The 54,120-nt window shown below is 60.7% G+C and carries 58 protein-coding genes (2 of these 58 running past the window's edge); 25 read left to right on the top strand and 33 right to left on the bottom strand.

Annotated features, from left to right (window positions below):
* Positions 1 to 969, top strand: the 3' portion of a protein-coding gene (locus ACEWMW_RS02570) for a dicarboxylate/amino acid:cation symporter (RefSeq protein WP_409412327.1). Its footprint begins 267 nt before the window's first position; 969 of the gene's 1,236 nt are visible here — the last part of the coding sequence; the start codon falls outside the window, past its left edge; it ends in the stop codon at positions 967 to 969.
* 3 nt (positions 970 to 972) lie between these two features.
* Here the strand turns inward: ACEWMW_RS02570 and ACEWMW_RS02565 are convergent, their stop codons facing one another.
* Genes ACEWMW_RS02565 through dapB form a run of 3 tightly spaced genes read right to left on the bottom strand, consistent with a single transcriptional unit; the run spans position 973 to position 2,771 of the window.
* Positions 973 to 1,356 (bottom strand): hypothetical protein, encoded by a 384-nt coding sequence (locus ACEWMW_RS02565; protein ID WP_409412326.1) that lies wholly within the window; start codon positions 1,354 to 1,356, stop codon positions 973 to 975.
* Positions 1,357 to 1,372: 16 nt separating this feature from the next.
* Positions 1,373 to 2,020, bottom strand: coding sequence for an endonuclease III (gene nth / locus ACEWMW_RS02560; RefSeq protein WP_409412325.1), 648 nt, complete (start codon positions 2,018 to 2,020; stop codon positions 1,373 to 1,375).
* A 10-nt stretch (positions 2,021 to 2,030) separates the two neighbouring features.
* Positions 2,031 to 2,771: a 4-hydroxy-tetrahydrodipicolinate reductase gene (gene dapB / locus ACEWMW_RS02555; RefSeq protein WP_409412324.1), complete on the bottom strand. Its 741-nt coding sequence runs from the start codon at positions 2,769 to 2,771 to the stop codon at positions 2,031 to 2,033.
* Positions 2,772 to 2,806: 35 nt separating this feature from the next.
* On the opposite strand from dapB, the gene ACEWMW_RS02550 reads away from it, so the two are divergent.
* Entirely contained in the window at positions 2,807 to 3,508 is a 702-nt protein-coding gene (locus tag ACEWMW_RS02550; RefSeq protein ID WP_409412323.1) for an NAD-dependent deacylase, read from the top strand.
* 414 nt (positions 3,509 to 3,922) lie between these two features.
* Positions 3,923 to 5,119 carry a DUF418 domain-containing protein gene (locus tag ACEWMW_RS02545; protein ID WP_409412322.1) on the top strand — a complete coding sequence of 399 codons (1,197 nt, stop codon included), beginning with the start codon at positions 3,923 to 3,925 and terminating at the stop codon, positions 5,117 to 5,119.
* Positions 5,120 to 5,218: 99 nt separating this feature from the next.
* Here ACEWMW_RS02545 and ACEWMW_RS02540 read toward each other — a convergent pair whose 3' ends face one another.
* The 4 genes from ACEWMW_RS02540 to mutM all read right to left on the bottom strand — a co-directional run bounded on the left by ACEWMW_RS02540 (position 5,219) and on the right by mutM (position 9,263).
* Positions 5,219 to 6,004 (bottom strand): HesA/MoeB/ThiF family protein, encoded by a 786-nt coding sequence (locus tag ACEWMW_RS02540; protein WP_409412321.1) that lies wholly within the window; start codon positions 6,002 to 6,004, stop codon positions 5,219 to 5,221.
* A 103-nt stretch (positions 6,005 to 6,107) separates the two neighbouring features.
* Positions 6,108 to 7,571 carry a chromosomal replication initiator protein DnaA gene (dnaA, locus tag ACEWMW_RS02535; protein ID WP_409412320.1) on the bottom strand — a complete coding sequence of 488 codons (1,464 nt, stop codon included), beginning with the start codon at positions 7,569 to 7,571 and terminating at the stop codon, positions 6,108 to 6,110.
* Between the two features lie 462 nt (positions 7,572 to 8,033).
* Entirely contained in the window at positions 8,034 to 8,294 is a 261-nt protein-coding gene (gene rpsT / locus ACEWMW_RS02530) for a 30S ribosomal protein S20 (protein WP_409412319.1), read from the bottom strand.
* 153 nt (positions 8,295 to 8,447) lie between these two features.
* On the bottom strand, positions 8,448 to 9,263 hold the full coding sequence (gene mutM, locus ACEWMW_RS02525; protein ID WP_409412318.1) for a bifunctional DNA-formamidopyrimidine glycosylase/DNA-(apurinic or apyrimidinic site) lyase: 816 nt from the start codon (positions 9,261 to 9,263) through the stop codon (positions 8,448 to 8,450).
* Positions 9,264 to 9,387: 124 nt separating this feature from the next.
* Between mutM and ACEWMW_RS02520 the strand changes: the two genes are divergently transcribed.
* From ACEWMW_RS02520 to ACEWMW_RS02510, 3 genes are read left to right on the top strand one after another with little or no spacing between them, the layout of a single operon-like run.
* Positions 9,388 to 10,119 (top strand): class I SAM-dependent methyltransferase, encoded by a 732-nt coding sequence (locus ACEWMW_RS02520; protein ID WP_409412317.1) that lies wholly within the window; start codon positions 9,388 to 9,390, stop codon positions 10,117 to 10,119.
* A gap of 4 nt (positions 10,120 to 10,123) precedes the next feature.
* Complete coding sequence (gene ubiB, locus ACEWMW_RS02515) at positions 10,124 to 11,686, top strand: 2-polyprenylphenol 6-hydroxylase (protein ID WP_409412316.1); 1,563 nt, start codon at positions 10,124 to 10,126, stop codon at positions 11,684 to 11,686.
* 2 nt (positions 11,687 to 11,688) lie between these two features.
* The gene (locus ACEWMW_RS02510; protein WP_409412315.1) at positions 11,689 to 12,798 is read left to right on the top strand and encodes a hypothetical protein; all 1,110 of its coding nucleotides are present in this window, start codon (positions 11,689 to 11,691) and stop codon (positions 12,796 to 12,798) included.
* Here the strand turns inward: ACEWMW_RS02510 and ACEWMW_RS02505 are convergent.
* Entirely contained in the window at positions 12,795 to 13,178 is a 384-nt protein-coding gene (locus ACEWMW_RS02505) for a DUF4345 family protein (RefSeq protein WP_409412314.1), read from the bottom strand. The genes ACEWMW_RS02510 and ACEWMW_RS02505 overlap by 4 nt on opposite strands.
* Positions 13,179 to 13,300: 122 nt before the next feature.
* On the opposite strand from ACEWMW_RS02505, the gene ACEWMW_RS02500 reads away from it, so the two are divergent.
* The gene (locus ACEWMW_RS02500; protein ID WP_409412313.1) at positions 13,301 to 15,190 is read left to right on the top strand and encodes a bifunctional phosphopantothenoylcysteine decarboxylase/phosphopantothenate synthase; all 1,890 of its coding nucleotides are present in this window, start codon (positions 13,301 to 13,303) and stop codon (positions 15,188 to 15,190) included.
* Complete coding sequence (dut, locus tag ACEWMW_RS02495; RefSeq protein ID WP_409412312.1) at positions 15,183 to 15,647, top strand: dUTP diphosphatase; 465 nt, start codon at positions 15,183 to 15,185, stop codon at positions 15,645 to 15,647. The genes ACEWMW_RS02500 and dut overlap by 8 nt, the downstream gene beginning before the upstream one ends.
* Positions 15,648 to 15,651: 4 nt before the next feature.
* Here the strand turns inward: dut and ACEWMW_RS02490 are convergent, their stop codons facing one another.
* On the bottom strand, positions 15,652 to 16,029 hold the full coding sequence (locus ACEWMW_RS02490) for a hypothetical protein (RefSeq protein ID WP_409412311.1): 378 nt from the start codon (positions 16,027 to 16,029) through the stop codon (positions 15,652 to 15,654).
* A 131-nt stretch (positions 16,030 to 16,160) separates the two neighbouring features.
* Here ACEWMW_RS02490 and ACEWMW_RS02485 point away from each other — a divergent pair, with 131 nt between their 5' ends.
* A complete protein-coding gene (locus tag ACEWMW_RS02485; protein ID WP_409412310.1) occupies positions 16,161 to 17,015 on the top strand; it encodes a sterol desaturase family protein in 855 nt (284 codons plus the stop codon).
* Positions 17,016 to 17,029: 14 nt separating this feature from the next.
* On the opposite strand, the gene ACEWMW_RS02480 is transcribed toward ACEWMW_RS02485, so the two are convergent.
* The 4 genes from ACEWMW_RS02480 to secB all read right to left on the bottom strand — a co-directional run bounded on the left by ACEWMW_RS02480 (position 17,030) and on the right by secB (position 21,013).
* Positions 17,030 to 17,716, bottom strand: coding sequence for a DUF4136 domain-containing protein (locus ACEWMW_RS02480; RefSeq protein ID WP_409412309.1), 687 nt, complete (start codon positions 17,714 to 17,716; stop codon positions 17,030 to 17,032).
* Positions 17,717 to 17,857: 141 nt separating this feature from the next.
* Positions 17,858 to 18,880 (bottom strand): tryptophan--tRNA ligase, encoded by a 1,023-nt coding sequence (trpS, locus tag ACEWMW_RS02475; RefSeq protein ID WP_409412308.1) that lies wholly within the window; start codon positions 18,878 to 18,880, stop codon positions 17,858 to 17,860.
* 15 nt (positions 18,881 to 18,895) lie between these two features.
* The gene (gene murJ, locus ACEWMW_RS02470; RefSeq protein ID WP_409412307.1) at positions 18,896 to 20,461 is read right to left on the bottom strand and encodes a murein biosynthesis integral membrane protein MurJ; all 1,566 of its coding nucleotides are present in this window, start codon (positions 20,459 to 20,461) and stop codon (positions 18,896 to 18,898) included.
* A 21-nt stretch (positions 20,462 to 20,482) separates the two neighbouring features.
* Complete coding sequence (gene secB / locus ACEWMW_RS02465) at positions 20,483 to 21,013, bottom strand: protein-export chaperone SecB (RefSeq protein WP_409412306.1); 531 nt, start codon at positions 21,011 to 21,013, stop codon at positions 20,483 to 20,485.
* A gap of 225 nt (positions 21,014 to 21,238) precedes the next feature.
* On the opposite strand from secB, the gene ACEWMW_RS02460 reads away from it, so the two are divergent.
* From ACEWMW_RS02460 to ACEWMW_RS02450, 3 genes are all read left to right on the top strand, one after another.
* Positions 21,239 to 21,898: a Tim44/TimA family putative adaptor protein gene (locus ACEWMW_RS02460; protein WP_409413592.1), complete on the top strand. Its 660-nt coding sequence runs from the start codon at positions 21,239 to 21,241 to the stop codon at positions 21,896 to 21,898.
* A 215-nt stretch (positions 21,899 to 22,113) separates the two neighbouring features.
* A complete protein-coding gene (mltA, locus tag ACEWMW_RS02455; protein WP_409412305.1) occupies positions 22,114 to 23,151 on the top strand; it encodes a murein transglycosylase A in 1,038 nt (345 codons plus the stop codon).
* The gene (locus tag ACEWMW_RS02450) at positions 23,148 to 23,696 is read left to right on the top strand and encodes a Smr/MutS family protein (protein WP_409412304.1); all 549 of its coding nucleotides are present in this window, start codon (positions 23,148 to 23,150) and stop codon (positions 23,694 to 23,696) included. The genes mltA and ACEWMW_RS02450 overlap by 4 nt, the downstream gene beginning before the upstream one ends.
* A 7-nt stretch (positions 23,697 to 23,703) precedes the next feature.
* Here ACEWMW_RS02450 and ACEWMW_RS02445 read toward each other — a convergent pair whose 3' ends face one another.
* Positions 23,704 to 24,246: a DUF2306 domain-containing protein gene (locus ACEWMW_RS02445; protein WP_409412303.1), complete on the bottom strand. Its 543-nt coding sequence runs from the start codon at positions 24,244 to 24,246 to the stop codon at positions 23,704 to 23,706.
* 92 nt (positions 24,247 to 24,338) lie between these two features.
* Here ACEWMW_RS02445 and ACEWMW_RS02440 point away from each other — a divergent pair, with 92 nt between their 5' ends.
* Entirely contained in the window at positions 24,339 to 25,214 is an 876-nt protein-coding gene (locus ACEWMW_RS02440; protein WP_409412302.1) for a LytTR family DNA-binding domain-containing protein, read from the top strand.
* A 50-nt stretch (positions 25,215 to 25,264) separates the two neighbouring features.
* Here the strand turns inward: ACEWMW_RS02440 and ACEWMW_RS02435 are convergent, their stop codons facing one another.
* Together ACEWMW_RS02435 and katG are read right to left on the bottom strand one after the other, a co-directional pair.
* On the bottom strand, positions 25,265 to 25,891 hold the full coding sequence (locus ACEWMW_RS02435; RefSeq protein WP_409412301.1) for a Pr6Pr family membrane protein: 627 nt from the start codon (positions 25,889 to 25,891) through the stop codon (positions 25,265 to 25,267).
* A gap of 129 nt (positions 25,892 to 26,020) precedes the next feature.
* Positions 26,021 to 28,216: a catalase/peroxidase HPI gene (gene katG / locus ACEWMW_RS02430; protein ID WP_409412300.1), complete on the bottom strand. Its 2,196-nt coding sequence runs from the start codon at positions 28,214 to 28,216 to the stop codon at positions 26,021 to 26,023.
* A 311-nt stretch (positions 28,217 to 28,527) separates the two neighbouring features.
* Between katG and ACEWMW_RS02425 the strand changes: the two genes are divergently transcribed.
* Positions 28,528 to 28,827 (top strand): hypothetical protein, encoded by a 300-nt coding sequence (locus ACEWMW_RS02425; protein WP_409412299.1) that lies wholly within the window; start codon positions 28,528 to 28,530, stop codon positions 28,825 to 28,827.
* Positions 28,828 to 28,879: 52 nt separating this feature from the next.
* On the opposite strand, the gene aroC is transcribed toward ACEWMW_RS02425, so the two are convergent.
* Positions 28,880 to 29,968 carry a chorismate synthase gene (aroC, locus tag ACEWMW_RS02420; RefSeq protein ID WP_409412298.1) on the bottom strand — a complete coding sequence of 363 codons (1,089 nt, stop codon included), beginning with the start codon at positions 29,966 to 29,968 and terminating at the stop codon, positions 28,880 to 28,882.
* 249 nt (positions 29,969 to 30,217) lie between these two features.
* Here aroC and ruvA point away from each other — a divergent pair, with 249 nt between their 5' ends.
* Positions 30,218 to 30,838 carry a Holliday junction branch migration protein RuvA gene (ruvA, locus tag ACEWMW_RS02415; protein ID WP_409412297.1) on the top strand — a complete coding sequence of 207 codons (621 nt, stop codon included), beginning with the start codon at positions 30,218 to 30,220 and terminating at the stop codon, positions 30,836 to 30,838.
* A 295-nt stretch (positions 30,839 to 31,133) separates the two neighbouring features.
* Here the strand turns inward: ruvA and ACEWMW_RS02410 are convergent, their stop codons facing one another.
* Positions 31,134 to 31,469: a GIY-YIG nuclease family protein gene (locus ACEWMW_RS02410; protein WP_409412296.1), complete on the bottom strand. Its 336-nt coding sequence runs from the start codon at positions 31,467 to 31,469 to the stop codon at positions 31,134 to 31,136.
* Positions 31,470 to 31,534: 65 nt separating this feature from the next.
* Between ACEWMW_RS02410 and ruvB the strand changes: the two genes are divergently transcribed.
* Positions 31,535 to 32,584 (top strand): Holliday junction branch migration DNA helicase RuvB, encoded by a 1,050-nt coding sequence (gene ruvB / locus ACEWMW_RS02405; RefSeq protein ID WP_409412295.1) that lies wholly within the window; start codon positions 31,535 to 31,537, stop codon positions 32,582 to 32,584.
* 3 nt (positions 32,585 to 32,587) lie between these two features.
* Here ruvB and ACEWMW_RS02400 read toward each other — a convergent pair whose 3' ends face one another.
* Together ACEWMW_RS02400 and acnA are read right to left on the bottom strand one after the other, a co-directional pair.
* The gene (locus tag ACEWMW_RS02400; protein WP_409412294.1) at positions 32,588 to 33,034 is read right to left on the bottom strand and encodes a rhodanese-like domain-containing protein; all 447 of its coding nucleotides are present in this window, start codon (positions 33,032 to 33,034) and stop codon (positions 32,588 to 32,590) included.
* Entirely contained in the window at positions 33,031 to 35,706 is a 2,676-nt protein-coding gene (gene acnA / locus ACEWMW_RS02395; RefSeq protein ID WP_409412293.1) for an aconitate hydratase AcnA, read from the bottom strand. The genes ACEWMW_RS02400 and acnA overlap by 4 nt, the downstream gene beginning before the upstream one ends.
* A gap of 190 nt (positions 35,707 to 35,896) precedes the next feature.
* Between acnA and ACEWMW_RS02390 the strand changes: the two genes are divergently transcribed.
* Positions 35,897 to 36,067: a hypothetical protein gene (locus ACEWMW_RS02390; RefSeq protein WP_409412292.1), complete on the top strand. Its 171-nt coding sequence runs from the start codon at positions 35,897 to 35,899 to the stop codon at positions 36,065 to 36,067.
* Here ACEWMW_RS02390 and ACEWMW_RS02385 read toward each other — a convergent pair.
* Positions 36,064 to 36,951, bottom strand: a complete 888-nt coding sequence (locus tag ACEWMW_RS02385; RefSeq protein ID WP_409412291.1) for a DMT family transporter — start codon at positions 36,949 to 36,951, stop codon at positions 36,064 to 36,066. The two genes, ACEWMW_RS02390 and ACEWMW_RS02385, sit on opposite strands and share 4 nt — an antisense overlap.
* A gap of 156 nt (positions 36,952 to 37,107) precedes the next feature.
* On the opposite strand from ACEWMW_RS02385, the gene ACEWMW_RS02380 reads away from it, so the two are divergent.
* Entirely contained in the window at positions 37,108 to 38,505 is a 1,398-nt protein-coding gene (locus tag ACEWMW_RS02380; protein WP_409412290.1) for a L,D-transpeptidase family protein, read from the top strand.
* Between the two features lie 16 nt (positions 38,506 to 38,521).
* Here the strand turns inward: ACEWMW_RS02380 and ACEWMW_RS02375 are convergent, their stop codons facing one another.
* Genes ACEWMW_RS02375 through ispG form a run of 5 tightly spaced genes read right to left on the bottom strand, consistent with a single transcriptional unit; the run spans position 38,522 to position 43,172 of the window.
* Positions 38,522 to 39,229, bottom strand: a complete 708-nt coding sequence (locus ACEWMW_RS02375; RefSeq protein ID WP_409412289.1) for a murein L,D-transpeptidase catalytic domain-containing protein — start codon at positions 39,227 to 39,229, stop codon at positions 38,522 to 38,524.
* Between the two features lie 46 nt (positions 39,230 to 39,275).
* A complete protein-coding gene (locus ACEWMW_RS02370) occupies positions 39,276 to 40,727 on the bottom strand; it encodes an NAD(P)-binding protein (protein ID WP_409412288.1) in 1,452 nt (483 codons plus the stop codon).
* Positions 40,728 to 40,768: 41 nt separating this feature from the next.
* Entirely contained in the window at positions 40,769 to 41,656 is an 888-nt protein-coding gene (locus tag ACEWMW_RS02365) for a histone deacetylase family protein (RefSeq protein ID WP_409413591.1), read from the bottom strand.
* Between the two features lie 39 nt (positions 41,657 to 41,695).
* A complete protein-coding gene (locus tag ACEWMW_RS02360; RefSeq protein ID WP_409412287.1) occupies positions 41,696 to 41,974 on the bottom strand; it encodes a hypothetical protein in 279 nt (92 codons plus the stop codon).
* Between the two features lie 37 nt (positions 41,975 to 42,011).
* Positions 42,012 to 43,172: a flavodoxin-dependent (E)-4-hydroxy-3-methylbut-2-enyl-diphosphate synthase gene (ispG, locus tag ACEWMW_RS02355; protein WP_409412286.1), complete on the bottom strand. Its 1,161-nt coding sequence runs from the start codon at positions 43,170 to 43,172 to the stop codon at positions 42,012 to 42,014.
* A 153-nt stretch (positions 43,173 to 43,325) separates the two neighbouring features.
* Here ispG and ACEWMW_RS02350 point away from each other — a divergent pair, with 153 nt between their 5' ends.
* Complete coding sequence (locus tag ACEWMW_RS02350; RefSeq protein WP_409412285.1) at positions 43,326 to 44,426, top strand: S41 family peptidase; 1,101 nt, start codon at positions 43,326 to 43,328, stop codon at positions 44,424 to 44,426.
* Positions 44,427 to 44,480: 54 nt separating this feature from the next.
* A complete protein-coding gene (locus ACEWMW_RS02345; RefSeq protein ID WP_409412284.1) occupies positions 44,481 to 45,518 on the top strand; it encodes a CorA family divalent cation transporter in 1,038 nt (345 codons plus the stop codon).
* A gap of 15 nt (positions 45,519 to 45,533) precedes the next feature.
* Here the strand turns inward: ACEWMW_RS02345 and ACEWMW_RS02340 are convergent, their stop codons facing one another.
* The 4 genes from ACEWMW_RS02340 to ACEWMW_RS02325 are packed head-to-tail and all read right to left on the bottom strand — an operon-like array spanning position 45,534 to position 47,473.
* The gene (locus ACEWMW_RS02340; protein ID WP_409412283.1) at positions 45,534 to 46,175 is read right to left on the bottom strand and encodes an NrsF family protein; all 642 of its coding nucleotides are present in this window, start codon (positions 46,173 to 46,175) and stop codon (positions 45,534 to 45,536) included.
* Between the two features lies 1 nt (position 46,176).
* The gene (locus ACEWMW_RS02335) at positions 46,177 to 46,707 is read right to left on the bottom strand and encodes a sigma-70 family RNA polymerase sigma factor (protein WP_409412282.1); all 531 of its coding nucleotides are present in this window, start codon (positions 46,705 to 46,707) and stop codon (positions 46,177 to 46,179) included.
* Entirely contained in the window at positions 46,704 to 47,162 is a 459-nt protein-coding gene (locus ACEWMW_RS02330) for a DoxX family protein (protein ID WP_409412281.1), read from the bottom strand. The genes ACEWMW_RS02335 and ACEWMW_RS02330 overlap by 4 nt, the downstream gene beginning before the upstream one ends.
* A 29-nt stretch (positions 47,163 to 47,191) precedes the next feature.
* Positions 47,192 to 47,473 carry a BufA1 family periplasmic bufferin-type metallophore gene (locus ACEWMW_RS02325; protein WP_409412280.1) on the bottom strand — a complete coding sequence of 94 codons (282 nt, stop codon included), beginning with the start codon at positions 47,471 to 47,473 and terminating at the stop codon, positions 47,192 to 47,194.
* Positions 47,474 to 47,677: 204 nt separating this feature from the next.
* Here ACEWMW_RS02325 and bufA2 point away from each other — a divergent pair, with 204 nt between their 5' ends.
* The 4 genes from bufA2 to ACEWMW_RS02305 all read left to right on the top strand — a co-directional run bounded on the left by bufA2 (position 47,678) and on the right by ACEWMW_RS02305 (position 50,621).
* Positions 47,678 to 47,956 carry a BufA2 family periplasmic bufferin-type metallophore gene (bufA2, locus tag ACEWMW_RS02320; protein WP_409412279.1) on the top strand — a complete coding sequence of 93 codons (279 nt, stop codon included), beginning with the start codon at positions 47,678 to 47,680 and terminating at the stop codon, positions 47,954 to 47,956.
* Positions 47,957 to 48,038: 82 nt separating this feature from the next.
* Positions 48,039 to 48,866, top strand: a complete 828-nt coding sequence (gene bufB, locus ACEWMW_RS02315) for an MNIO family bufferin maturase (RefSeq protein ID WP_409412278.1) — start codon at positions 48,039 to 48,041, stop codon at positions 48,864 to 48,866.
* Complete coding sequence (locus ACEWMW_RS02310) at positions 48,863 to 49,636, top strand: HvfC/BufC family peptide modification chaperone (protein WP_409412277.1); 774 nt, start codon at positions 48,863 to 48,865, stop codon at positions 49,634 to 49,636. Before bufB ends, ACEWMW_RS02310 begins: the two co-directional genes overlap by 4 nt.
* Positions 49,637 to 49,682: 46 nt before the next feature.
* Positions 49,683 to 50,621: an alpha/beta hydrolase fold domain-containing protein gene (locus ACEWMW_RS02305; RefSeq protein ID WP_409412276.1), complete on the top strand. Its 939-nt coding sequence runs from the start codon at positions 49,683 to 49,685 to the stop codon at positions 50,619 to 50,621.
* Between the two features lie 6 nt (positions 50,622 to 50,627).
* Here ACEWMW_RS02305 and ACEWMW_RS02300 read toward each other — a convergent pair whose 3' ends face one another.
* Genes ACEWMW_RS02300 through ACEWMW_RS02290 form a run of 3 tightly spaced genes read right to left on the bottom strand, consistent with a single transcriptional unit; the run spans position 50,628 to position 53,384 of the window.
* Positions 50,628 to 51,599, bottom strand: coding sequence for an SDR family NAD(P)-dependent oxidoreductase (locus ACEWMW_RS02300; protein ID WP_409412275.1), 972 nt, complete (start codon positions 51,597 to 51,599; stop codon positions 50,628 to 50,630).
* A gap of 11 nt (positions 51,600 to 51,610) precedes the next feature.
* Positions 51,611 to 52,126, bottom strand: a complete 516-nt coding sequence (locus ACEWMW_RS02295) for a GNAT family N-acetyltransferase (protein ID WP_409412274.1) — start codon at positions 52,124 to 52,126, stop codon at positions 51,611 to 51,613.
* 52 nt (positions 52,127 to 52,178) lie between these two features.
* Positions 52,179 to 53,384, bottom strand: coding sequence for a mechanosensitive ion channel (locus ACEWMW_RS02290; protein ID WP_409412273.1), 1,206 nt, complete (start codon positions 53,382 to 53,384; stop codon positions 52,179 to 52,181).
* A 154-nt stretch (positions 53,385 to 53,538) separates the two neighbouring features.
* Here ACEWMW_RS02290 and ACEWMW_RS02285 point away from each other — a divergent pair, with 154 nt between their 5' ends.
* A protein-coding gene (locus ACEWMW_RS02285) for an isoaspartyl peptidase/L-asparaginase family protein (RefSeq protein WP_409412272.1) crosses the window boundary here: on the top strand, positions 53,539 to 54,120 show its 5' portion. Its footprint extends 420 nt past the window's final position; only the first 582 of its 1,002 coding nucleotides appear in the window; the start codon lies at positions 53,539 to 53,541; its stop codon lies off the right edge, out of view.

The following is a 54,120-nucleotide window of genomic DNA, read 5'->3' as shown; positions in this document are numbered from 1 at the left end:
TGGCTGGGGTTGGCTCTCGGCACCTTCGTCCAGCCAGGTGCAGGCGTCGATACGTCGATGATCGACATGGGCCCCGTGCCGACCCCCAACGAGACTACTTGGCGCGACATGTTGCTTGGGATCGTCCCGCAAAGCCCGGTGCAAGTGATGGCGGACGTCAATGTACTTCCGCTGATCGTGTTCTCCCTGCTGCTCGGCATCGGCATCCTCATGGCCAAGGAAGAGGGCGAACCCGTCCTCAAGATCTTCGATTCGGGCGCAGTGGTGATGCAGAAAGTCACCATGGTGGTGATGGAGCTGACTCCATTCGGCGTCTTCGCGTTGATGGCCTGGGTTGCGGGGACGCTGGGTCTCGACGCGCTTGGCGCGCTCGGCAAACTGGTGTTTCTCAATTACCTCGGCTGCCTGATCATCATCCTCGTATTGTATTCCGCGATGATCAAATTCATCGCCAAGCTGCCGGTCGGCGATTTCTTTCGCGGCATAATCGATGCGATAGCGGTCAGCTACTCCACCGCAAGCTCGAATGCGACACTGCCGGTAACGCTGCGCTGCGCACGCCGCAATCTTGGCATCAGCAACTCTGTCGCAAGTTTCGTGATCTCGCTCGGCGCGACGATCAATATGAACGGCACGGCTATGTACCTCGGATTGGCGACGCTGTTCGGTGCGCAGATTTTCGGCGTCGATCTGAGCATGGGAGATTACTTCCTGATCTCGATCCTCGCCACATTGGGCGCGGTCGGCGCAGCGGGCATTCCGGGCGCAGGCCTGATCATGATGGCGCTGGTCTTCGGAGCGGTCGGCGTGCCGCTCGAAACCATCGCATTCGTTGCGGGAGTCGACCGGATCATGGACATGATGCGCACGACGACGAATGTCAGCGGCGATGCGGCGGTAGCCACAACGGTGGCGAGCCTGACAAACGAGATCGACCGGGCCGAGATGATCAGCGCGGACGACGTCTAGGAGTTATTCGGAAGGCGCTTCGCTCGTTTCGTTCCTTGCGGCACGCGGGCGCAATCCGCCGCTGACTCTCACGCTGGCTCCGTTGTCCATTGCGTGCGTCTCTGCATCGCTGCCTTCGAGCACGTCGCCTGTTCCGATGGTAGCGCCTTCAGCATTGCCTCCGCGCCGCGAACGCGTGTTCCGGCTGTTGCCGCGCGAACGAATGCGATTGCCTGCGCGGCTCATCGCTCCGCCCATGGCGGATCCGACGGAACGGCTACCTTTGGCTGTGGCCGACCCGGTAGTTCCGGTGAGTACCGCCGTCTCCGCCGCCGCTTGCGCCGCGGCTGGTGTGCCCGTCATCGCCCAGGCTACGCCGCCGATCGCCAGGATCCCAATGCGCTTCATTGCCTCGTCCCTCCGCCTATCGCTTGGGCTTCTCTAGCACCTTCTTGCGGAAACTGCACAAATCGGCGACCGGGCAGCGCCAGCATTCGGGCGTGCGTGCCTTGCAGACATAGCGGCCATGCAGGATCAGCCAGTGATGCGCGCCGAGCCGGAAAGGTTGCGGAACCCGCTTTTCGAGCTTCGCTTCAACCTGCTCGGGTGTCTTGCCTTTGGCGAGACCCGTCCGGTTGCCGACGCGCAGGATATGCGTGTCGACCGCGAAGGTTTCCTGCCCGAACCAGCAATTGAGCACGACGTTAGCCGTCTTGCGGCCCACGCCGGGCAGCTTGACCAGCTCCTCACGGCCATCGGGCACCTCGCCGTCGTATTCGTCGACCAGCAGCTGGCTCAGTGCGATGACGTTCTTCGCTTTGGAATTGAACAGGCCGATCGTCTTGATGTGTTCTTTGAGGCCATCTTCGCCAATCTCGAGCATTTGCTCAGGCGTTTTGACTTCGGCGAAGAGTTTGCGAGTTGCCTTGTTAACCCCGACATCGGTCGCCTGGGCGCTCAGCGCCACGGCGACGACCAGCTGGTAGCAGTTTCCGTATTCAAGTTCGGTCTCGGGTGAGGGATTGTCCTCCGCAAGCCGCCGGAAGAATTCGAATATCTGATCTTTGGTCATTCGAGCCGCGCTAGAGCCCCAGCACGTCGTTCATCGAGTATAGCCCCGGCTGCTTGCCGATAAGCCATTCGGCTGCTTTCACCGCGCCGCGCGCGAAGATCGAGCGGTCCTCGGCCGAGTGCGAAAGCACGATCCGCTCTTCGTTTCCGGCGAAGATCACGCTGTGGTCGCCCGCGGCAGTCCCGCCGCGCAAGGAGGCAAAGCCGATCGCGCCCGGTGCGCGCTTGCTGTCCGGCCCGCTGCGCCCGACCTCGCTGTTTTCGCCGAGTGCAATCCCGCGTCCCTCGGATACAGCAGTGCCGAGCTGGCGCGCGGTCCCCGATGGCGCATCGACCTTGTCGCGGTGATGCATTTCGAGGATTTCGATATCCCAGCTGGTGTCGAGCGTTTCGGCAACCTTGTGCGCGATATGGCACAGCAAGTTCACGCCGAGCGAGGTGTTGCCGGTCTGCAGCAGAGGAAGCATCTGCGAGGCTTCCTCGATCATCTGGAAATGCTCATCGTCCAGTCCGGTTGTCCCGATGACAATCGGAATGCCAGCTACCTTGGCGGCATCGAGGTTGGTCTTGAGAGCGGTTGGAGCAGAGAAGTCTACCAGCACGTCGCATTGGGATGCGAGCGGACCGGGGTTCCCGCCTTCATCGACACCAACCTGCAAAACGTGGCCAGCTTGCTCGATTGCTTTCGCAATCGCTTTTCCCATCCGGCCTTTATGCCCGATAATCCCAAACCGTATTGCAGAATCTGTCATTGCCTTGCCTTTGTCACACGTGCTTCATGGCGCGCATGCCAGACATTCGCAACATCGTCATCCTTACAGGCGCGGGTATCTCGGCCGAAAGCGGGATCGATACCTTCCGCGATGCCGGCGGCCTGTGGGAGCAGCACCGGGTCGAGGATGTGGCGACGCCCGAAGGCTTTGCCCGCGATCCGGATCTGGTGCTCGGCTTCTACGATATGCGGCGCGAGGCCTTGCTGTCGAAGCAGCCCAACGCGGCGCATGAAGCGCTGGCCAAGCTCGATCGTGGTTGGAGCGGAGAGCTGCTGATCGTCACCCAGAATGTCGACGACCTTCACGAGCGCGCGGGAGCAAAACGCGTGCTGCACATGCATGGCGAGCTCAAGAGCGCGCTGTGCCTGTCTTGCGAGATGCGCTCGCCATGGGATGCCCCGATGAGTGATCGCCCGCCATGCCCAGTGTGCCAGGCGCCGAGTTTGCGCCCCGATGTCGTGTGGTTCGGCGAAATGCCTTACCAGATGGAGCGGATCTACGCCGCGATCCGGCAGGCAGACCTGTTCGTCAGCATTGGCACCAGTGGCGCGGTCTATCCGGCCGCAGGCTTCGTGCGCGATGCACGCGAGCTGAGCGTACGGACTCTGGAGCTCAACCTCGAGCGGTCCGAGGGCTCGCACTGGTTTCACGAATCGCGCCAGGGCAGGGCGGGCGAACTGGTGCCCGCATGGGTGGACGAGGTGATGGCAGGGTAAGCCGGGTGGAGCATCGAGGGGCCGGTCTTGCGAAACATTCCGGTTCGGATTTCGGGTTTATAAACAGTGAGATAAGCGTGGTTCAGTGTTGCCGAGTGTCACCTTTCGATATCTCGCAAGAGGCATCGAAATCACGCTAGCAGGCGATAGTAATGCGCGAAAACACGCATACGCGCAGTGACGTGAGCTTTCGGGGGTTCTGGACTGGGTCAAAGAGCAACCTCGATCCTAGCTCGCACGCGAGGCCGTAGGAAAGCGCCTCGTCCGCTAGAGTGGGTGGGAAACAGACGGTCTGCTCTAGCAACTCTTGGCAATCAATGCGGTCGCAGTATTCCGGAGCCTCACATTGACAAACAAAACTACGCAGTGCCTATTCCATCCGGGGTCGCGCCGGGGATCCATGGGGGGAATTGGATGAACGACGCAAGCGGTGTGCAGGTTCGGCCTGAACGAATTGAATTTGTCGATGCCCTTCGAGGTTTCGCCTTGTTCGGATTGCTCATGGTGCATGCGGCTGAAGCATATGGCGTTGGTTTATCGCGATCGACCGACGATCCGTGGGGGCAGGCCATTTTCTTCCTCTTCGGCAGCAAGGCCTTCGCGATATTCGCGCTGCTTTTCGGGTTCAGCTTCGCAACAATCATGGCCAACCAGCGCGGACGCGGCATCGATTTCACGGGCCGTTTTGCGTGGCGACTGTTGCTCCTTTTGGGGATCGGGTTTGTCCACTCGCTGCTGTATTCCCCCGAGATTCTCCGGTTGCTCGCGTTGCTCGGCCTTCTGCTAATCCCGCTGGACAGAATTCGCAGCAATTATGCACTGATGGCAATTGCGGGCCTGTTCTTCCTTCAGATACCGTTGCTCGTCCAATGGCTGCTGGCTCATTGGGGCAATGCCTTTGCTGCGTCAGAACCCTATTTTGCCAGCTCCGGCCTTTGGGATGTTTTCAGAAACGGCAGCTTGGGAGAACTCATCAGTGCGAATTTGATCGAGGGCAACCTCGTCAAGTGGTCGATAAACTGGTCTTTTGGCAGGGTAAGCGAGATTGCCGGGCTGTTTGCTGTGGGGGTTGTCATCCAGCGGACCGGTTTCTTCGCCCGCATTGCGAAAGATCGCGGGTTTGCATTGGCACTAGCTCTCATTGCCGGCACCATCTTCGCGATCCTCGAATTTTTCGTAAAGCCGATGGTGCCAGGATCAGCACCAAACGGCACTTTCGCCATCGGTCCCTTCACTGAAAGTGCAATCTTGTTCCAGTGGATAGGAATTAGCGCAATAACTGCTCAAATCGGACTTCTGGCGCTTTTGTGGAATTCGCCAGTACAGTGGCTCGTTGGCCTGTTCAGGGGTCCCGGACGGATGACCCTTACGCTTTACGTTGCGCATTCATTTATCGCCGTTCCCATACTGTATCAATTCGGGCTCGGAATGGCTGAGGTGTGGGACACGCAAACGAGAATCTTGCTCGCAATGGCCTTTTTTGGATTGCAGATCCTGATCGCGAAGTGGTGGTACGCCCGATACCGCTATGGGCCGCTTGAATGGACTTGGCGTGCAGCAACCTTGAACGACTGGAACGTGCCATTGCGCAAGAATGCTCAGCCCGCTTGATTAGTTAAGCCCTGCGACGCCTTCATCTTAAGGAGATAGCGCAAACTACGTCCGCTTTTGGCAAAAGAGTGGCGGGAGTTCATGGCAGAAGTTGGGTCGTTAGCCGAAGTTCGCCCCGCAACCCTTGCATGCCGAGTCCTTGGCAATGCCGAGCGTCCGCATGCCCGGCTTCATCCCGTCGAGGATATGGAGCTTGCCCCACTGCGGATCGCCGAAGGTGCTGACCCCCTCGAGCAGCACGCGCACCGCCTGCATCGCCGCGAAGGTTCCGGCCCATCCGGCCATGGCGCCGAGCATCCCGTCTTCGGCGCAGGTGTCGCAATCCTCTGCATCGAAGGCGTCGCCAACGAAGCAGCGATAGCAGGGCTGATCATCGAGGTGACCAGCGAAGGCGCCCACCTGGCCCTGGAAGCGGCCGACCGCAGCGGAAAGCAGTGGGATACCCAGGGCGACGCAGGCATCGGAAACCGCCAGCCGTGTCGCGAAGTTGTCACATCCATCGAGCACAAGGTCGGCATCTCCCAGGATCCGCGCGGCGCTATCTCCCGAAACCCTTACCGGCTCCGAGCGGATCTCTATCTCCCCCTCGAACCCGGCGAGCCATTCGCTCGCAGCCTCAACCTTCGCGCGGCCCACATCCGCCTCGCGATAGACTGTCTGGCGCTGGAGATTGCTGGCATCGACTACATCGTCATCGGCCAGCGTCAGCGTGCCGATTCCGGCGGCCGCAAGATATTGCAGCGCGGGCGAACCGATACCGCCGAGACCGACGAGCGCGACATGCTTGCCAGCCAGCGCGACCTGTCCCGCCCCGCCGATTTCCGGCAGCACGATATGGCGTGCGAAGCGGTCCAAACGTTGGGGAGAAAGCGGTTCAGAACTCATGGGACAAGCTGTTTACAGCCTGTGCACGGACTGTCGATACCTTGTGGAAGGCACGGCGACCGGGGGGGAGGCTGTCCCCGCAATCCACAGGCTTGGGAAGGGCCTAGCTTTCGAGCTGTCTCAACAGGCTGCGCACATCGCCGTCCATATCGGCGTCGCGTTTGCGCAAATCCTCGATCAGCCGCACGGCATGGATTACCGTCGAGTGATCGCGCCCGCCGAACTTGCGTCCAATTTCGGGATAACTGCGCGGGGTGAGAACCTTGGCGAGATACATCGCGACCTGGCGCGGCCGGACTACGGCGCGCGCGCGGCGCTTGGATGACATTTCCGAGCGGTCGATGCGGTAGAACTGGCACACCGTGCGCTGGATTTCGTCGATTGTGATCCGGCGGCGATTGGCTGAAAGGATGTCGGTCAGCTGCTCTTCGGCGAGCTGGAGCGACACTTCCTGGCCGGTCAGCTGGGCATAGGCGATCAGCTTGTTGAGGCCGCCAACCAGCTCGCGGACATTGCGCGTGATGGTGCGGGCAAGGAATTCGATGACGTCGCCCGGCACTTCGAGCGGGGCAAAACGCGTGAGCTTCGATTCGAGGATCTTGCGGCGCAGTTCGATGTCGGCCGCCTGGATATCGGCGACGAGACCCATCGAAAGGCGCGAGAGAAGCCGCGGCTCGACCCCGTCGAGCGCTTGCGGCGCGCGGTCGGCGGCGAACACCAGACGCTTCCCTTCCGCCAGCAGCGCATCGATTGTGTAGAGCAGTTCTTCCTGCGCGGAAGCCTTGCCGATGATAAACTGAATGTCGTCGACCAGCAGCAGGTCAAAGCTGCGCAACCGCGCTTTGAACTCGATCATCTGGTTCTGCTTCAGCGCCTGAACGAACTCGACCATGAAGCGCTCGGCGCTGCAGTAGAAGATGCGCGCGCGCGGATGAGCTTGCAGGTAGGAGTGGCCGATCGCGTGCATCAGGTGGGTCTTGCCCTGGCCTGTCGCGGCTTTGATGTAGAGCGGCGAGAATTGCGGCGTTTCGGTTGCGGCCATCCGCTGCGCGGCGTTGCAGGCAAGGATATTGGTCTCGCCCGTCACGAATGCTGCGAAGGTGAGCGACGCGTCGAGGCCTACCGAAGAGGTGAAACCGTTGTCGCCAATCGTGCCGGCGGCAAGGCCGAGCGCGCTGGGATCGAGGCCATCATTGGCAGCGCGCGGACCACCACCAAGACGAAGCTCGGGTAGTTGCCGGCGACCGGGATGGACGCTTATCTTGACGTGACGCACTTCGCTGCGGGCGATCTTCCATGCGAGCGACAGACGGTCGGCGAAGCGGTCCTGCACCCAATTGGCGGAGAACTCCGTCGGCAGGTAGAGATCAAGTGTCCCCGTCTCGTTGTTGAGGCCACCGACCTGGATCGGTTTGATCCATTGGCTGTGGAGTTGGTGACCAAGATCCTTTCGCAGTCCCTGGCTGATATCTGCCCAATCGGCGGCCAGGTTTACGGCTTCCAGATCTTCCATTGAGTCCTCGCGATTGCGGCGCGCATTTCCCGCACGCTTATTGTTATTGGCCATCTGCCCTTGCGCTTCCCGTCCCTTGTTCGATGCGTCCGGATATGGCCCGCACCGTCTCCATCTTCCCCCTTGGCAGGGAAGGCTCCGCCGTTCCCCAAAAGCACGGCTTTCGAGAGGTTCCCCCACTGCCAAAACTGTAAATGCTCAAGCTGTCCAACCTCGAGCGATGGATTGATTTATGAAGCCTCAGCCGCAGGACGCAAGGGGGGAAAGTGTAAAAAAAGAGAAATAAAACTATTGACTCGACACAACCCGCAGACTTGCGTGGAAGTTGTTGTTTTTATTGACTCTGTTGCTTCAGGCCCATGCGAATCGTGGAAACTCCTAGGGTTAGTGTAATCGCGACTTAACATTTGACGGGTCGGCGAGCTGGAGCTTGGAGCCGGATGTAAAAAGGGCCGACGCTTTTGGCGCCAGCCCCATTGTTCGGCGGGCCCATCAGAGCCCGAATCGAGTCGCGAATCAGAGCGCCGAGACGCGCTTCGTCAGCCGGCTCAGTTTGCGAGCGGCCGTATTCTTGTGCAGCACGCCGCGTGCAACGCCGCGAGCCATTTCAGGCTGGGCAGCCTTGAGCGCTTCGGCAGCGGCAGTCTTGTCGCCAGCCTCACAGGCCGTTTCGACCTTCTTCACGAAACCGCGAATGCGGCTCATGCGCGCAGTGTTGATCTCGGCGCGGCGGTTGTTGCGACGGATGCGCTTTTTTGCTTGCGGCGTATTGGCCATGTTCGTCCTTGTGTCTGACCGCCTTGGGCGGCCGGATTTCCTGTAAAACAAATTTGCTGGATCGGCGATTCACGCCGGAAAGCGCGCCACATAGTCATGCCTGCCCGCAAGGTCAAGAATTGCGTGGGACGAAGCCTGGCCGTGTGGTTAGCCCTAGCGCTGGCACTTAGGGCAGAACCATGTGCTGCGTCCACCCTGGTTGATCCGCCGGATGGTTCCGCCGTCATCCCTGCGGCATGGCTCGCCCTCGCGGCCATAGACATCGAAGCGGGTTGCGAAATAGCCCAGCTCGCCGGTCGGCGCGGCATAATCGCGCAAGGTCGATCCGCCATCGCCGATCGACTGGTTCAGGACCTCCCTTATGTAAGGGACAAGCCGCTCCAGCGCAGGACGAGATACTTTACCGCCCGGTTTGCGCGGATGGATGCCCGCACGAAACAACGCTTCGCAAACATATATATTGCCGAGGCCAGCGACGATCCGCTGGTCGAGCAGGCATAGCTTGATCGCCTGCTTGCGCCCCACGAGAGCGGACTTGAGATGCGCGGCAGTCAGTCCGGGGCCCAGCGGTTCGGGCCCCAGAGCGGCGAATGTGGGCCAGCTCTCCAGGCCCGGAGTTGTGACGAGATCGACTGAACCGAACCGCCGCGGATCGCACAAGGCAAAGCGGTGATCGCTGGTCTCCATTATAAGGTGATCGTGCTTGTCGGGCGCTTCGGGATCGATCCGCCAGCGCCCGCTCATGCCCAGATGGAAGACCAATGTCTGGTCGCGGTCCGTATGGATAAGGCCATATTTGGCGCGCCTACCAAGCGAGGTGACCCTCGCTCCTGTCATTACTTGCACCAGATCTTGTGGAAATGGCCGGCGCAGATCAGCCCGATTGAGCGTGACGCGCGTGATCTCTTCGCCTTCGAGAAAGCGCGCGAGGCCGCGGACTGTGGTTTCGACTTCGGGAAGTTCGGGCATCTGCTTTCCGGCGATTTGGCTAGCTGTCGCGATTGGCTATGGCGGATCGCCGGTTTCGGTGCCAGCCCTCACCCCCCCCCTTAACCCCTTTGCCGTCACCGCAATTCTCTCTAAGGCGCAGCGCATGAACGATATTGTTTCCTTTGGTTATGAAGATATCGCTGCGGACGAGAAGGTCGAGCGCGTCGGCGAGGTCTTCTCCAACGTCGCGCGCAAATATGACATCATGAACGATGCGATGTCAGGCGGCATGCACCGGCTCTGGAAGGATCGCTTTGTGCGGCTGGTGAAACCGCAGCCGGGCGAGGCGGTGCTGGATATGGCGGGCGGCACGGGCGATATTGCCTTCCGCATGGCTGCGCGCGGTGCGGAAGTGACCGTCGCCGATATCAACCAGGATATGCTCGACGTCGGGATCGAGCGGGCGCTCGATCGGGGCATGGATGGCCTCGTCTGGTCCTGCCAGAACGCCGAGCAGCTCAGCTATCCCGATCGCATGTTCGATGCCTATACGATCGCGTTCGGCATCCGCAACGTGACGCATATCGACAAGGCGCTGGCTGAGGCGCACCGCGTGCTCAAGTTCGGCGGGCGGTTCTTCTGTCTCGAATTCTCGACCATGACTTGGCCTGGGATGAAGCAGGCCTATGATCTCTATTCGCACAAGCTCGTACCGCAGATCGGCAAGGTCATCGCGCAGGATGAAGACAGCTATCGCTACCTGATCGAATCGATTCGCCGTTTTCCAGCGATGCCGGAGTTCGAGCAAATGATCCGCGACGCCGGATTCACCAACACGCGGGTCGAACCGATCATGGGCGGCCTTGTCGCGATCCATTCGGGTTGGAAAAGCTGACAGCGTGACAAGACCTAGCACCCATATCTTCCGGCTGCTCAAATGGGGGCGGACGCTTGCGAGGCACGGTGCCTTGCGCGGCATTGAAGCCGATCCGAATACGCCGGGGCCCGTAAAGCGACTGGCACGGGTTGCCCGGTTCGGGACCCTGCAGCCGCGCACCCCCGATTACGCCGGGGCATTCAAGGACATCGGCCCCGCTGCTATCAAGCTTGGCCAGACGCTGGCAACACGCCCCGATCTTGTCGGCGAAGAAGCGGCACGTAATCTTCTCAGCCTGCAGGATGATCTGCCACCGCTGCCGTTCGCCGCAATCGAGCGATCAATCGATGGAACTTTCGCACAGTCCATCTCGGAACTGTTTGCCGAGATCGATCCGGAGCCGGTGGGTTCGGCTTCGATCGCGCAGGTTCACAAGGCCGTGACCAGCGATGGACGCGCAGTCGCGCTCAAGGTCCTGCGCCCTGGAATCCGTGAGCAGTTCGCGCGAGATATCCAGACATACGAGTGGGCCGCAGCGCATCTGGAAGCATTAGGCGGCGAAGCATCTCGGCTGCGACCGCGCCTCGTGGTCGCCAACTTCAAGCGCTGGACCAATCGCGAGCTCGACTTGCGGCGCGAAGCAGCATCAGCATCAGAACTCGCAGACGTGATGCATGCCATCGAAGGCTATCATATCCCGGCAATCGACTGGGACCGGACCAATGGCCGCGTGATGACTGTTGAATGGGTCGACGGCATCAAGATCAGCAAGGTCGATGAATTGCGTGCTGCCGGGCACGATCTCAAATCGCTGGCCAAGCGCCTGGTGCTGGCCTTCCTCCACCAGGCAATCGACGGCGGGTTCTTTCATGCCGACATGCACCAGGGCAACCTGTTCGTGCGCAGCGACGGCACCATCGTCGCAATCGATTTCGGAATTATGGGCCGGATCGATCGGCGCGCGCGGCTATGGCTGGCAGAAATCCTCTATGGTCTCACGACCGGCAATTACCGCCGCGTCGCCGAAATCCACTTCGAAGCGCAATATGTGCCGAGCTACCATTCGGTCGACGAATTTGCGACTGCCCTGCGGGCGGTAGGCGAGCCGATGCGCGGGAAGCCGGTGAGCGAACTCAGCGTAGGCCAGATGCTCGATGGCCTGTTCGCGATTACGCGCGATTTCGACATGCAGACGCAGCCGCACCTCCTTTTGCTGCAAAAGACCATGGTGATGGTCGAGGGGATCGCGACGCAGCTCGATCCAGAGATCAACATGTGGGACACCTCTGCGCCCTACGTGCGCGCATGGATCCGCGACGAGCTCGGCCCGGAAGCCATGCTGGCCGACCGGATCAAGGAAGATACCGAAACACTCCTTCGCCTGCCCGACCTGATCCGCAGGATCGAGGATCGCTTCCCGCCCAAGGGCGGAGCACCTGAACCGCCGCCTTTGCCGGACGTGGAACTGGTCTGGGAGCGGCGCGAGCGGGACGAGGGTTCGGGCCGCTGGCTCGGCTATGCCCTGGCGCTTGGTGCAGGCGCGCTCGGCGCCTGGCTCGCTGCGGCACAAGGATGGATCGGCTAGTCATGGAATCAGTGACGCGTTTCGCATCCGTTTCGCGGGGGCAGGCGCGCGCTTTGATTGCGGCGATTGGCGCGCTGCTGGTGCTGGCGGCAATTGTCTATGTTCCCTCGGCCCCCGAAGAACTGACAGTGGCAGCTGGGCCGGCGCAGCCGGTTGGCGATGCTCCCGTGGCACCCGAGGCTACCGAAGGGGAGCGCGACGATGACTTGGCGCTCTATGACCGGATTACCGAACGTGTCGCGGCGGGCGAAAACTATTACCATGTCGCCGTCGAGGAGCAGCGCGCGCGTAGCTTTCCGGTAAGGCCCGGCTTTGCGGTCCGCCTGCCCACACTGGCGACAGCGAGCGCTGCGCTGGGAGAGACGGGAGTCCTCGCCGCTGGAGCATTGCTTGCGCTGCTCACCTTCTGGGCTTGGTGGCGAAGACTCACGCCGCTTCTGGAACGTCCACCGCGGCGCATCATGGCGCTTGGGTTGCTCGCCGTCGGTGCGGCAGTCGGCTTCAAGCCGACCTATTTCGTGCTCCACGAGGCTTGGGCGGGAATGCTCATCGCGCTCGCGCTTGCGCTTCACCGACCGGGCAAGTGGCGCGCCGCATGGGTTGCTGCTGCATTGGCGCTGGCGATCCGCGAGCATGCGCTTCCTTTCGTCCTCCTGATGGGCGCGTTGGCGATGTGGCGACGCGATTGGCGCGAGACTTTCTTCTGGGGATTGCTGGTGCTGGCCTTCGGCTCGCTCCTATGGACCCATGTCCAGTTGGTCGCGCAGCTTACCGGCCCGCAAGACCCGCTCTCGGCCGGCTGGTTGACCCTGCGCGGTGCGAGTGGCTGGATCGAATTTATCACCTTGTCGAGCGGCCTTTACATGCTGCCAGTGTGGCTTGCCGGGCCGATGGTGATGCTTCCCCTGATCGGCTGGGCCGCGCTCAATGACAGGCTGGGCCTCACCGCAGTCCTGCTTTTCGCAGGTTACGGTCTGCTATTCATGATCGCGGGACGCGCGAACAATTTTTACTGGGGCCTGATGGTGACCCCGGCATGGTTTGTCGGTCTCTATTGGTTGCCGGGCGCGCTACGCGATCTGTGGCAGCGCGCCCGCATGGCGCCTGCCTAGCCGATCCGGTGCGGTAGCACGCGGCTCGCGTAAAGCAGTACGGCGACAGAGACAGCTTCGACCGTCATTGGCATAAATGCCCCGTCATAGCCTCCATCGACGACCACACTCACGATTCGCCCAATCAGCGCAATTGCGAACAAAGCTGCGGCGACCAGCAACAAGTCGCCATTGCGGCGCCATGCACCGATCATCATCGAACCGGCTGCGACGATGAAGAACGCGGTCATGTCCGCGCGAATCGACGAGAGGCCCTGTTCGCCGTTGGCGGAAATTCCGAAATCCGCCCCCGATGATGCAGGATCGAGGAGGAATCCGATCCCCAGCATCAGGTACATCAGGCCTCCGGCAAAGATCAGCCCGGTCAGTATAAGTCGCATGTTTCCCTCTCCCTTGCGCTTTTTTGTGCAGAAAAGCGCTTTGTCAGGCAATCCTTAACCATATCCTTGGCAAGGAGCACAGCAGAACGCTAAGGTTTGGGTTAATTGAGGGGGTATCCGGGATGGATCGAGGCTTCGATCATGCAGGTAGCATGGCGGGCTCTGACGCTGATCCGGACGAGTTTGTCGAGGGTGAAGCAGGGGACGCAGTGACGGAACCGAAAATCCTTCTGATCGTCGGCGGCGGTATCGCGGCTTACAAGGCGTGTGAAGTCGTGCGTCTGATTCGCAAAGGCGGTGGCAGCGTGAATTGCGTTGTGACCGATGGCGGACAGCAATTCGTCACGCCCATGGCGCTCGCCGCATTGAGCGAAAATCCGGTCCACACCACGCTGTGGGACCTCAAGAACGAATCCGAAATGGGCCATATCCAGCTCAGCCGCGAGGCTGATCTGGTCGTCGTGTGCCCAGCGACAGCCGATATTCTCGCCAAGATGGCGGCCGGCATCGCAGACGATCTCGCTACCACGCTGATCCTCGCCACCGACAAGCCGGTGATGGTGGCGCCCGCCATGAATGTGCGGATGTGGGAGCATGAAGCGACCCAGCGCAATGTCGAATGGCTGCGCGAAGCTGGCGTTTCGGTGCTCGAGCCAGACGAAGGCGAAATGGCATGCGGCGAATTCGGCCCAGGCCGCTTGCCTGATCCGGAAGCGATCTGGGCAGCTATCGCCGAGAAATTCGGAATTGACTACGAAGTGCCGGTCAAGGCGGCGCCTTCTTTCGCAGCCGAAGAGGTAGAGGAAGAGCCGGAAGCGGAAGGGGTCGAAACCGAAGACACCGAAGCGGCCTCGCAGGATGCATTGCGCAAGGTTCGCGACGCCGAGCCCGAGGAAGAAGAATACGAGGAAGAGCAACCCAGGAGCGGGCTGGGCAGCTTGCTCTCGGCGATCATCCCGCGTTCGACGAAGAAGCGCACTCACGAAGAGATCGAAGAAGAGGTTGAAGCGGAGCTCGAAGCTGTTGCCGAAATCGAGGCGGAAGAACCTGCTGATGAACCGGTAGAAGTCGAAGAAGCCTCCGATGAGGAAGTCGCCGAGGCACCCGAACCGGGCTTCTCCTCGCTGCTCGCCAGCAAGGGCGGCGCCAAGTCCGCTCCGCCGACCGATCCCGACGCAGTCAATCACGAAGTGGTCGAAGGCAAGCAAGCACCCGAACCAATTCCCGGCGACGACTTCGCGGGCGCCCCGTCGGCTGAACCAGAACCGGTCGATATGGATGCGATTGCACCGCAGGAAGTGGTCGAAGATGCCGTGGCCGGTCAGCCAGCCTTCAGCGACAAACCCGAATACAAGCCGCTCGAAGGCAAGCATGTGCTTATCACTGCCGGGCCGACGCACGAGCCGATCGATCCGGTGCGCTATCTCGCCAATCGCTCGTCTGGCAAGCAGGGCTACTCGATCGCCGCCATGGCTGCAGCGGCAGGCGCGAAGGTCACACTCATTTCCGGCCCGGTAAATCTCACCACGCCTCCGGGAGTAGACCGGATCGACGTTGAGTCGGCAGAAGACATGGCTGCGGCGGTAAAGAAGGCGCTGCCGGCCGATGTCGCGATCATGGCTGCTGCTGTCGCTGACTGGAAGACTAAGGAACGTTCCGGAGCGAAGATGAAGAAGCGCGGCTCGGCACCGCCGGCGCTGTTGCTGACCGAGAATCCGGACATCCTCGCCAATGTCGCTTCGGGCAAGAAACGCCCGGGCCTGCTGATCGGCTTTGCCGCCGAGACCGAAGATGTGGTCGAAAACGCCAAGGTCAAACGCAAGCGCAAGGGCGTCGACTGGATCATCGCCAACGACGTATCGGGCGATGTGATGGGCGGCGATACCAACACGATCCATATCGTGCGTCAGAGCAGCGTGGAAACTCTCGACGAACTGCCGAAGATGGAAGTTGCCAAGATGCTGATCGAGCATGTTGTCGAAGCGCTGAAAGGAAATGCCGAGGATGAGTGATCCGGTAGCTGTAAAGCTGCGCCGACTGCCCCACGGGCAAGGACTCGAATTACCTGCTTACGCTACATCGGGAGCTGCCGGGATGGACGTGCTCTCAGCCGAGACGATCACGATCGCACCGGGATCGCGGCACGCCGTCGCGACGGGCCTTTCTCTCGCTATTCCAGAGGATTACGAGATTCAGGTGCGGCCCCGTTCGGGCCTCGCGCTGAAGCATGGTATTACCGTTCCCAATACTCCGGGCACCATTGATTCCGATTATCGCGGCGAGCTCAAGGTCATCCTGATCAACCACGGCGAGGGCAGCTTTGCCATTGCGCGCGGCGACCGGATTGCGCAGCTGGTACTCGCACCCGTTGTCCAGGCAAGTTGGAACGAAGTCGAGGAGCTCGACGAAACAGTTCGCGGTGAGGGCGGTTTCGGCTCGACCGGAGGCCACGCCAAACTGACGGCCTAGCTGGCTACCAAGGGCTGCATTTTTCGTAGGCCGCTTCATAGCGCTGGAACACCGAATAGGCCGATTCCTCGCCCAATCCATAGCGCGCGAAGAATCCGTAATAGTCTTTGTCCGCTTCCCCGAAATCGGCGAGATAGGCGCGGTGGGCCTGACTGTACTCGGACGGCATATCGACCGTCTTGGCGTAGCAGGCCGCCATCAAATACTCGCGCTGGCGCATTATCGGAATGGCAGAAGCCTTCTTCTGGCCCTCGATCATGGCTTCGGCGATCGCTTTCTGAGAAGTGGTGAGTTCGACGCCTTCGTAAATTTCGGTTCCGTCAGGCATGTCGCATGCGCCCACGAGCAGCGTCCCAGCAAGCACCAGAATGATACGATTCATTGTCATCAGATATTCGTCCCACCTTTCTTATTTGGGCTATAGCATTTGTGTCTTTGCAAACGGTCAATAGCCTGGCCTTTGGATTGCGCGACTTGCCCACGCGATTAGCGGGGCGCATACCAACGGCAAGTATGGACCAGACCATTCTCGACAATGAACCAACACTGCGCCTGGGAGTATTCCTGGGCGTGCTATCGGCGATGGCGCTGTGGGAACTGGCAGTGCCCCGCAGGCGGCAGGAAATTCCGCGCCTGCTGCGCTGGTCCAACAACCTTGCCCTGGTCGCGCTCGACACCGCGATCATGCGGATTGCTTTCCCGGTTTTGGCGGTGGGGTTCGCGGCATTGTCACAAGAACGCGGCTGGGGCCTGTTTAATCTGGTCGAAGTGCCCGGATGGCTTGCGTTTCTCGCCGCATTCCTGCTGCTTGATCTTGCGATCTACGCCCAGCACGTTGTGTTCCACAAGACGCCAGTGCTGTGGCGTTTCCACCGCATGCATCATGCCGACGTGGATTTCGATACGACCACCGGTATCCGCTTCCATCCGATCGAGATCGTCCTCTCGATGCTATACAAACTGGCACTTGTAGGCGCGCTCGGCGCGCCGCCAGCAGCGGTTCTGGTTTTCGAGATTGTGCTCAATGCCACGTCGCTGTTCAACCACGGTAATGTGACCCTCGGCCGCCTTGATCCGCTGTTCCGCAAGCTCATCGTGACGCCTGACATGCACCGCGTTCATCATTCGGTTTGGCGCGAGGAGCATGATACAAATTTCGGGTTCAATTTCTCGTTCTGGGATCGGCTGTTCGGGACCTATCTCGCCCAGCCAGCAAAGGGACATGATCGAATGACAATCGGTCTCGCGCATTTCCGCGAGCGACGTGAACAGTGGCTCGACCGGCTTCTGTGGCAACCATTTAAAGGCGAAGCTCGGCTGCGAAAAGAAAAGGCGGACTCCGAAGACCCCGCCTCTCTTGGTGATTAAATTTCAGGTTCGTTTTAGTCGATCCGGCGGACCTTGTTCGCTTCTTCCGGCTTGACCGTGATGCGCAGCGTTTCGCCGGAATTGCCCGGGAAATCGGTGAACATCGCATCGACCAGATTCGGCACAAGGTGCTGCAACCGGTTCGATGTCGATACGGCCTGGGCCTTGCCTTCAAAGAGCCGCTCACCGTCCCTGCGATCGATCTTCATGTCGATCCCGCTGGTGTAAACGGTGTAACTGCGCACGTCCGGCTCGTCGAACCATGGATCGTAGAAGCCGTAACCCCAACCGCGGCCATAGCCGAGGCGATGGCGGTAAAAGCGGCTGCGGTAGCCATAGCCGTACCATGGATCCCAGAACGGATCGCGGTACCGACCGGTCGTGCGGACGCGCTCACGCCCATCGTCGACACCGTAGTCGAAGCGTACCAGCAGGCTGGCATTGTCAGGCGAGCCCTGCGTGTATCCCAGGCGCTCCATCTGCGCTTCTACGAGATCTGCATATTGTGCAAACTCGAGTCCGCCAGCAAGCTTCGGATCGTCGGCAACGACGGCAAAGGTCTCACCCTGCGGAGCAGGCAGCTGGGCCTGGAAACGCGAAACGTCGGCCTTGAACGGCGCGGCACATGCAGCAAGGCTGGCCAGAAGCAGTGGCACGGAAGCCATTTTGATACTGCTTTGCAGCGTTTTCTTCTTGGTCATCTTAATAATCCTCTTCGAAAACATATGCAGCTCGGCCGCCCCTCAAACCGGTCGCAAGCTGTCATCGATAGGGAAGGTTGTAAAGAACAACCGGTGAACCGAGTTTGAACACCTATCCTAACAAAAGTTAAGGATAATCCGTTATTTACCTCTGACCAGTCCGAGCGCATCATAGGTCGCAGTCAATGTCGGCCCGCCCAGTTCGCGTGCCTTGGCGGCGCCGCGGGCCAGGATGGCATCGAGCGATTCGCGGTCATCCTTGAGTTCGCGGAAGCGCTCACCGATTGGCGCGAGCGTTTCAACAAGCAGCTCGCCAAGCGCGGGTTTGAACTTTCCGAAGCCTTCGCCGCCAAATGTTGCGAGCACTTGGTCCATGCTTTCATCGGCCAACGCGGCATAGATCCCGACAAGGTTCTGCGCCTCGGCGCGGCCTTCGAGTCCCTTGGCTTCCGACGGGAGCGGTTCGGGATCGGTCTTGGCCTTCTTGACCTTCTTCATGATCTCGTCCGCGTCGTCGGCAAGATTGATCCGGCTCATGTCGGACGGGTCGGACTTGCTCATTTTGGCATTGCCATCGCGCAGGCTCATGATCCGTGCGGCTTCGGGCGGGATGATCGGCTCGGGCAGGGTGAAGACGGGAGCATCTTCTGAAGCGAAGTCCTTGTTGAACTTCTGCGCGATATCGCGGGCCAGCTCGAGATGCTGCTTTTGGTCCTCACCCACAGGAACATGCGTCGCCTGGTAGAGCAGCACGTCGGCCGCTTGCAGCACCGGATAGGTGAACAATGCGATCGATGCGCCCTCGCGGTTCTTGCCCGATTTGTCCTTGAACTGCGTCATGCGGTTCAGCCAGCCCATCCGCGCGGTTCCATTGAGCAACCACTGCAGCTCGGAATGGGCCGGGACCTGGGCCTGGTTGAATAGCACGGCCTTGTTTGGATCGACTCCGCAGGCAACCAGCGTGGCGACCAGCTCCAGTGTCGATGCGTATAGTTCCTTTGGATCGTGCGGCATCGAAAGGGCATGGAGATCGGCGAGGAAGATCAGGCACTCACCGCCCGCAGCAACGGCGTCGTCCTGCAGCTTCACGTAATTGCGGATCGCTCCAAGGTAATTACCGAGATGAGGCTGGCCCGTGGGCTGGATGCCGGAAACAACGCGCATGAAAAATCCTGTGAATCAGCTTTGGCGGCGCATTAGGCGCTGGATGGTCGCCTTGTCGAGCACCCCGAGCGCCGCAGCGCAGATTGCGTAACTCACTGCGCCAATCACGATCAGCGCTGCAATGGCGAGACCACGCTCCGCCGTGCTGCCGGTAAAATAGGGATCGCCGATCGGCATCGCGTACCAGAGCGCTGCGCCCATGATCAGCGCGGCGAGAACGATGCGCCCGATCCTTCCGATCACGCGCGGTGTCAGGCGGAAGAAGTTTCGTCTCACGAGGATCACGTAGAGCAGCGCGGTGTTAACCCAGGCCCCGATCGCTCCGGCTATCGCGAGGGCAAGGACCCCTAGACGGGGAACGAGGTACAAATTGATCGCCACCGTCACGAGCAGGCTTACCGCTGCAGTGTAGACCGGTGTGCGCGTATCCTTGCGCGCGAAGAAATTGGGCGTCAGCACCTTGACCAGGACATAGGCCGGCAGGCCGATCACAAGGCCGGAAACAACCGTCCCGGTGATCATCGCATCCTCGGGAGTGAAGGCTCCCGACTGCATGAAGACACGCACGAATGCGCTGCCGGTGAAAAACAGTGCCACCGCTGCAGGTACCGTCAGCAGCATGGCCAGCTCGATCGCGTTGGATTGCAATCGCTGCGCCTGATCGGATTCGTCGCTAGCGATATGACGGCTCAGCGCGGGCAGGATCGCGGTGCCAAGCGCAATGCCGATGATTCCGAGCGGCAACTGGTTCCAGCGGTCGGCCATTGCCATGTAGGTGAGCGAGCCATCAGGCAGCCCCCGGATAAAGGCGAGGTCGATGAAGCGGCTGATCTGGTAGACACCCGCGCCGAACACCGCAGGCACGATCAGTACGCCCATTTCCTTGACTCTTTGGGTGACGCGTGGCCGCCCGAAGGGGATCGAGAACCCGGCGCGCCGCATCCAGAACACCAGCCAGACGAGCTGGAGCAGCCCGCTCACCGAAACGGCAATGGCGAGGTAAAGCCCGGTCGCTTGCCGGGTTTCTTCGCCCGCGGGTTGGAATGCGCCCCAGAACAACGCTGCAAGCAGGCAGATATTGAGCAGGATCGGCGCCGCTGCCGCTGCGGCAAAACGCGATAGCGAATTGAGCACTGCCGCCGTCAGCGTCGCGAGGCTCATGAACAGCAGATAGGGGAACGCGATCTGGCCCATGAGTACGGCCAGCGCGTAGTTCTCAGGGTCGGCCCGCAGTTCGGGGTTGGCGAATAGCCACAAGATCCACGGCATGCCGATCATCATGGCCGCGCCGAACAGCACAAGTATCGGCAGCAGCACCGCAAGCACCTCGCTTGCGAAGCGCCTTGCAGCTGGCTCGCCCTCGTTCATATGGCGATTGAACAGCGGTACGAAGGCGCTGGCAAACGCGCCTTCTGCGAACAGGCGGCGGAAGAGATTGGGCAGCTGGAAGGCCAGCTGCCAGGCATCGGCCACTCCGCCTGCGCCCAGGACGCGGGCCAGCATGATGTCGCGGACGAATCCGAACACCCGACTGACCGCAGTCAAACCGCCGATTGTGCCAACGTTCTTGAGCAGGCTCATCGTGCTGCCCCGACGCTGCGATCAGTTCGTCGGCTTGCCGTAGACTTCGCTCGGCTCGATACCCTGGCCGCGCCGCTCTTCGAGTTGCTGCGCATACAGGCTCTGGAAATCGATCGGGTCCATCATCAGCGGCGGGAAACCGGTGTCGCGAACCGCATCGGCGACCACGCGGCGTGCGAAGGGGAACAGCAGACGCGGTGCTTCGGCGAACAGGAAGGCATGCATCTGCTCATCCGGAACATTACGCATACCGAAGAGGCCGCAATAGCTCAGCTCGACCAGATAGAGATTACCCTTGTCGGTCTTCGCAGCCAGATTGATCTTGAGTTCGACCTCGTGAACCTCGTCATTCACCTTCACCGAACCGATGTTGAACTGCAGGTCGATATCGGGCTGTTCTTGCCACTGGTAGCATTCCGGCGCGTTGGGATTTTCGACCGACATGTCTTTGACATATTGGGAAATCAACCCAATCGCGGGAAGGTTGTCGGCACCATTCCCCGCGCCTGGGTCCATGTTGAGATCGGTGAGAATGTCGCCATCGTCGGCCATTGTTCTGATACTTTCTTCCAGGAGTAGAGGGTCTGCCCGGCAGGGCAGGAATTGGGCGCGCGCCTAGCACTGCGCGGGCTGCTTCGCAACTCGCCGCATAAAGGCCACGCCCACAGGACATTCTCGCCAACTCAGCCGTTGTTCATTTGTAATTCGCTCCTATTTAGGGCAGTGCAAAGTAAGGCGCTGAACCACCAAAGGCGTCGGAAAGTGGAAAGCGGGACAGTGATCGTCGAAATCGTCATTCTTGCCATGGTTGCAGCATTTCTGGGACTGCGGCTCTATTCGGTGCTCGGCCAGCGCGCCGAACATGAAGAAGAGCCGGCCGTGACGCGCTTCGATCCCTCGGAACGCGAAGCGCAGCGCGACATGCCTGCCAACAAACCTGCGCAAGTGATCCAGCCGCGCCAGCTCCAGCTCGATGGCGCCATGCCTGCGGTCGAGCGCGGGGTGCGCGAAATCGCTGCGGCTGACCGAACTTTCGACATCTCCTCCTTCCTCGAAGGCGCGAAGGGCGCCTACCAGATGATCCTCGAAGCATTCTGGAACGGCGATCGCGAAACGCTCAAGGAATTGTGTGACGATGACGTCTACAAGGGCTTCGAAGCCGCGATTAGCGAACGCGAAGCGGCCGGAGAGACGCTTGATAACAGCCTGGTGCGGATCGAAGATACCAAGATTCATTCCGCGATGCTCGATGGCAGGATCGCGCGCGTCGGCGTGCTGTTCGTCGCTGACATAGCTGCCGTAACGCGTGACAAGGATGGCAACATGATTGCCGGTTCGCTCGACGATGCGATTGAAAGCCGGGACATCTGGACCTTCTCGCGCGATGTGACCGCCGCCGGTCCTGACTGGCTGCTAGACGAAACCGACGAAGGCTGATCACTATGATTTCGCGCCTGCGCGCCCCGGCTGCGCTTGCAGGCCTTGTCTTGTTGGGCGCCTGTGTTCGCCTCATTCCGGATTCCGCACCGCCTGCTGCAGGGGCTCCCCCTGTGCCAGAACAGGCAACACCGGCGCCTCAGCCGACGTCGGAGCCTTCCCCATCGGCTATTCCCGAGACAGCGAGGTTGCTCGGTGTCAGCGCAGGACCTTCGGTGGCTGCGCTGGGCTTGGAGCAGGGCGATGCCGCTGGCGCATTGGCATCGTTCAAGGAGAGCTGCCCCAAATTGCTGGCGCGCGGGGATGTCAGCGGCCTGACCCGCACAGCCGACTGGCAGTCGCCTTGCGACATCGCGAAGTCCTGGCCCGCCGGTTCGGCGATCGGCTTCTTCACCCAGCATTTTGAAACCTTGCGTATCGGTGATGGCAATGCCTTCGCAACCGGCTACTTCGAGCCGGAGATTGCCGGATCGCGTGATCGGCGGGTTGGCTACGATGTGCCCGTCTACGCCAAACCGCCCGAGCTGGTCCGTGAATGGCCTTCCAGTACACCTCTTTCAGCGCGCACAGGCCGCGCGCCTTTGGGGCGCAAGGACGCGACCGGAGAGATGGTCGCCTATTACGAACGCTCCGAGATAGAACAGGGCGCTCTCGCTAACCGCGGGCTCGAGATTGCATGGGCTGCCGACCCGGTAGAGTTCTTTTTCCTGCAAATTCAGGGTTCGGGCATGCTCCGTCTTCCCGACGGCAGCATCATGCGGATCGGCTACGATGGGCAGAACGGGCGTGAATACGTTGGTATTGGCTCGGTTATGCGCGAACGCGGCTTGCTGGGCGAGGCTCCGGGCCAATATGCCGGATCGATGCAGGGCATCATGCAGTATATCAGCGAGAACCCCGAAGAGGGCGCCGAATTGATGCGGCTCAACAAGAGCTGGATTTTCTTCCGCGAATTGACCACCGATGGGCCTCTTGGGGCGCTCGGCGTGCCGGTGCGCCGCGAAAGTTCGGTTGCGACCGATCCGCGTTATGTGCCGCTCGGTGCGCCCGTTTTCCTCGATCTGGACCGCGATGTCGCGGATGGCTTGTGGATCGCGCAGGATACGGGCGGCGCGATCAAGGGCCCCAACCGCTTTGACACCTTCTGGGGCAATGGACCGGATGCGCGTCGAATTGCCGGCGGGATGAGCGCCAGGGGAGATGCGCTGGTGCTGGTGCCGAGAGGCACGCGGGCCCGCCTGCTGGAACAATGAGCACGCCGCGCGGCCTGAGCGCAGAGGAAGCCGCGATCTGGGCGAAGGTTGCTTCCACGGTTACTCCGATGGAGGGCAAGCGAGCGCCTGTCATCCAGAAGGCAGTGCCAGCAGTCAGTCCAAGAAAGCAAAAGCCGGTCGTGGCGCCAGAGGTCACAAAGCCTTTCCCGTCGAAACCACAATCCGCCACAACGCAGGGCGGCGGGCTTGATTCCCACTGGGATCGCAAGCTCAAGGCGGGCAGCATCGAACCCGATTTCACGCTCGACCTTCACGGGGCTTCGCTCGATGGAGCCTACAATCGCCTGATGGACGGGCTGCGCCAGGCCAATGCCATGGGCGCGCGTGTAGTTCTCCTCGTCACAGGCAAACCGCGGCCGGTTGATCCGGCCGATCGCGGTCACAAGCGCGGCGCAATTCGGGCCAAGATCCTCGACTGGCTGGCAGCCAGCGAATTCAGCTCCGACATCGCTGCCGTGCGCCGCTCGCACCGAAGGCACGGCGGCGACGGGGCGCTGTACCTAGTGCTTAAGCGGGGCCGATAATCAGGCTTTACCAGAACAACCAGGTGTTCAGGAGCCGGCCGGGAAGGACCAATGCCACGAGCCCGGGAATTCCAAGCGCCCCGAAATACAGGCCGAGGATTTCGCTGCGATGCGCTTTAATGTCTCCGCGGCGCGCAGTGGCAACCACCTTGTAACTCACCCAGAAGGTCAAAGGTACGAAGAGGTGGATGAGGCTGACACTTCCACCGGTCTGGATGAAGATCGCGCTGCTCGCTGTCGTTAGCATCAGAGCGATCCAGATCTTGCCCAACAGCTTGTGCAGCGCGCCCCCCTTGCCGGCTAGCAACAACCACGCACCGAGAGGAATGGCCGGCAAGACCGTCGCAACGTGGATCACAATTGCGATCTCTCGCGAATTGGGGTGTTGGGGTGCGAGCCCAGTCAGTCCCCTCACGAGGGCGATCATCGTGGCGATAAGCAGCCCCCCTGCGAGCAGCATAACGCCGGTGCGGGCAGCCGGTCCGATGTCCATCGGGTGAGGGGGTTTGGCGGCAGTCGGGGCGAAGATGTTGCGAGCGAGGGAAGTCATGAAAAGGTCTCCAATTGCGAAGTCCCGCTCTTTGTGCAGCGTGCCCGCTGGCGCTCAATCGCCCTTGCATGATCTGGTGAAAGCTTGCGCGAATGGCGCGGAAATCCTCGCCTTCGCCATTTCGCGAAGCATTCAATGTCACTATGTCCTGCGCGATGGGTAAGGAGTTAACACCGAAGCAAGCGCCAACAGCGCGGCGGATCGCGGTGGACATAGCGATCATGACCCTGCTCGGGTTGTTGATGGCCATCCTCGGGCCATTCGGCAGTTTCGAGCTGCCCTTCGCGATCCGGCTAATCTATTGGCTTGCCCTCGGCTATGTCGGATATGCCGTTTATAGACCGATGGGACTTATCGTTGACCGGCTCCACCGCCGACTGGAGTTATCGCGCGGCTGGCTCTGGGTAACCGCATGCCTTTTGGCCACGATCCCGATGTCGGTGATCGTCTACGTGGTGGGATTCTTGCCCGGACCCATACCGATGCCGGATGCCGATACGGCGCTAAGGCAATATGTCTATGTCCTCGCAGTAGGCGGCGCAGTCACATTGCTTTTCGTCATGCTGGAAAAGCAGGAAACCGAAACTCATGACGTGAACGATCTGCAAACCGGCCGGGACGAGCAAGTGCCCGAGCCCACGGTAATGCAAAAAGAAGGGGTCAGGCTTGTCGGGCGCCTATCCCCGCCGCTCGGTTCCGACATTCTCGCGGTCGAGAATGAGGATCACTATGTCCGGGTCCATACCGCCCTCGGCTCAGAGCTAATCCTGATGCGTTTGGGCGATGCGGTTGAGGAACTCGGCGGGATCGATGGGATCCAGGTCCACCGGGGCTGGTGGGTCGCGCGCCACGCGGTCGAAGATGTCCGGCGAGAGGGGCGCAATATCCGCTTGGTTCTGCCGGGCGGAATCGAAGCTCCGGTCAGCCGAGCCAATGTGCAAGTGTTGAAGGACGCTGGCTGGTTATAGGAAAATAGTAGGCACCCAGCATGGCGGCGACGGAGCGCTGTACCTCGTGCTTAAACGGAGCCGCTGGCAACCCGCCAACTAAGCCTGCGAATTCCCAGCAAGGCAGCCCCAAGCAGCATGAAGAATGCCGCCAATCCCATGATATTCAACGCCAATTGTGACCATCCCAGCGTCGGCAGGTCGAGGAAGAAATAGGCGTAGAACCCCGTGAGTTCACCGTAGATGAGCGCGAATAGCGTGTAGATCACCGGCGCAATCATCACCAAGGGCAGGGATCGCCACGTCATCCCGTCGCCGCGCGAATTGACCAGCCACCAGCCCACCGTCGCCAGCGGAATGACCGTGTGGAACATGAGATTGGTCCACCAGTCGAGACCGACCGGATGATGGTCCGCCGCCAGAACGCCATGATAGACCACCCCGATCTGGGTCAGTGCAGTGGCCAGCGCGAACAAGATCCAAGGGGTGACGCGCTTGCCGCTCGCGACCAGCGCCATGATCGCCCCGGCGGCGAAGTTGCTCCAGATCGTGAAGTACCGAAACAGCAGCGCCAATGCAGCGAAAGGGCCGGTTTCTCCGCCTTGGTTGATCGTGGTCTGCAGTGCGATGGTGCCAAAGGCGAGTATCGCAATCGTTGCGGCAGCAATTCGGGCAGGCTGCGTGAGTGGTTTTGTCATGCGCAGCGCCCTAGCGAGGCCGAAGCGCGAGCGGTAGCGCAAACAAAAAGACCCCCGGCATTTCTACCGGGGGTCTCATGCGACCCGAAGGGTGGGAGGGAGCCTTCGGGTTAATGTTACTTACGTAACTCAGACGAGGTCAAAACGATCCGCGTCCATCACTTTTTTCCATGCGGATACGAAAGTCTCGACGAATTTCGCCTCGCCGCCGCTTTCGGCGAAGACCTCGGCAATCGCGCGCAATTGGCTGTTCGAGCCGAATACGAGATCGGTACGCGTAGCGCGGTACTTCTCTTCGCCCGAGCTGCGATCACGCCCGATGAACTCCTCGTCACCGCTTTCTTCGACCACGTCCCACTTCGTGCCCATGTCGAGGAGATTTACAAAGAAATCATTCGACAGCGTACCCGGGCGGTCAGTCAGAACTCCAATCTTGTTACCATGCTGGGCATGGGTGCTCACTGCGCCCAATGCGCGCATCCCGCCGACCAGCGCGGTCATTTCGGGGATCGAAAGTCCGAGGAGGTGGGCCTTGTCGACCAGCATTTCCTCGGTCTTCACGCTCGCCTTGGTGCGCAGGTAGTTGCGGAAACCGTCGGCAAACGGCTCAAGCGGTTCGAAGCTCTCGGCATCGGTCTGCTCGTCCGTCGCGTCGCCGCGGCCCGTGGTCACATCGACAGAGACGCTGTGGCCGCCGTCGCTGGCTGCCTTCTCGATCGCTGCTGCGCCAGCGAGCACGATGGCGTCGGCCATCGAGATTCCGCCGCGCAGCTCGTCGAGCTTGGCCAGAACCTTCGCCAGTTCTTCCGGATCATTGGCTGCCCAGTCCTTCTGCGGTGCGAGGCGGACGCGTGCGCCATTGGCGCCGCCGCGATGGTCCGAATTGCGGTAAGTCGAGGCTGAAGCCCAGGCCGCCTTAACCATTTCGCTCACTGTGAGCCCGCTGTCGAGTACGGCGGATTTGAACGAAGAAACATCGCCGTCGCTCGGTGCGGAGCCAGCCGGGACGGGATCCTGCCAGATCAGGTCTTCCGCAGGCACTTCAGGACCCTGGTAGCGGACCTTGGGACCCATGTCGCGGTGGCACAGCTTGAACCATGCGCGCGCAAAGGCATCGTCGAGCGCGGCCTGATCGTCACGGAAGCGCTCGGAAATCTTGCGATATTCCGGATCGCGCTTCAGCGCCATGTCGGCCGTGGTCATCATCGTCGGGACCTTATTGGAAGGATCGCGCGCATCAGGTGCCATATCTTCCGGATCCGGATTCACCGGCTGCCACTGGTTCGCGCCTGCCGGGCTCTGCACGAGTTCGTAGTCGTACTTGAACAGCAGGCGGAAATAGTCGCCACCCCACTGCGTCGGGTTGGGCGTCCATGCGCCTTCGATGCCCGAAGTGGTGATGTGACCCTTGTCGATCTCGTCCTGGTCATTGAGCCAACCGAAGCCCTGCAGCTGCATCGCCTCGCCTTCGGGCGAAGTGCCGAAGGTGTCGGAGGGAGCAGCACCGTGCGCCTTGCCGAATGCGTGGCCGCCTGCGGTCAGCGCAACGGTTTCCTCGTCATTCATGGCCATGCGGCTGAAAGTTTCGCGCATATCGCGCGCCATGCCTTCGGCATCGTGCGGATTGCCGCCCGGGCCTTCCGGATTGACGTAGATAAGGCCCATCTGGATTGCGGCCAGCGGGTTTTCCAGCGCCTTGCCTTCATCGGGGAGGATGCGCGTCTGCGCGCCCTGGTCGACCCACTTTTCTTCCGTGCCCCAATAGACCGTTTCCGGCTCGAACACGTCGGCACGGCCGCCGCCGAAGCCGAACACCGGTCCGCCCATCGATTCGATCGCGACATTACCGGCGAGGATGAAGAGGTCGGCCCAGCTGACATTCTGGCCATATTTCTGCTTGATCGGCCACAGCAGGCGGCGCGCCTTGTCGAGGTTGCCGTTATCCGGCCAAGAGTTGAGCGGGGCGAAACGCTGCTGCCCACTTGATGCACCGCCGCGTCCGTCGCCCGTGCGATAAGTACCGGCAGCGTGCCACGCCATGCGGATGAAGAATGGGCCGTAGTGACCATAGTCGGCCGGCCACCAGGGCTGGCTGTCGGTCATCAGCGCGGTCAGATCGGCCTTGAGTGCATTGTAATCGACCGTGTTGAACGCCTCGGCATAGTCGAAATCGGCGTCGTAAGGATTGGCGCGGCGGCCATCTTCCTTGAGGATGCCCAGTTCCAGTTGGTCGGGCCACCAATCCTTATTGGTGCGGCCGTGCAATCCGCGGTTTTCGCCAGAGAAGGGGCAACCGCCCGAAATCGAACCAGTTTCAGCGTCCATGTGAAGTCTCTCCTGTGAGTAGAAATTCGTGTCATCTATCAGACGACTCGCACCGTCCGATGTTCCGCTGCGCACCCTACCATTCGGCGAGGCGCACGCGAAACAAGATCATCCGATGAGTTTGAGTGAATAAATCAATCAGTAGCGATTGATTGAGTGGATCGATCAAACATTGGTGGAACCTTTGGAACTCGCGCCTGAGATTTTCCCGAGCTCGGATACCTGAACTTAAGCATCGCAGGTAACGAACCCGTCAGAGAATTGCGGCTAATGGAAATGGTATATCGAACGTCCATCTTTAGGAGTTTACGATGTCCAAACTCAGTATGGCAGCGCTGATGATTGCCGCCGCATTGATCGTGCTTGCAGTCATACTCGATCTTCCTTTCGTACGCGGTGGCAGCGGCGTATTCCTGCTTGCGGGCCTGGCCTATGCATATGTCGTAGCCAAGCGTGAAGTAGAGCTGCTGACTTACGCGGTGAAGAATCGCGACGATGTTTACGAATTGGAGGACGTTTACGAGGACGAGGCAGAGCAGATCGCTGTGCACGTTCCTGTGGTGAGCCGGCCTGCAAACATGCAACCGATGCGCGCCCGTCCAGTTGGCTGACTGAGAAGCTGCTCGCGTTGCCGCTCACCCGTCTGGGCGAGTCTTTGTCCCGCTATCGGTTTCCAAATTGGGCGCGGTCGAGCAGTTTGTGATCGGCCAACACTAGCGCCATCATAGCCTCGACCACCGGTGCGCCGCGAATGCCGACGCAGGGATCGTGACGACCTTTGGTGCGGATCTCTGTGGCGTTGCCTTCATTGTCGATCGTCTCGACCGGGGTGAGGATCGATGAAGTGGGCTTGAAGGCCACGCGGCACACCACTGGCTGGCCGGTCGAAATGCCTCCAGCTGTTCCGCCCGCGTGGTTGGCGAGGAATTGCGGTGAGCCTTCGTTGCTGCCGTTTTCGGCCGGACGCATCCGGTCCGCATTCTCCTCGCCCGAGAGACGCGCGGCGCCGAAGCCGTCGCCGATCTCCACGCCCTTGGTCGCGTTGATCCCCATCATGCCCGCCGCGATATCCGCATCGAGCTTGGCATAGACCGGCGCGCCCCAGCCTACCGGAACGCCTTCGGCCACGCATTCAACCACTGCGCCCAGTGACGAGCCAGCCTTGCGCGCTTCGTCGACCAGTTTTTCCCAGCGCTGCGCCGCCCAGGTGTCGGGGCAGAAGAACGGGTTGTTGCCGATCTCGGCGAGGTTCATCGCCTCGCGGTCGATGCTGTCGCCGCCGATTTCGCAGACATAGGCGGTGATCTTCACTTCAGGGATGATCAGCCGCGCAACTGCGCCTGCGGCTACGCGCGCCGCAGTCTCACGCGCGCTCGAGCGCCCGCCGCCGCGATAATCGCGAAAGCCGTATTTCTGGTCATAGCTATAATCGGCATGACCGGGCCGGTATGCCTTGGCGACTTCGGAGTAATCCTTGGAGCGCTGGTCGACATTCTCGATCATCAGGCTGATCGGCGTGCCGGTGGTCTTGCCTTCAAATACTCCGGAGAGGATCTTGACCTGGTCCGGCTCTTGCCGCTGGGTGGTGAACTTCGACTGGCCGGGGCGGCGCGCATCCATGAAGGGTTGGATATCCTTTTCGGACAGCGCGATACCCGGCGGGCAGCCGTCCAGCACCGCGCCCAGCGCAGGGCCATGACTTTCCCCCCATGTTGTGAAGCGCAGCACGCGTCCGAATGTGTTCCAGCTCATGCGCGCTTCCATAGCGAAAATGTGATGCCTGTCGAGCAACCGAACGTTTTCCTACTTCAAGGCGCTGTGGCAGTCCCTTCGCATGCACGCATTTCACTGCACGCTTCCCTCCGCGCCGATCCGGCGCTCGCGGGCACCTGTTTTTCGCACTCAGGACAGTGCTCCATGTGCTCCATCCAGTAGGATTTGGTCGGGCAAATCGAGGGGAAGACACTGGCAATTGCGCCCCACTTACGCGAGAAAGCCAGCATGATTGCCAAACTCAAAGGCCTGCTAGACGAAACCGGTGCGGACTGGGCCATCGTCGATGTGCAGGGCGTGGGCTATCTGGTCCATTGTTCGGCCAAGACCTTGGCAGCGCTGGGCGAGCAGGGAGAAGCCTGTACGGTCTATACCGATCTGCAAGTCTCCGAGAATGACATGCGCCTCTTGGGCTTTGCCGAAGCTGGTGAGCGCGACTGGTTCCGCTTGCTTACACAAGTGCAGGGCGTGGGCAGCAAGGTCGCGCTGGCGATCCTCTCGGCGCTCTCGACCGACGAGCTGCGCGATGCCTGCGCAGGGGGCGATGCGGCAAGCGTCTCTCGCGCGCAGGGCGTGGGGCCGAAACTCGCCGGACGGATCGTCAATGAGCTGAAGGACAAGGCCCAAACAATAGGTGGCGCGCTTCCGGGTGGCGGTATCGCGGGCGTTGCAGGCGCGCCTGTGTCGCCCGCAGGCGGTGCGAGCGCCGATGCGGTGAGCGCGCTGGAGAACCTCGGATTCAAGCCCGCAGTGGCCGCGCGCGCAGTCGCTCTTGCGCAATCCGAACTGGGCGAGGATGCGGGCGAAAGCGACCTGATCCGTGTCGCGCTGAAGAGGGCTGCGGGGTGATGGTTCTCGAAAGAGGTATCAATGGCAAGCTAAAGTTGCATGGGGGGCTCAGGGCGCTTCTACTCTTGGTTAGTATTGCAGTTATGGTCGGGATTGTAACAGCCGTTGGCGTTAGACATGTCCTGGATTGGATTGAAGAAACTGAGAAATGTGATGCTTCTGGGGGAATTTGGGTTGGCGGAATGCTGAGGGGTAGTCACTGCGCCACAAGTGATCCAAAGGACAAAAATTGGTGACTGATGCCGTCCCTCTCCACGACCCTGATCGCCAGCCACCCCGTCACCCTGAACTTGTTTCAGGGTCCATGACCGCCACGACGGGGCGGGAGAGGCTCAAAGCCCAAATCGCTCGCAAGGTCGCGCCAATGCGGGTTTGCGGCTTCGATCAGGTTGATCTTCCATTGCCTGCGCCAGTTCTTGATTTGCTTTTCCCGCGCGATCGCTTCGTCCATCGTGTCAAAGACTTCGATATAGACAAGCCTGAAAACCTTATAGTGGCTGGTGAAACCACCCGTTACTCCCTCGCGATCCTGCCAAATTCGGCCAGGCAGGTTCGAGGTCACGCCAGTGTAGAGAACGCCGCGATAGTCGCTCGCCAACAGGTATACGCAGGGGGTTCGGTCGCGTTTCACCAAGCGAGGCATGACGGGCGATGGATACTGAAACAAGTTCAGCATGACGGTATTGCGGAGTTGTAATGACTGACCCCGTCCCCCTTCACGATCCTGATCGCCAGCCAGATGATCCCGATGCGGCGCTGCGGCCCAAGACGCTTGGCGAGTTCATCGGGCAGGAAGGCGCGCGCGAGAACCTGCGCGTCTTTATCGAGGCGGCGCGCGGGCGGGGCGAGGCGATGGACCACGTACTGTTCTTCGGCCCTCCCGGCCTGGGCAAGACAACGCTGGCGCAAATCGTGGCGAAGGAAATGGGCGTAGGCTTTCGCGCCACGTCCGGCCCGGTGATCGCCAAGGCGGGCGATCTTGCCGCGCTGCTCACCAATCTAGAGCCCAACGATGTGCTGTTCATCGACGAAATCCATCGCCTCAATCCGGTAGTCGAGGAAATCCTCTATCCGGCGATGGAGGACCGCGCGCTCGATATCATTATCGGCGAGGGCCCGTCCGCACGCTCGGTCCGGATCGACTTGCCGCCGTTCACGCTGGTGGGCGCAACCACCCGGCAAGGCCTGCTGACCACGCCATTGCGCGACCGCTTCGGCATTCCCGTGCGGCTCAACTTCTACTCCCATGACGAGCTTGACCAGGTGGTCCAGCGCGGCGCGCGCCTGCTCGGCCTCGACATCGATGCCCAAGGCGCGCGCGAGATTGCCCGCCGTTCGCGTGGCACTCCGCGCGTGGCCGGGCGGTTGCTCAGGCGGGTGCGAGACTTTGCCGAAGTGGCGGGTGACGGCATGGTGACGCGCGCGATTGCCGATAGCGCGCTGACCCGGCTCGAGATTGACCGGCTGGGCCTAGATGCGATGGACCGGCGCTATCTCGCCATGATTGCAACCACTTACAAAGGCGGGCCGGTCGGTGTCGAAACGCTCGCCGCCGGTTTGTCGGAACCGCGCGACACGGTCGAGGAAGTGATTGAGCCTTACCTGATCCAGCTAGGACTTGTCGCCCGCACCGCGCGCGGCCGCATGCTCAACGACACCGGATGGGAACATATGGAAATGACGCCCCCACCAGCACAGGCGAGAGGGTCCGACAATCAATCCGGCCTGTTCGACGAGGGTAAGTAAGGCCTAGCGCCGCGGATCGTCCGAAGGATCGTTCGCCACGGTCTCGAACCCGGCATCGGTCCATTCTCGGATTCCGCCTTCGAGATGACGGACAATGGTGCCGCTATGCTGGGCAAGCTGTTCCGCCGCGATGCCTGAGCGGCGCGAAGAGCCGCAGTAGAGGATTACCTCGCGCGTTGTGTCATCGGGTATTGCCGCCGGGTCGAAGTGCGTCAGTGGCGCATTGAGCGCTCCCTCGATACGGCTGTCGGCGAATTCATACGGCGTTCGTACGTCGATCAGCACCACCTCTCCCGCTGCCAGCAGTATCGCCAGCTGATCGGCGGTAATGGTCGCCACACGGGCATTCGCGATATCGACCGCGTCGGGACCGTAGACTGCACTGTTCGAAGCGCAGCCTGCCAATGCGAGCGGTGCCGCGAGAGCGAAAGCGAAGCTCCGCAGACTCATTCGGAAGCCAGCCCGCGGATCACGTACTGCAGGATACCGCCATGCTTGTAGTATTCCATTTCGTTGGCGGTATCGATGCGGCACAGCGCCGTGAAGTTGGCTTTCGAACCGTCTTCATGGGTCACTTCGACCTCTACGTCCTGGCCCGGCTTGAGATCGGCCAGGCCCTTGATCGAGAAGGTGTCGTCCGCGCCGAGACCCAGCGTCTTGCGGCTGTCGCCTTCCTTGAACTGCAGCGGGAGCACGCCCATGCCGATCAGGTTGGAGCGGTGGATGCGCTCGTAGCTTTCGACCAGCACGGCGCGCACGCCGAGCAGGATCGTGCCTTTCGCCGCCCAGTCGCGTGACGAGCCGGTGCCGTATTCCTTGCCGCCGATCACGACGAGCGGGGTGCCGTCTTCCTTGTGCTTCATCGCCGCGTCATAGATCGGCATCTGCTCACCCTTGTAGGTGGTGAAGCCGCCCTCGACGCCCGGAACCATCTCGTTCTTGATGCGGATATTGGCGAAAGTGCCGCGCATCATCACTTCGTGGTTGCCGCGGCGCGAGCCGTAGGAGTTGAAGTCCGCCTTCGAGACCTGCCGTTCGTTCAGGTAGGAGCCTGCAGGGCTGTCTTCCTTGATCGATCCGGCCGGCGAAATGTGGTCGGTGGTGACCGAGTCGCCCAGGACCGCCAGCGGCTTGGCATCGGTGATATCCGCAACCGGGGCCGGAGTCATTTCCATGCCATCGAAGAACGGCGGGCTGGCGACATAGGTGCTGGTCGGGTTCCAGCGATAGGTGTCCGACGCTTCGACATTAATCGCCTGCCAGTGCTCGTCGCCCTTGTAGACATCGGCATAGCGCGTTTCGAACATCTGCCGGTCAATATTGGCGACGCGGTGCTCGTAGACTTCCTGGTTGGAAGGCCAAAGGTCCGCGAGCATCACGTCTTCGCCGTCCTGGTCCTGCCCGATCGGCGTTGTCGTGATGTCCTGTGTCACTGTGCCCAAGAGCGCATATGCAACCACCAGCGGGGGCGAGGCGAGGAAATTGGCGCGCACATCGGGTGAAACGCGGCCTTCGAAATTGCGGTTGCCCGAAAGCACCGAGGCGGCGACGATATCATTGCCGTTGATCGCCTTGCTGATCGGCGGGGCGAGCGGGCCGGAGTTGCCGATGCAGGTAGTACAGCCATAGCCAACAAGGTCGAAACCGATTTCGTTGAGGTGGTCCTGCAGGCCCGATTTCTCGAGATAGTCGGTCACGACCTGCGAGCCCGGTGCGAGCGAGGTCTTAACCCACGGCTTAGGCTTGAGGCCTTTCTCGACCGCCTTCTTGGCGACAAGGCCGGCGGCAATCAGCACATCGGGGTTGGATGTATTGGTGCAACTGGTGATCGCGGCAATAACCACGTCGCCGTCGCCGATGTCGTGATCCTTGCCGTCGACTGCGACACGCGCGGGAGCCGACTTGCCATAAACCGTATCGAGTTCGCCGTTGAATAGCTCATCGACATCGGGCAGCGCGACCTTGTCCTGCGGACGCTTCGGTCCGGCAAGGCTTGGCACGACTTTCGCCATGTCGAGCGAGAGCGTGTTGGAGAACACCGGCTCGTTCTCGGGCGTGAACCACATGCCCTGTTCCTTGGCATAGGCTTCGACCAGCGCGATCTGGTCTTCGCTGCGACCGGTGAGACGCAGGTATTCAATGGTTTTGTCGTCGATCCCGAAGAATCCGCAGGTCGCCCCGTATTCGGGCGCCATGTTGGCGATGGTTGCGCGGTCGGCCAGGCTGAGGTTCGATACGCCGGGACCATAGAACTCGACGAAGCGGCCCACCACGCCTACTTCGCGCAGCATCTGCACGCACGTCAGCACGAGATCGGTTGCGGTGACGCCTTCGGCCATCTTGTTGGTGAGCTTGAAGCCGACGACTTCAGGGATGAGCATCGAGATTGGCTGGCCAAGCATGGCTGCCTCAGCTTCGATCCCGCCAACGCCCCAGCCAAGCACGCCCAAGCCGTTGATCATGGTGGTGTGGCTGTCGGTGCCGACGCAGGTGTCAGGATAAGCGACCATTTCGCCATTCTGGTCTTTCGAAGACCACACACCGCGGCCAATGTGCTCGAGGTTCACCTGATGGCAGATCCCGGTTCCGGGAGGCACAGCGGAGAAATTCTCAAAGCTCTTCGAGCCCCATTTGAGGAAGTCGTAACGCTCCGCATTGCGGGCATATTCGAGCGCTACGTTTTGCTCGAAAGCCTTGGGGTGGCCGAATTCATCAACCATGACCGAGTGGTCGATGACGAGGTTCACGGGAACCTGCGGATTGATCTTGGCGGTGTCGCCGCCGAGCTTGCTGATCGCATCGCGCATGGCGGCAAGGTCGACCACGCAGGGCACCCCGGTGAAGTCCTGCAGCAGGACGCGGGCGGGCCGGTACTGAATTTCCTGTCCGGTTGCGGGATTGTTCTGCCAGTCGGCGATGGCCTGCACGTGCTCCTTGCCGACGGTGAAACCGCCGTCTTCGAAGCGCAGCATGTTCTCCAGCAGGACCTTCATCGAAAACGGGAGCCGCGACACGTCACCCACCGCCTCGGCCGCCTTGGCCAGCGAGTAATAGGCGATCGTTTCTCCGCCTACATTCATGGTGGTGCGTGTTCCGAGCGTATCCTGTCCGACCTTGGTCATCGTGCGAGCAATCCTTTCTGTATGCGGGCCGCCTGGCTTCTTTGGCGAAGGGGAAGCGGCTGTTGCCAGCGCAACTGCGCGACTCCCGGCTCTGCGTCAAGGGGGCGGAGACGGAACCATCGGCAACTCTTTGCATTGGTTGGGAAAGCCAGAATATGAGCGTGCCCGTTCGTGCCCGAGGAGTTTGAAATTGAATAGTCTAATGTTTGCCGATGACGAGAAGCACAAACCGGTGCGCGCAGGCGTGATGGCCGCATGCCTCGCTGTTGCTGCATGCTTTGGCGCAGCGCTTGCGCTTAGCAGTTCACCTGCGGAAGCGGGCGAAGTGGCTCCCTCTCCTGTAATGCAGGACCAGTCTTAAAGCGCACTTTGCTCCGGCCGCTTGCGGCGGCTAGCGATCAGGCAGGCAAGAATGATCAGCGATGCGCCGGAAATTGTCCAGCCGGTCACATCCTCGCCGAACATGAGCCAGCCCAGCAGCACTGCCCACAGGAAACCGGTGTATTCGAAAGGCACCAGCACCTGCGCTTCGGCGCGGGCATAGGCCCATGTGAGCATCACAGCAGCGGAAATCGCCAGTAGCGCGCCGAGGACCAGCTCCCCCCACACCTGCATATTGGGCCATTCGAGCAGGAATGGCGTGGCGCCCAGCAGGACCAGGGCGACTATACCGTTCTGGAAGGTGCTGACTTCGGTCGGCTTGGCGACGAGCGCCTGCTCGCGCTGCAGGATCAGGTTCCAGGCATACAGAACGGCAGAAAACACCACAGCGGCGAGGCCCCAAACCACTTCGTCGGTCATCTCTTCGCTGCCGACTTTTCCGCCGACAATCAGCAGCACACCGGCGAGACCGGCAACCCCGGCGACAATCGATCTCAGCTCGATCTTCTCTCCCAGCAATACCGCCGCCAGGAACAATGCTATGAGCGGCGCAATGAAAGAAATCGCGATCGCTTCGGCGAGCGGCAAACGCACGATGGCGTAAAAAAACGATAGCCCCATGAAGGCCACCACTACGCTGCGCTTGATGTGGATCCGCATGACTGCGCGCGATGGCATTGCGCGCGTCCGCAGCCACCAGACCGGAGCGATAATGCAAAATCCGACGATGCAGCGCAGGAAATAGGCGCTGAATGCACCGATCGCGAGCGACGCACTTTTCATGACCGCGTCCATCGTCGAGAAAAGTGCAATCCCGATGATCACCGCCACGATCGGCCGCAGATAGGATGGGGTTGCACTCATTGCCTGCCCTTATCGGCCATGTTGCGCTGCGTCATCACTTCTCTTGCAATTCAGGCTTCAGTCAGCACGAATTGTTGATGAACGGGGCGAAATTCCGTTAGATCGCCCGGCGAATGAAGCCGCGTGGCCGCGGGTTCGGTATGTGAAAGGGCCGTCTTGAAGAATTACCTGTCTCTATCCCTGATACTCGGGCTGAGTGTCGCAGCTGCTCCGCTTGCTGCGCAAAATGCGGCTCCGCAGGACTTGCTCTCGCAAGCCGAGGGCGAGTCCGAAGAGCGCACGGAAATGGATGTACCGACTTCGCAAGCTGAAGGCGTGGAGCAGGCTTTCGCCGGAACCGAATTCGTCAGCGAGCCGGTGATGCAGGATCTTTCGCCGCCGGTGGCGGAGTGGTCGATTGACGCGGCAGGGCAGCTCGCCTTCGCTCTGGAAACAGTTGATCGCGAAGGGCTCAATCCAGCCGACTACGAGATCGCTGCTTTGCGTGCCGCCGTGATTGCAGGTCCGAGCCCCCAATTGGACGAGATCGCCAGCCGCAATTTCATCTGGCTCGTCGAAGACATGCGCGATGGGCGCACGCCGATGTCTTCGCGCAAGCAGTGGTTCGTGGTTGATCCCGATCCCGATCGGTATCGCTCGCGCGATTTGCTGGCACAGGTGTCACAGACAGGCGACGTCGTCGACGCGCTCAATTTGGTCCGGCCCACCCATCCGGATTACCAGCGGCTGGTCGAGGCATTGGCCGATACGCCGCAAGCGGAAGCCGGGCGCCGCAAGCTGATCATGGCCAATCTCGATCGCTGGCGCTGGCTTCCACGCGATCTCGGCAACCAGTACCTTCTCACCAATGTGCCCGAATTCCAGCTGCGCCTGACCGTCAATGACAAAATCATCAGCACATATCGAACGATCGTCGGCAAACCGGGGCGCAATGCGACCCCGCAATTGGCCGAGATTGTCGAAGGCGTAGTGTTTAATCCCACCTGGACCGTCCCCCAATCGATAGTGAAAGGCGAAGGGCTGGGCCAGAAGGTACTCAACAATCCCAAATGGGCGCAATCGCAGGGCTACAAGGCCACGAAGGGCGCAGGTGGGTGGATCGGCGTGGTGCAACAGCCCGGACCGACCAATTCGCTCGGCATGATGAAGCTCGACATGCCCAATCCGCATGCGATTTTTCTGCACGATACACCTTCACGGCATCTCTTCGCTAATGACATGCGCGCTCTCTCGCATGGCTGCATTCGCACCGAGCGCGCGCTTGAACTGGCGATCACGATGGCGATTGTCGGTAAAGGCGCAACCAAGGAAGAAGCGATCGAGATCGTGACGTCGGGCGATTACACCAAGGTTCCGATGCAACGCGAATTTCCCGTCTATATCACTTACTTCACGATGGCTTCGGACATCGATGGCGAGCTGCGCACATTCAAGGACATTTACGGGCGCGACGAGCCGGTCCTGGCGGCGCTCGACCAGCCACGCGAATCCAATCGCGCGCGCAAGACGAGCGAGGAAGTAGTCGAAATCATCGACGATTTGCAGACGACCTAAGTCGCCCCAGCTAACCCTAGTAGCTTCCGGGCATTAGCCTTTCCTGCGTGGTGCGCGGATATTCCGCCGCAAGCAATTGCAAGTCTTGGGGCATGGGTTTCTGTGTGCCATCTTCATCAAGGCCAAGCACATCGGCGTAAAGCAGGCGACCGCCGGAAAGCCGCAACAGGGCGGTCCGGAAATCCTCTTTCCCGAGCGCAAAACAACCGTTCGAGCGGCCCAGCCGCCCCCAGCGCTCGACATGTTCGGGTTCGGCATATTTTGCAGAGTGCATCACGATATAGCGTTCGAATGCCGCATTATTGGTGGGATCGAGACCGCCCAGGCGAACCGACGTGCCGTAGCGGCCCGTGTACCATTCCCAGGTGACATAAGCACCGCGGCTGGTCGCGTTCGAGCCCTCGGTATTCGAGAAGCGATTGAGGAACCCGTCATGCTCGGGATCGGAGCCGGTACCATGCGCCACACGGAAGCTTTCTACGCTGTCCTGCTCGAGATTGACGAAATGGAAGCGCGGCAGCGCGGAATGGAGACCGAAATCGGCAATTCCGACGATATCCTTGCGCCAGATCACGTCACCGGCGCGTTCCAGCTCGCGTTTGGCGATATCGAACAGCACGCGGTCGCGCGCCGATCCGGCTTTTGCTGTCGCAAATGCACGCGCAGGCAAAGCCGCAAGCGCGCCTGCGGCCAATCCGCTTTTCAAGAGATCGCGCCGTTTCATACGCGCATTGTATAGCGTATTTCTATCTCAAGCGTGAATAGGCAGTTCAAGCAGCTTCGTGGATAGCCTTGGCTTTCATCCCCAGCTGAGCGAGCGCGGGCATATTCCCCATGACTGCCTGTTGGAATGCACCAATTGCTTCGAGCTTCGGGCTGTTTTCGGCAACAAGCTTTGCGATGGTAGGTCCAGCCAGGTCCAGCCGGCTGCTGCTGATCCAATCGCTAATCCGCGCGTCCTGTGACCACGCGCCGCGGTTCATCATCGAAATGAACTGCGCATAAGGGAATGTCGCAGGCGTGTCGGTCAACGGCCCGGGCGTGGCGAGAGCATTCTTGGCATCGTCGCCTTCGTAGTGCGCTTCGATCAGGGCACAGATGGAAGCGCTGAATACGACAAGCGGCACATGCAGAGGCTGGAGTGTGATTGTTTCGCCATCAAAAATGGGTTTGAGCTGCTTGGTCCTGCCAAACGGCACCGCAGTGGCAGTGCAATCGATAAACAGGCTGTTTTCGGGTACTTCGACCTCGCTATCGGCAAAAACCAGCTTGCCGGATTCAATTGCCTGCACCCGGCCATTGCGGATGACGTGCTTGATCTGGCGCATGATATCCACCTCGCCTTGCGAGACGGTGGCGAAATGGAACATCTCTGGCTCCACATCAGGATCTATCCGGAGATAGTAGTCCTTCTCGCCCAGTATTCTCATCATCTCTGCGCCGTCATTGGACTTGTTGGCGGCCTCCATGATCGCAATCTGCATATCGACCACGGTTTCGATAAAGTCTTCGCCTGGCTGATTGTAAATGCGGTTCCATAGCCAGCTCTCGCGTGGGCGAACCCAGCTGATGGTAGCTGGATCGACTCCAGCCTGGATCAGCCACACGGCGGTATCCATCGCGGTCTTGCCCGCGCCTAGGATGACGTAGTGATCGGGAAGCGCTTCAGGCGCTTTCCATAACTGCGGCAATTCGCCAGGAGGGACAGTTGTGACGCCCTCACCCTCGCTGAATGCTCGCTTATGGGTTGCGGGGACGGAGGTCTGATAGAATGTCGCGTCGACGAGTTTGCGGCGCACTGTGATGGTCGTCTCCTCACCACCAAGGATCGAAACAATCTTCGCCTCACCTGCTTGGTTCCTACCCTTGAACTCACTCAGCCGGTAGTATTCGACGCGGCCAGTTGGCAGCAGGCGCATGTTCATCACCCGCTCGAAGTAAGCCAGCACTTCGGCCCCACTGGCCAGCGCACGTAGCCCCTTGTTGGGGCCGTGCATGTCGACCTGTTCGCTGGGAAACTCGGTTGAGGGCACCCCATAGAAAGCGCTGGGTTGATGCAGAGTGACGAAGGAATAGGCATCGTTCCAGTGCCCGCCTGGCTTGGCGTGTTTGTCGACGAAGGTGATGTGGCAATCGGGGTCTTCGTCAATCAGCGTATCGGCGAATGCGAGGCCCACCGCGCCCGCGCCTACAATCAGGTAATCCGTTTCGAAATCCGCCATCGTCTCCACCTTCCACCAAGAATCGAGGCGGAAACGGTAGCCTATGCCGCGAGGATTGCCACCTTCGTGCTTTCCGCTGCCATCGCAACCATCGAGCGTGCATGGCGCTCGGCCACCGCGCGCTGATCATCGCCATAGCCGCCGCCGAGCGCCGAGGCGATCGGGATTCCGCGCCGCCGCGCCTCGCCGATAACATAGCGATCGCGCGCCACCAGCCCGCTGTCGCTCAGCGCAAGGCGACCCAGCCGGTCATCGACGTGCGGGTCGACCCCGGCTTGGTACAGCACCAGGTCAGGCGCGAAGTCTTTCAGCAGTTCGGGCACGTTGCGCGAAAGCGCTTCAAGATAGCCGTCATCGTCTGTGCCATCGGGCAGGGCTATGTCGCGGCTGGAACGCGCCTTTCGTGCCGGGAAATTCTTCTCGGCATGGAGCGAGAGCGTGAAGATGTCTTCGCGCCCCGCGGTGAGGCTGGCGGTGCCGTCACCCTGATGGACATCGCAATCGATGATTAGGATTCGCTGGGCATCTCCCTCGGCAATCAGGCGATTCGATGCGACGGCCAAGTCATTGAACACGCAGTATCCCGCGCCGGTGTCGTGCAGCGCGTGGTGGCTCCCGGCGGCGCTATTGGCGGCATAACCATGGCGTTTGGCAAGCCGCGCGGCGAGCCATGTCCCGCCATTGGTGTGGCGCACTCTGGAGGCGATATGCGGGGTCACCGGGAAGCCGATGCGCCGCTCCTTTTCGCGCGGGACTGCGGCGCGAAAGACCTCGTCGACATAGTTCGGGCAATGTACAGCCTCAAGCCATTGGCGCGGGCAGGGCTCGGGCGCATGTTCGGTCAGCGGATAGCCGCTCTCGCGCAAGGCTTCCATGACCAGGTAGTATTTGTCGAACTTGAAAGTGCCCCGCTCAGGACGAGGTGCCATGTAGTCGGCGTGATGGACGACGTGGAGCAAAGCTTGTTATCAGTCCTCGCCGATTTTAATCTTGCCAACGCGGAGGCGGTCAATCCTCGCATCGCGAATACGCAGGCGCCCGATAGCCATTCGTCCAACTGCGAGGGCACCGATTGCGATTGCACCGACGGCCAGAGCGCCAAGCGCAAAGGCTCCTGCTGCGACTGCCCCAACGGGTCGCCCGGCGCTCGCCTTGGCAGCCGTTGTCGCAGCTTCGCTCACAACCGGCAGCTGCTGCGCATCAACGACCGGTTTGCGTTCGGTTTTGGTTTGCGGCTTGCTGTCCATCGATTTGCGCCTCCTCTGGGTGACTGGGTATCGCGTTCTACTCCGCGGGCTCTTTCACCGCATGCGGATCGAATGCAGTGGCTTCGCCAGCTTCGATCTTCGCCGCCTTCTCCTCGACAAGCTTAACGATATGGTCAAGCATGTCGCCGTCCTGAACGTGGTGATCGGTCACGCCGGAGAGGTAGACCATGTGCTTGCCCGCTCCGCCGCCGGTGATGCCTATATCGGTCTCGCGCGCCTCGCCGGGTCCGTTGACGACGCAGCCGAGCACCGAAAGGCTCATCGGCGTCTTGATATGCTCCAGACGCTTCTCCAGCGCCTCGACCGTGCGGATCACGTCGAATCCCTGCCGCGAACAGCTCGGGCAGGAGACGACCCGAACGCCGCGTGTGCGCAGGCCCAGCGATTTCAGGATTTCGAAGCCGACCTTCACTTCCTGCTCCGGTTCGGCAGACAGGCTGACGCGGATCGTATCGCCGATCCCGGCCCACAGCAGCGAGCCGATACCGAGCGATGACTTCACCGTGCCGCCTATCAGCCCGCCAGCCTCGGTAATGCCCAGATGCAGCGGGCAGTCCACTGCTTCGGCGAGCCCATGATAGGCGGCCACTGCGAGGAATACGTCGGAGGCTTTCACCGCCACCTTGTATTCGTGGAAATCGTGATCCTGCAGCAGCTTGATATGGTCGAGCGCGCTTTCGATTAGCGCTTCGGGGCACGGCTCGCCGTATTTCTCGAGCAGGTCTTTCTCGAGACTGCCTGCATTGACCCCGATGCGGATCGCGCAGCCATTGGCCTTGGCCGCGCGGACCACTTCGGCCACGCGCTCTGACGAGCCGATATTGCCAGGATTGATCCGGAGGCAAGCCGCGCCCTTGTCGGCCGCTTCGAGCGCGCGTTTGTAGTGGAAATGGATATCGGCAACGATCGGGATGTTCGCCGCCTTGGTAATCTGGTCGAAATTCTCGGTCGATTCAGCCGTCGGGCAAGATACACGGATGATGTCTGCACCCGCATCCTCGCAGCGGCGGATCTGGTCGATCGTCGCGCCGACATCTTCTGTCGGCGTATTGGTCATGGTCTGCACCGTAATCGGCGCATCGCCGCCCACAGGTACATCGCCGACCATGATCTGGCGGCTCTTGCGGCGCATGATTTCGCGCCACGGGCGGATCGAAGAGAGCGTGTCTGAAGACATATTGCTCGAGCATATAGGCGCGCGCGGATGAAGGAGCAATGACACCGCGTCAGCAGCTGTATGATCGCCTGAGGCTTGTACAACTCGACGAACGGCATTCCTGCGACTACAAGTGTAGTTGCAAGCGTCAGGCAATACGGGCAGGTTCCCACCATGAAGAAAGCTCATCAACTGGTCGGATTCGGCTCGCTTGCAGCCGCTGCCGCATTGTCGCCCGTCGCTCTCCTAGCGACTGATACCGTCAACTCCTCTGCTACAACCTGCGTCGCACCGGCAGACAGTTCGAATGCGGCGACGGCCTGCGCGCTGGCGCGTGAGCTGGAACGCGGCTTCGTCTATCCCGATGTCGGCGAACGCTATGCAGAGATGCTGCGGGCGAATGTTGCAAAGGGCGCCTATGCCGAACTGGCGGGTGAAGCGCTGGCGGACCGCCTGACTGATGATCTGCAAGCGGTGCAAGCTGACGCCCATCTGCGCGTGAGGCCCGCCAGTAACAGCGAGCAGCGCCAACGCCGGGCTGCCGGTGAGCGCCCGGCCATGATCGAACAGGGCGGTTGGATTGCACCAGGAATCGCTTTTGTGCGCCTTAACGGCTTTCCCGGCGATCCGGCGGTTACCGCGCAGGCGGCGGCATTCATGGAAGCGCATCAGGAGGCAAAGGCGCTGATTTTCGATATCCGCACCAATGGCGGCGGCGGTCTTGACCAGATGGACGTGATCTTCCCCTGGCTGTTCGATGCGCCCGCTCGCCTTGTGACCATGGCAACGCGCCGATCCATCGACGAAGAGATGGGCAATATGTTCGGCAGCGCGACCCTGTATGAGACTGGCTCGACAGAGCAGGAGGTTGTCCGCGAACATTGGGTGCTGCCCAATCGCGAGGGCCGGCTGCAGCAGGCATCTGTATATGTGCTGAGCGGACCCATGACGGGATCGGCGGGTGAGCATTTCGCGCTGGCGATGAAGCATACGGGACGTGCCACTCTTGTTGGTGAGGCAACTTACGGCGCCAACCATTTTGGCGGTGAAACCCCGCTGCCGGGCGGGTTCGAAGTATTTGTCCCGGTGGGCCGGACCTATGACCCGCTGACCGGCAAGGATTGGGAAGGCGACGGGGTTGCCCCCGATGTCGAGATGCCGCCGGAAGTCGCGCTCGAATGGGTGCTGCAGGAATTGGGTGTTGCGGCTGAAGAGGCGTCAGCCTTGTCCGAGACGCATAAGCCGACGCGCCCGATGCGCCGCCGCAGCGGGTAGGAGTCTTTCTTACATCTCAATCGTGCAACCGCGCCGCTTGCCAGCCAGCTGGCGATGCGCGACAAGCCGCTTGCAATGACGCAGGACTCTTCACTGACCGATCAAACCGCTATGGACGGCCCGCTACTGTTCGCTCGCGTGCTCGATGGCAAGGGCGGCTGTCGACTGGTCTCGTGGGCCGAAGCGCAAGGGTGGAAGTCAGCACCGGACAATCCGGATGCGATTTTGTGGGTTCACCTCGACCGGACCAAGCCGGGTGTTGCCGAGTGGCTCGAGAGCGGCCTTTCGATTCCCGAGCCAACGGTGGAACTGCTCACCAGCGACCAAACCCGTCCGCGCGCCTTTACCGAAGGAGAAGCGCTCGTCGCCACGCTGCGCGGGATCAATTTCAATCCCGGGGCGGAGCCGGAAGACATGGTATCGATGCAGCTGTGGTGCGATGGTACGCGGCTTGTCACTTTGCGCCGCCATCCGCTGCAAACCCCGCGCGATACCTTGGCCGAGATCGATGGCGGTTCCGGACCGCAGGATGCCGGCGCACTGATCACTTCATTGACCGAGCACATGGTCCACCGGATGAACCAGTCGATTGTCGATATGAACGAGTACATCGATCGGCTCGAGGATCTGGATCCTGACGACCACGCCGAAGAGATGCTGCGCAAGATCACGCGTATCCGTCGCAACTGCCTGGCACTGCAGCGTCACATGGGGCCGCAGCACGTTGCACTGGAACTGATCGCGCGCGATGCTCCGCCGTGGTTCGAACATCATGACCGGCGCGAGATTGACGAGACCATCGCGCTTCTGCGGCGCTTTCTCGACGATATCGATATCAGCAAGGAAAGCGCTGTGGTGATGCAGGACGAACTGCGCGCTCGCAGCCTCGCCTCGAGCGAGCACGCGACCTACATGCTGACGATCGTGGCGGGAATTTTCCTGCCGCTGGGGTTCCTCACAGGGCTGCTTGGCATCAATGTCGGCGGAATGCCAGGCGTCGATGATCCCATGGCATTCTGGGCGGTCGTGGGCCTGTGCGTGGCAGTGCTTGTGGTCCTGCTGGTGATCTTCAAGCGCCTGAAATGGCTCTAGTTCGCTAGCTGGCTTCTACCAGCGCACCAGTTTCGGCACGACCAGTCGCCCAACCATGGCAGCAATCACGATCGGCGCGATGTGCCATACCCCGATATGGGCCAGGCCATCGAGCGGGCAGCTCATGCCGTAGGCCACTGTGCCCAGCGCGCCGGCGGCAACACCCGTGTGCCAGCCCGCGGTGTTGAGTGAAACCGGAGCGCCGCGCCGAAGCCAAAACACCAACGCGGCGCCCGTGACGAGCGATGCGGCGAACGAAGCAAGCATGCAATCGACGCCGTAAGGATCGGCCATCGCATGGGCCGCTCCGCTTCCCGCTACGATAGTCGAGACCGCGACGATCGGGATCACGCCCACCATGGCCATGGTCCAGCGCGCGCCGTCATAATGGCTACCCACCTGCGGGCGCGCCATGGCAAGCACGCTGGTCGCGCTGGCGAGACCCATCAGCAGGATGAGGCCGTGTGCGATGTAGAAAATGATCGACGCTTCGCCGATCATCGCGCCCAGCCAGAGCCCGTGGAAGTATTCGACCAGCAGGACTGTCGCCACTGCGGCCAGCGCAACCAGCGCCAGCCCGTCGCGTGTCTTGAGCACTTTGACCGGTTCCATCTCGGATGCGAGTTGGTCGATCAAGGGGTTGGGAACCCGATTCATTCTATTCTGCCTTTTCGATTAGCGCGGACAGTTTCTTCAATCCGCGATGGATATTCACTTTTACGGCGCTCTCGCTTTGCCCGCTGCGGCTGGCCGCCTCGCGGATCGAGAGGCCTTCGATTTTGACCATTTCGATAACTTCGGCTTGCCTGTCGGGGATCTGGACAAACATCCGGTCGAGGCTGATCCGTGCCATGACGGCCTCTTCCTCGCTGTCTTCGGAAAACTCGCGTTCGCCCATCGCCTCTTCTTCGCGGCGATAAACCTTGCGCAGGTGATCGATCCAGCGATAGCGCGCGATCGCCGCCAGCCATGGCAGGAAGGGTCGCACGGGGTCATACGTGGCGCGCTTGTTATGTACTGCCAACATCACTTCCTGTACCAGATCATCGATTTGCGCCGGTGGACAGCGCCGCTGAAAATAGCGCTCCAGCCATAGCTGGATCTCCGAAAGAAGGACGGTGTACGCCTGCTTGTCGCCCTTCTGAGAGGAGGCCATCAGCCGGGCCATGGTGATTTCGTCGGCAATCATCTTTCGAGCATTTTGCCAGCAATCGCGTCGAGCGAAAAGAGCCCCCCACCCCGTGAGAGCAGGATGCCTGCCATCGCGACCCACAGGATATGCGTGACCCACCAGGCTTCAGGATAGACGAAGAACTGGATCACCAGTGTCATCAGCAAGAGCGAGAATGCCGAAAACCGCGTTGCCAACCCGAGCACGAGAAGGATCGGAAAGGCATGCTCGGCATAGGTAGCCATGGGCGCGGCGATCTCGTGCGGCAGCGGCACGCCTGCGTATTCGTGCTCGAAGAGGAAGTACGTCGTGTCGCTGATTTCAAGCAAGCTGCCTTCCTCGACCTTTGTCCGGCCCGAGCGCCAGAAGACGCCCGCCAAGGCAACACGGGTGAGAAGCAGAGCGGTCGATTCGACTATCGGACCTGACAGTCTGCTCACCAGATTGTCATAGAGATTTGTAAGCTTTTGCATGTCTCACCTCGTGCAGCCTGGGACTTGGATCAGCGCTTGATAGGGGTCAGCGAACCGTTGCCTTTGGGGGTCTTGATCGAAGTGCAGGTTCCTGCTTCGACCAGCTTCCAGGCATTGCCCTGATAGTCAGTGGTGGATGTACCGGCACAGCTTGTGCCCGGGCCCGCCGCACAATCATTCTTTCCAGCCTTGGCAACGCCGTAGCATTTTTCTTTCGCGCCTGCTGCTGCGGCAGGAGCGGTGGCAAGGCCTGTGGCGAGGCTGGCGGCGAGTGCAACGCCGGCAAGGCGAGCAATAGACGAATTGGTCATGGGTAATCTCCGTAAGGAATGAAACTGAACGTCTGGCGCTTCACGTGAGGGGGATCATGCGAGCGTCGTGATGGAGTTCGCCCTCACTTTACGGCTGGTTACAGGCCGCAAAATTTTTCTCGGACGTAACCTTCATCAGCTTCCTCGCGAATTGCCCAATGTCCCTCATCTCGGGGCAAGAGTTTCAAACTGGAGTTTCTTTACATGACCAAGAACAGTGCTTTCGCTGCGGCCGCAGCCGCTTTCGCCCTCTCTTCGGCTGCAGCTTTTGCCGCTGATGCCCCCGCTGGAAGCACCGGCAAGGCCATCAGCGGCGAGGATACGGTCCATTGCTACGGCGTTCATAGCTGCAAAGGCCAGGCCGACTGCGCCACCACCGAAAATGCCTGCAAGGGCCAGAATGAATGCAAAGGCCACGGCTTCAAGGCCATGAAAGCCGGCGAATGCCTCAGCGCGGGCGGAACGATTGGCGATATCGCCTAAGACCGTCTGGGTTGGCGGCCCGGCGGTTCCCCCCAAATGCCTTGAACCGCCGGGCCGTTACTTTTGAGAAGCGCTCACGCTTATGACTTCGATCGCACCCTTTGACGGATTTGGCCTCGGCCTGCGCCGGACACATTATGCCGACTTTCTCGAAGGCGATGTGCCGGTGGATTTCGTCGAGGTGATATCCGAGAACTTCATGGTCGACGGCGGCAAGCCATTGCCCGTGCTGGAGCAGGTGCGCGCAAAACTGCCGGTGATCCTCCATGGCGTTTCCATGTCGATCGGATCGGCTCATGGGCTGGACCGCGCATATCTCGAGCGCTTGCGAGGACTTGCCGATCTTATCAATCCCTTGTGGGTTTCCGACCATCTCTGCTGGACCCGCACCAGCGCGCATAACAGCCACGATCTCCTGCCGATGCCCTACACAGCCGAGGCGCTGGATGTCGTCTGCGCGAATATCGATCTGGCGCAGGAAACGCTGGGGCGCGCCATGCTGTTCGAAAACCCGTCCAGCTACATGACCTTCCCCGAAGACGAGATGTGCGAGTGGGAGTTTATCGCAGCAATGGCGCATCGGACCGGCTGCTACCTGCTGCTCGATGTCAACAATATCTATGTCAGTGCGTGCAATCACGGTTTCGAAGCTGCGAACTATATCGCTGGCTTGCCGCTTGACCGCGTTCGTCAAATTCACCTCGCGGGGCATTCACCCGGAGAGATCATTATCGATACGCATGATCGCGAGGTCTGCGATGCGGTGTGGGACCTGTATCGTGCAGTGCGCCCGAAGCTCGGCCCGGTCGCAACTATGATCGAGCGTGATGACAAGATCCCGCCGCTGCCTGAGCTTCTGGGCGAACTTGATCTGGCGCGCGAAGCTGCGCGTGAAAGCATTGCAGCATGACGGCACTCGCACAGCAGCAGGCCGAATTCATGTCGCAGATTCTCGACGATGAGAGAGCGCCGCCTGAAGGTTGGAACGATCGCCATGCCGCGGGCATGTCGGTTTACCGCAACAACTATCGCACTGCACTGGTCGAGGCCTTGCGCAGCACATTCGAGCAGACCGAACGCTGGGCAGGTGGAGACTCATTCAAGCGAGCGGCTGCGCATCACTTGATCGCGCATCCGCCATCGAGCTGGACGCTCGACGAAGCTGGCTCGGGTTTCGAAGAGACCTGCACGGAATTGTTCGCTCAAAATCCCGAAGTCAGCGAACTGGCCTGGCTCGAATGGGCCATGCACCGCGCCTTTGTGGCGGCGGATCATACAGCGCTGACACTTGAGGAATTTGCCGAACAATCATCCAGCTTTGGCGAGGACGATTGGGTCAACCTGCGCCTCACCATCGTCCCGGGTTTGCGATTCCGCACGATTACGCAGGACTGCGCCGGTCTTTGGCGCGCGCTCAAAAACGAAGAGTCACCTCCGGAGCAGCTGGCTTTGGCGGAGCCAGCCGGGCTTGCCGTGTGGCGCGAGGATCTGACGCCCGTGTTCCAGTCGATCGATCTTTCTGAACTCGGGTGCCTGGAACTGATCGTCAAAGACGGCAGCTATGGTGATTGCTGCACCCGTTTGGTCGAGCGGCTCGGCGAAGAAGAGGCGATCCCATTTGCCGGTACGATGCTAGGGCGCTGGCTCGCCAATGGCTGGATCGCAGCGCTGATCGCTTGACTCGCGATCGAACTCGGGTGACCAATCCTTCCGCAAGGGAGGACCTATGGCCGAAAGCGAAATTTTCGAATTGCGGAGCAGCAAGCCCAGCCTGCTGATGAAATTGGGCAAGTGGCTGATCACACGCGGCCCCAAGGTTTTCCCGCAAGCAGAGGAAGAAGTCGCGCCGTTTCTCGATGGACGCGATATCCCGCCGGATGCCGAACTATCCGACAAAATCGCGAAGCGCTTTGAGGTCGAGCAATGGGAATGCGAAGGCCAGCAATGCGTCACGCTTCACCCGCTTACCGGACGCGGCGAGCAGCATATCCTCTACTTCCATGGCGGCGGGTTCGTGCTGCCGATGCTCGATGCACATTGGCCGCTTGTCGCTGCGCTGGTCGATGCGACCGGCGCAAGCCTGACCGTGCCGCTGTACGACGTGGTGCCGGAAAGCTGCTACTCCGCTGCCGACCGCCTTGCGGATGGGGCCTTTGCACGCATCACCCGGGACTGGGCGCCGGAGAAGGTCACATTGTGCGGCGATAGCGCGGGCGGGCACATGGCGTTGGCGCTCGCCCTGCGGCAGGTGCGTGCCGGCAGCCCGAAAGCGGGCAAGCTGGCACTGTTCGCCCCGTGGCTCGATCTCACCTTGGCGGATCCGGCGATCCAGGCGGTGGAAGCCGATGACATCATGCTGAGGATCAGAGTTCTCCGCCCGATGGGCAAGGCCTGGGCGGGCGGGCGTGATCCGGCCAGCCCTGAGTGCAGCCCGCTTTACGCGTCGCGAGAGGAACTCGCACAGCTACCGCCCACGGCTGTATTTGTGGGCCGTCATGATCTCTTCGTGGTTGATTGCCGGACCTTCGCCGCCAAGATGATCAATGCAGACAATGCGCCCGAGCTCTACGAATACGCTGGTGCGCCGCATGTCTATATGGCGCTGCCATTCACGCGCGAGGCGAAGGATACTTTCCGCCTGGTCGATCAATTCATGAAGGCGTGAGCGGTACTACCAGGGAAATTTTTCTGCGACGTAGTCCTCTGACATCACCCATAACTTTTCGGCGGCGTCGGGATCGGCGGCGTAGGAGCGCACCCCTGCGACCGGGCTTTCGTCATCGACCGGCGCGACATGACAGTCCTCGCAATAAGCACCGCCGTTCGCGAGTACATCGTCTGAGGTCGCCGCCCAGCAGGTAGTGGCTGCGCCTTGCTCGACAGTCTTGAAAGTGGCGCTGGTGCCCCCTTCCTTGCCCGCTGCTTCCGCGGCTTTCGCCAGGCGCGCACGCAGCACCTTCACATCTTCTTCGCTCAGATGCCTTCCGAGATTGGTCATGATCCCGCCTGGATGGACCGAGAATGCCCGTATGCCGCGACTCTTGAAGCGCTTGTCAGCCGCGAGTGCGAACAGCGCGTTGGCAGTCTTCGACTGGCCGTAGCTTTCCCATTTCTCGTATTCGCGGTTTTCGTAATTGGGATCTTCGAGATGCACCGGCGAGCTGAAATGCGCGCGCGAGGATAGCGCTATAATGCGCGGTGCATTGCCTTTCTCGAGCAGCGGGACGAGCAGGTTCGAAAGCAGGAAATGTCCCAGGTGATTGGTGCCGAATTGGCGCTCGAACCCATCAGCTGTTTTGCCTTTGGGACACGCCATTACGCCTGCATTGTTGATCAGCAGGTCGAGCTTGCCGAAGCGCTCGCTTGCTTCTTTCGCAGCTGCGCGCACGCTGTCGAGCGACGCCAGATCGCAGGTGAGTGTGTCGAATGTTGCACCGGTTTCCTTGGCCAGTTCTTCTGCTGCCCCGGCCAACTTGGCCTCGTCGCGTCCCGAAAGTATCACATGCGCGCCCTTCGCGCCCATGGCGCGTGCAGTCTCGCGGCCCAGCCCGGAATATCCTCCCGTCACCAGCACGGTCTTTCCGGTTAGGTCATGCCTCTCGAGCACCTCGTCGGTAGTAGTTTCAAATCCGAAGTCGGCCATGGGGCTTCCTCTCAATCCAGTCGCAGTTCGTACAGGAACTCGTCATCGCGATGATTGCCGACGTAAAAGTCGATGTCTGCTATCTTTTTGAAGCCGTAGCGTTCGTAGAACCTTTGCGCGCCGAAGTTTTCACTCCACACAGATAGCTGGATCGCATCGCGTCCGCGTTCGCGCGACAGCGCCAGCGCCCATTCCATCAAAGCCGCGCCAATGCCGAGCCCCGTCTTACCCGGAGCGGTATAAAGTTGGCCGAGCGCAATCGGATTCTGCGCATCGGAATCGTCCTCGTACCAGCTCGGTACCCGCATCTTGCAGTAGCCGATTAGCCCACTGGCATCCTCGGCCAGTTGGTGGATGCACTCTGGCCCGGCGATCTCTTCGGCGACAGACTTCTCCGAGTAGACTTCTTCGAGGAACACGTTGAGGTCCTTGGGATCGTAGAGGTGCTCAAATTTGTCGCAAAAACTGTCGCGGCCGAGTTTGGCCAGCGGTTTGACGTCGTCCAAAGAAGCGGGGCGCAGGATCATGTCCCACGCCCCTAAAGTTTCTTGTGCGGACTGTTAAGCCGCTATCTGTCGCTCAGGAATTTGGTGGCAAGCGATCGCTGCCAGTCCCCGATCCGCCAACCTTGCTGTCAAACTCGTTGAGCTTCTTTGCCGCCCAATCGCGTCCACCGAGGCCGAAGGCGAGGGCTCCTGCTACCGCTACGCCCGCAATTATGATCGTCAGCGCGTTGGCCGGTATCATCCCACCGATGCCGGTGAACTGCAGGCCCATGAAGACGAACAGGATGATGGTCGCCCAGCGCACGATAGTACCGGCAGTACTTTGACCGGAGTCGCCCGATATAAGTCTTGCTAGCAGGTTCGCGATCAGGAAGCCGAAGGCGATCACTACAGCGCCGAAGATCACGCGCCCGCCAAGCTCAAGCAGCTGGTCAAGGATGCGGGTCAGTTCGGGAAAGCCGAGTAGGCGCGTAGCAGCGATAGCGAAGAACAGGATGATTGCGACCTGCGCAATGCGCGCAATCACGCCAGATGCGGTAGTTCCTTCGGGCACCAGGCCGCTCTCGCCAAGGGCACGGTCAACTCCTAGCCCTGGCAGAACTTCCTTTACGATCTGGACCACGAACTTGCTGATCAGATAGCCAATACCGAGCAACACTGCGGCCGCGATGATATTCGGAATCGCAGCAAAGATCATCCGCAGCATGTCACTCGCCGGTTCGCTGATCGACTGGATCCCGAGCTGTTCGAGTGCGGCAATCGCCACCGGGATGGCGATCAGGATATAAACAATCGTACCGATCGTCTTGCTGATCGCGGAGTTGCCGGTGACGTGGTCTACGCCGCCGCGATTGGCCCATTTGTCGAAATCGACCGTCTGCAAAGCTGTGACAACAATGTCGCGGGCGATCCGCGCCACCATCATGCCGATGAAGAAGATCAATCCGGCCCACAGCAGATTGGGCAGGAAGCCGACGACATTCTCCAGAAGGCTGTCGACTGGTCCAGCAACGCCGCCGAGTCCCAGTACGTTGAGAATGATGAGCAAGCCGAACAGCCAGATAAGTAACGAGACGATCTTGCCAAGCGATACGCCTAGCGAGTCTCCGCTACCCGTGTCGCGCTTGAAGAAATCGACATTGTCGACCAGCTTGGCGAAAGTCCATTTTGCAGCTTTCGCCAAAGCCCAGGTTATCAGCAGGACAACAAGCGCCAAGCCGATTTTTTCGGCAAGCTCCAGCGCTAGTTCCTGATCGAAGCGGTAGTTTCCTATTTGCATGGTTCTCTCCCCCAGAAATAGATGCTTGCGAAACTACCATGGCCGGAGTCGTTACGGAAATCAGGCATTTGCCGCCCGGTGGATAAGTTGGCCGCGATAGAAGCGCACGCAAACCGTCTTTGCGAAGCGCGTTTGTCGCTGTAACGCTTAGCGCATGATCAAAATCACGAAATTTTTGGCAGCCCTGATCGGCCTGCTCTCTTCGCAGGCACTGGTCGCTCACAAGACAGATGACAGCACAGGCTGGTCGATCGCTATCCATGGCGGTGCTGGTACTATCGAGCGTGATCGCATGACGCCGGGGCAACAGGCGGAATACGAAACAGCGTTGGCCGCGGCGCTTGAGGCAGGCGCAAAGGTCCTGCGCGAAGGCGGCAGCGCGATTGATGCGGTGAAGGCGGCGATTATGCCCATGGAGGACGATCCGAACTTCAACGCAGGGCGCGGGGCCGTCTTCACCTGGGAAGAGCATATCGAGCACGACGTTTCGATTATGGATGGGCGCGATCGTAGTGCCGGCGCGGCCAGCGGTTTGCGGCTGGTCAAAAATCCGATTCTGTTAGCAGACGCAATTCGGGTCGATGGGCGCCATGTATTCCTGAGCGGAGAGGGCGCGCAGCAGTTCGCCAGCGAACGCGATTTCGAACTGGTGGCGCCGGAATGGTTTGAGACCGAGCGGCGCCGCGAGAGTCTCGAGCGTCTAAAGACCGAGAAAGTGAGTGCGCTCGATGTCGAC

Origin of the sequence: Litorerythrobacter xanthomarinus, assembly GCF_046254955.1 — a bacterium.
Taxonomy (GTDB): domain Bacteria; phylum Pseudomonadota; class Alphaproteobacteria; order Sphingomonadales; family Sphingomonadaceae; genus Qipengyuania_C.
The sequence above is the reverse complement of the archived record's forward strand: the minus strand, read 5'-3'. Positions and strand labels throughout refer to the sequence as shown.

Excerpts from the sequence above, each read along its gene's own strand:
- ACEWMW_RS02565 (WP_409412326.1), bottom strand. The coding sequence starts at position 1,356 with ATGAAGCGCATTGGGATCCTGGCGATCGGCGGCGTAGCCTGGGCGATG.
- nth (WP_409412325.1), bottom strand. The coding sequence starts at position 2,020 with ATGACCAAAGATCAGATATTCGAATTCTTCCGGCGGCTTGCGGAGGAC.
- dapB (WP_409412324.1), bottom strand. The coding sequence starts at position 2,771 with ATGACAGATTCTGCAATACGGTTTGGGATTATCGGGCATAAAGGCCGG.
- ACEWMW_RS02550 (WP_409412323.1), top strand. The coding sequence starts at position 2,807 with ATGCCAGACATTCGCAACATCGTCATCCTTACAGGCGCGGGTATCTCG.
- ACEWMW_RS02545 (WP_409412322.1), top strand. The coding sequence starts at position 3,923 with ATGAACGACGCAAGCGGTGTGCAGGTTCGGCCTGAACGAATTGAATTT.
- ACEWMW_RS02540 (WP_409412321.1), bottom strand. The coding sequence starts at position 6,004 with ATGAGTTCTGAACCGCTTTCTCCCCAACGTTTGGACCGCTTCGCACGC.
- dnaA (WP_409412320.1), bottom strand. The coding sequence starts at position 7,571 with ATGGCCAATAACAATAAGCGTGCGGGAAATGCGCGCCGCAATCGCGAG.
- rpsT (WP_409412319.1), bottom strand. The coding sequence starts at position 8,294 with ATGGCCAATACGCCGCAAGCAAAAAAGCGCATCCGTCGCAACAACCGC.
- mutM (WP_409412318.1), bottom strand. The coding sequence starts at position 9,263 with ATGCCCGAACTTCCCGAAGTCGAAACCACAGTCCGCGGCCTCGCGCGC.
- ACEWMW_RS02520 (WP_409412317.1), top strand. The coding sequence starts at position 9,388 with ATGAACGATATTGTTTCCTTTGGTTATGAAGATATCGCTGCGGACGAG.
- ACEWMW_RS02510 (WP_409412315.1), top strand. The coding sequence starts at position 11,689 with ATGGAATCAGTGACGCGTTTCGCATCCGTTTCGCGGGGGCAGGCGCGC.
- ACEWMW_RS02505 (WP_409412314.1), bottom strand. The coding sequence starts at position 13,178 with ATGCGACTTATACTGACCGGGCTGATCTTTGCCGGAGGCCTGATGTAC.
- ACEWMW_RS02500 (WP_409412313.1), top strand. The coding sequence starts at position 13,301 with ATGGATCGAGGCTTCGATCATGCAGGTAGCATGGCGGGCTCTGACGCT.
- dut (WP_409412312.1), top strand. The coding sequence starts at position 15,183 with ATGAGTGATCCGGTAGCTGTAAAGCTGCGCCGACTGCCCCACGGGCAA.
- ACEWMW_RS02490 (WP_409412311.1), bottom strand. The coding sequence starts at position 16,029 with ATGAATCGTATCATTCTGGTGCTTGCTGGGACGCTGCTCGTGGGCGCA.
- ACEWMW_RS02485 (WP_409412310.1), top strand. The coding sequence starts at position 16,161 with ATGGACCAGACCATTCTCGACAATGAACCAACACTGCGCCTGGGAGTA.
- ACEWMW_RS02480 (WP_409412309.1), bottom strand. The coding sequence starts at position 17,716 with ATGACCAAGAAGAAAACGCTGCAAAGCAGTATCAAAATGGCTTCCGTG.
- trpS (WP_409412308.1), bottom strand. The coding sequence starts at position 18,880 with ATGCGCGTTGTTTCCGGCATCCAGCCCACGGGCCAGCCTCATCTCGGT.
- murJ (WP_409412307.1), bottom strand. The coding sequence starts at position 20,461 with ATGAGCCTGCTCAAGAACGTTGGCACAATCGGCGGTTTGACTGCGGTC.
- secB (WP_409412306.1), bottom strand. The coding sequence starts at position 21,013 with ATGGCCGACGATGGCGACATTCTCACCGATCTCAACATGGACCCAGGC.
- ACEWMW_RS02450 (WP_409412304.1), top strand. The coding sequence starts at position 23,148 with ATGAGCACGCCGCGCGGCCTGAGCGCAGAGGAAGCCGCGATCTGGGCG.
- ACEWMW_RS02445 (WP_409412303.1), bottom strand. The coding sequence starts at position 24,246 with ATGACTTCCCTCGCTCGCAACATCTTCGCCCCGACTGCCGCCAAACCC.
- ACEWMW_RS02440 (WP_409412302.1), top strand. The coding sequence starts at position 24,339 with ATGGCGCGGAAATCCTCGCCTTCGCCATTTCGCGAAGCATTCAATGTC.
- ACEWMW_RS02435 (WP_409412301.1), bottom strand. The coding sequence starts at position 25,891 with ATGACAAAACCACTCACGCAGCCTGCCCGAATTGCTGCCGCAACGATT.
- katG (WP_409412300.1), bottom strand. The coding sequence starts at position 28,216 with ATGGACGCTGAAACTGGTTCGATTTCGGGCGGTTGCCCCTTCTCTGGC.
- ACEWMW_RS02425 (WP_409412299.1), top strand. The coding sequence starts at position 28,528 with ATGTCCAAACTCAGTATGGCAGCGCTGATGATTGCCGCCGCATTGATC.
- aroC (WP_409412298.1), bottom strand. The coding sequence starts at position 29,968 with ATGAGCTGGAACACATTCGGACGCGTGCTGCGCTTCACAACATGGGGG.
- ruvA (WP_409412297.1), top strand. The coding sequence starts at position 30,218 with ATGATTGCCAAACTCAAAGGCCTGCTAGACGAAACCGGTGCGGACTGG.
- ruvB (WP_409412295.1), top strand. The coding sequence starts at position 31,535 with ATGACTGACCCCGTCCCCCTTCACGATCCTGATCGCCAGCCAGATGAT.
- ACEWMW_RS02400 (WP_409412294.1), bottom strand. The coding sequence starts at position 33,034 with ATGAGTCTGCGGAGCTTCGCTTTCGCTCTCGCGGCACCGCTCGCATTG.
- acnA (WP_409412293.1), bottom strand. The coding sequence starts at position 35,706 with ATGACCAAGGTCGGACAGGATACGCTCGGAACACGCACCACCATGAAT.
- ACEWMW_RS02385 (WP_409412291.1), bottom strand. The coding sequence starts at position 36,951 with ATGAGTGCAACCCCATCCTATCTGCGGCCGATCGTGGCGGTGATCATC.
- ACEWMW_RS02375 (WP_409412289.1), bottom strand. The coding sequence starts at position 39,229 with ATGAAACGGCGCGATCTCTTGAAAAGCGGATTGGCCGCAGGCGCGCTT.
- ACEWMW_RS02370 (WP_409412288.1), bottom strand. The coding sequence starts at position 40,727 with ATGGCGGATTTCGAAACGGATTACCTGATTGTAGGCGCGGGCGCGGTG.
- ACEWMW_RS02365 (WP_409413591.1), bottom strand. The coding sequence starts at position 41,656 with ATGGCACCTCGTCCTGAGCGGGGCACTTTCAAGTTCGACAAATACTAC.
- ACEWMW_RS02360 (WP_409412287.1), bottom strand. The coding sequence starts at position 41,974 with ATGGACAGCAAGCCGCAAACCAAAACCGAACGCAAACCGGTCGTTGAT.
- ispG (WP_409412286.1), bottom strand. The coding sequence starts at position 43,172 with ATGTCTTCAGACACGCTCTCTTCGATCCGCCCGTGGCGCGAAATCATG.
- ACEWMW_RS02350 (WP_409412285.1), top strand. The coding sequence starts at position 43,326 with ATGAAGAAAGCTCATCAACTGGTCGGATTCGGCTCGCTTGCAGCCGCT.
- ACEWMW_RS02345 (WP_409412284.1), top strand. The coding sequence starts at position 44,481 with ATGCGCGACAAGCCGCTTGCAATGACGCAGGACTCTTCACTGACCGAT.
- ACEWMW_RS02340 (WP_409412283.1), bottom strand. The coding sequence starts at position 46,175 with ATGAATCGGGTTCCCAACCCCTTGATCGACCAACTCGCATCCGAGATG.
- ACEWMW_RS02335 (WP_409412282.1), bottom strand. The coding sequence starts at position 46,707 with ATGATTGCCGACGAAATCACCATGGCCCGGCTGATGGCCTCCTCTCAG.
- ACEWMW_RS02330 (WP_409412281.1), bottom strand. The coding sequence starts at position 47,162 with ATGCAAAAGCTTACAAATCTCTATGACAATCTGGTGAGCAGACTGTCA.
- ACEWMW_RS02325 (WP_409412280.1), bottom strand. The coding sequence starts at position 47,473 with ATGACCAATTCGTCTATTGCTCGCCTTGCCGGCGTTGCACTCGCCGCC.
- bufA2 (WP_409412279.1), top strand. The coding sequence starts at position 47,678 with ATGACCAAGAACAGTGCTTTCGCTGCGGCCGCAGCCGCTTTCGCCCTC.
- bufB (WP_409412278.1), top strand. The coding sequence starts at position 48,039 with ATGACTTCGATCGCACCCTTTGACGGATTTGGCCTCGGCCTGCGCCGG.
- ACEWMW_RS02310 (WP_409412277.1), top strand. The coding sequence starts at position 48,863 with ATGACGGCACTCGCACAGCAGCAGGCCGAATTCATGTCGCAGATTCTC.
- ACEWMW_RS02305 (WP_409412276.1), top strand. The coding sequence starts at position 49,683 with ATGGCCGAAAGCGAAATTTTCGAATTGCGGAGCAGCAAGCCCAGCCTG.
- ACEWMW_RS02300 (WP_409412275.1), bottom strand. The coding sequence starts at position 51,599 with ATGGCCGACTTCGGATTTGAAACTACTACCGACGAGGTGCTCGAGAGG.
- ACEWMW_RS02295 (WP_409412274.1), bottom strand. The coding sequence starts at position 52,126 with ATGATCCTGCGCCCCGCTTCTTTGGACGACGTCAAACCGCTGGCCAAA.
- ACEWMW_RS02290 (WP_409412273.1), bottom strand. The coding sequence starts at position 53,384 with ATGCAAATAGGAAACTACCGCTTCGATCAGGAACTAGCGCTGGAGCTT.